This is a genomic window from Sulfitobacter sp. PS-8MA (genome assembly GCF_040933935.1).
Classification (GTDB): domain Bacteria; phylum Pseudomonadota; class Alphaproteobacteria; order Rhodobacterales; family Rhodobacteraceae; genus Sulfitobacter.
Genome location: NZ_JBFQYJ010000004.1, coordinates 54,826 through 108,251 on the forward strand (window position 1 = coordinate 54,826; position 53,426 = coordinate 108,251).

General features: G+C 63.8%; 61 protein-coding genes (2 of these 61 only partly in view). 40 read left to right on the forward strand and 21 right to left on the reverse strand.

What is annotated here, in order from left to right; translation table 11 throughout:
* The 5 genes from AB4M76_RS02070 to lpxK all read left to right on the forward strand — a co-directional run.
* Positions 1–465, forward strand: partial view of a TldD/PmbA family protein gene (locus AB4M76_RS02070; RefSeq protein ID WP_368440149.1) — the 3' portion only. Its footprint begins 882 nt before the window's first position; the window shows 465 of its 1,347 coding nt (coding positions 883–1,347); its start codon lies off the left edge, out of view; the stop codon is at positions 463–465.
* Positions 452–1,234, forward strand: a complete 783-nt coding sequence (locus tag AB4M76_RS02075) for a 3'(2'),5'-bisphosphate nucleotidase CysQ (protein WP_368440150.1) — start codon at positions 452–454, stop codon at positions 1,232–1,234. Before AB4M76_RS02070 ends, AB4M76_RS02075 begins: the two co-directional genes overlap by 14 nt.
* Before the next feature lie 63 nt (positions 1,235–1,297).
* Positions 1,298–1,540, forward strand: a complete 243-nt coding sequence (locus tag AB4M76_RS02080) for a DUF4170 domain-containing protein (RefSeq protein WP_368440151.1) — start codon at positions 1,298–1,300, stop codon at positions 1,538–1,540.
* Between the two features lie 6 nt (positions 1,541–1,546).
* Positions 1,547–2,779: a 3-deoxy-D-manno-octulosonic acid transferase gene (locus AB4M76_RS02085; RefSeq protein WP_368440152.1), complete on the forward strand. Its 1,233-nt coding sequence runs from the start codon at positions 1,547–1,549 to the stop codon at positions 2,777–2,779.
* Positions 2,779–3,765, forward strand: coding sequence for a tetraacyldisaccharide 4'-kinase (gene lpxK / locus AB4M76_RS02090; protein WP_368440153.1), 987 nt, complete (start codon positions 2,779–2,781; stop codon positions 3,763–3,765). The genes AB4M76_RS02085 and lpxK overlap by 1 nt, the downstream gene beginning before the upstream one ends.
* Here the strand turns inward: lpxK and AB4M76_RS02095 are convergent.
* From AB4M76_RS02095 to AB4M76_RS02105, 3 genes are read right to left on the reverse strand one after another with little or no spacing between them, the layout of a single operon-like run.
* Positions 3,762–4,880: a CaiB/BaiF CoA transferase family protein gene (locus AB4M76_RS02095; protein ID WP_368440154.1), complete on the reverse strand. Its 1,119-nt coding sequence runs from the start codon at positions 4,878–4,880 to the stop codon at positions 3,762–3,764. The two genes, lpxK and AB4M76_RS02095, sit on opposite strands and share 4 nt — an antisense overlap.
* A complete protein-coding gene (locus tag AB4M76_RS02100) occupies positions 4,880–5,566 on the reverse strand; it encodes a DsbA family protein (RefSeq protein WP_368440155.1) in 687 nt (228 codons plus the stop codon). Before AB4M76_RS02100 ends, AB4M76_RS02095 begins: the two co-directional genes overlap by 1 nt.
* A 37-nt stretch (positions 5,567–5,603) precedes the next feature.
* Positions 5,604–6,113 carry a DUF721 domain-containing protein gene (locus AB4M76_RS02105; protein WP_368440156.1) on the reverse strand — a complete coding sequence of 170 codons (510 nt, stop codon included), beginning with the start codon at positions 6,111–6,113 and terminating at the stop codon, positions 5,604–5,606.
* An 83-nt stretch (positions 6,114–6,196) separates the two neighbouring features.
* Here AB4M76_RS02105 and AB4M76_RS02110 point away from each other — a divergent pair, with 83 nt between their 5' ends.
* The 3 genes from AB4M76_RS02110 (at position 6,197) to AB4M76_RS02120 (ending at position 8,970) form a co-directional block, all read left to right on the forward strand.
* On the forward strand, positions 6,197–7,261 hold the full coding sequence (locus AB4M76_RS02110) for an A/G-specific adenine glycosylase (RefSeq protein ID WP_368440157.1): 1,065 nt from the start codon (positions 6,197–6,199) through the stop codon (positions 7,259–7,261).
* Between the two features lie 65 nt (positions 7,262–7,326).
* Positions 7,327–8,475 carry an alkane 1-monooxygenase gene (locus tag AB4M76_RS02115; protein WP_368440158.1) on the forward strand — a complete coding sequence of 383 codons (1,149 nt, stop codon included), beginning with the start codon at positions 7,327–7,329 and terminating at the stop codon, positions 8,473–8,475.
* 69 nt (positions 8,476–8,544) lie between these two features.
* Positions 8,545–8,970, forward strand: a complete 426-nt coding sequence (locus AB4M76_RS02120) for a response regulator (protein WP_368440159.1) — start codon at positions 8,545–8,547, stop codon at positions 8,968–8,970.
* Positions 8,971–9,077: 107 nt separating this feature from the next.
* On the opposite strand, the gene AB4M76_RS02125 is transcribed toward AB4M76_RS02120, so the two are convergent.
* The 3 genes from AB4M76_RS02125 to AB4M76_RS02135 all read right to left on the reverse strand — a co-directional run bounded on the left by AB4M76_RS02125 (position 9,078) and on the right by AB4M76_RS02135 (position 11,596).
* Positions 9,078–10,178 (reverse strand): site-specific DNA-methyltransferase, encoded by a 1,101-nt coding sequence (locus tag AB4M76_RS02125; protein ID WP_368440160.1) that lies wholly within the window; start codon positions 10,176–10,178, stop codon positions 9,078–9,080.
* Positions 10,179–10,266: 88 nt separating this feature from the next.
* Positions 10,267–10,896, reverse strand: coding sequence for a ribonuclease HII (locus AB4M76_RS02130; protein ID WP_368440161.1), 630 nt, complete (start codon positions 10,894–10,896; stop codon positions 10,267–10,269).
* A 124-nt stretch (positions 10,897–11,020) separates the two neighbouring features.
* Complete coding sequence (locus tag AB4M76_RS02135) at positions 11,021–11,596, reverse strand: hypothetical protein (protein WP_368440162.1); 576 nt, start codon at positions 11,594–11,596, stop codon at positions 11,021–11,023.
* 203 nt (positions 11,597–11,799) lie between these two features.
* On the opposite strand from AB4M76_RS02135, the gene AB4M76_RS02140 reads away from it, so the two are divergent.
* From AB4M76_RS02140 to AB4M76_RS02150, 3 genes are all read left to right on the forward strand, one after another.
* Positions 11,800–12,093: a hypothetical protein gene (locus AB4M76_RS02140; protein WP_368440163.1), complete on the forward strand. Its 294-nt coding sequence runs from the start codon at positions 11,800–11,802 to the stop codon at positions 12,091–12,093.
* A gap of 1 nt (position 12,094) precedes the next feature.
* Positions 12,095–12,769, forward strand: a complete 675-nt coding sequence (locus AB4M76_RS02145) for a hypothetical protein (protein ID WP_368440329.1) — start codon at positions 12,095–12,097, stop codon at positions 12,767–12,769.
* A gap of 109 nt (positions 12,770–12,878) precedes the next feature.
* A complete protein-coding gene (locus AB4M76_RS02150) occupies positions 12,879–13,901 on the forward strand; it encodes an aspartate-semialdehyde dehydrogenase (protein WP_368440164.1) in 1,023 nt (340 codons plus the stop codon).
* An 80-nt stretch (positions 13,902–13,981) separates the two neighbouring features.
* On the opposite strand, the gene AB4M76_RS02155 is transcribed toward AB4M76_RS02150, so the two are convergent.
* Entirely contained in the window at positions 13,982–14,632 is a 651-nt protein-coding gene (locus AB4M76_RS02155; protein WP_368440165.1) for a carbonic anhydrase, read from the reverse strand.
* Positions 14,633–14,769: 137 nt separating this feature from the next.
* Here AB4M76_RS02155 and AB4M76_RS02160 point away from each other — a divergent pair, with 137 nt between their 5' ends.
* The 3 genes from AB4M76_RS02160 (at position 14,770) to AB4M76_RS02170 (ending at position 17,373) form a co-directional block, all read left to right on the forward strand.
* Positions 14,770–15,162 (forward strand): hypothetical protein, encoded by a 393-nt coding sequence (locus AB4M76_RS02160; protein ID WP_368440166.1) that lies wholly within the window; start codon positions 14,770–14,772, stop codon positions 15,160–15,162.
* 64 nt (positions 15,163–15,226) lie between these two features.
* Complete coding sequence (locus tag AB4M76_RS02165) at positions 15,227–16,609, forward strand: M17 family metallopeptidase (RefSeq protein WP_368440167.1); 1,383 nt, start codon at positions 15,227–15,229, stop codon at positions 16,607–16,609.
* Positions 16,606–17,373, forward strand: coding sequence for a C40 family peptidase (locus AB4M76_RS02170; protein WP_368440168.1), 768 nt, complete (start codon positions 16,606–16,608; stop codon positions 17,371–17,373). The genes AB4M76_RS02165 and AB4M76_RS02170 overlap by 4 nt, the downstream gene beginning before the upstream one ends.
* Here the strand turns inward: AB4M76_RS02170 and AB4M76_RS02175 are convergent.
* Positions 17,370–17,717: a DUF2794 domain-containing protein gene (locus AB4M76_RS02175; protein ID WP_368440169.1), complete on the reverse strand. Its 348-nt coding sequence runs from the start codon at positions 17,715–17,717 to the stop codon at positions 17,370–17,372. The genes AB4M76_RS02170 and AB4M76_RS02175 overlap by 4 nt on opposite strands.
* 123 nt (positions 17,718–17,840) lie before the next feature.
* Between AB4M76_RS02175 and paaI the strand changes: the two genes are divergently transcribed.
* Positions 17,841–18,278 (forward strand): hydroxyphenylacetyl-CoA thioesterase PaaI, encoded by a 438-nt coding sequence (gene paaI, locus AB4M76_RS02180; RefSeq protein WP_368440170.1) that lies wholly within the window; start codon positions 17,841–17,843, stop codon positions 18,276–18,278.
* On the forward strand, positions 18,278–19,588 hold the full coding sequence (gene paaK, locus AB4M76_RS02185) for a phenylacetate--CoA ligase PaaK (protein WP_368440171.1): 1,311 nt from the start codon (positions 18,278–18,280) through the stop codon (positions 19,586–19,588). The genes paaI and paaK overlap by 1 nt, the downstream gene beginning before the upstream one ends.
* Positions 19,589–19,600: 12 nt before the next feature.
* Here the strand turns inward: paaK and AB4M76_RS02190 are convergent, their stop codons facing one another.
* Complete coding sequence (locus AB4M76_RS02190; protein ID WP_368440172.1) at positions 19,601–20,062, reverse strand: I78 family peptidase inhibitor; 462 nt, start codon at positions 20,060–20,062, stop codon at positions 19,601–19,603.
* Between the two features lie 168 nt (positions 20,063–20,230).
* Between AB4M76_RS02190 and mbfA the strand changes: the two genes are divergently transcribed.
* From mbfA to AB4M76_RS02220, 6 genes are read left to right on the forward strand one after another with little or no spacing between them, the layout of a single operon-like run.
* The gene (gene mbfA, locus AB4M76_RS02195) at positions 20,231–21,205 is read left to right on the forward strand and encodes an iron exporter MbfA (RefSeq protein ID WP_368440173.1); all 975 of its coding nucleotides are present in this window, start codon (positions 20,231–20,233) and stop codon (positions 21,203–21,205) included.
* 45 nt (positions 21,206–21,250) lie between these two features.
* Positions 21,251–22,180 carry an AEC family transporter gene (locus AB4M76_RS02200; RefSeq protein WP_368440174.1) on the forward strand — a complete coding sequence of 310 codons (930 nt, stop codon included), beginning with the start codon at positions 21,251–21,253 and terminating at the stop codon, positions 22,178–22,180.
* Between the two features lie 29 nt (positions 22,181–22,209).
* Positions 22,210–23,043 (forward strand): S-formylglutathione hydrolase, encoded by an 834-nt coding sequence (gene fghA / locus AB4M76_RS02205; protein WP_368440175.1) that lies wholly within the window; start codon positions 22,210–22,212, stop codon positions 23,041–23,043.
* 3 nt (positions 23,044–23,046) lie between these two features.
* Entirely contained in the window at positions 23,047–23,499 is a 453-nt protein-coding gene (locus tag AB4M76_RS02210) for a YaiI/YqxD family protein (RefSeq protein ID WP_368440176.1), read from the forward strand.
* Positions 23,500–23,522: 23 nt separating this feature from the next.
* Positions 23,523–24,143 carry an HAD family hydrolase gene (locus AB4M76_RS02215; protein WP_368440177.1) on the forward strand — a complete coding sequence of 207 codons (621 nt, stop codon included), beginning with the start codon at positions 23,523–23,525 and terminating at the stop codon, positions 24,141–24,143.
* The gene (locus tag AB4M76_RS02220; RefSeq protein ID WP_368440178.1) at positions 24,140–25,054 is read left to right on the forward strand and encodes an ornithine cyclodeaminase family protein; all 915 of its coding nucleotides are present in this window, start codon (positions 24,140–24,142) and stop codon (positions 25,052–25,054) included. Before AB4M76_RS02215 ends, AB4M76_RS02220 begins: the two co-directional genes overlap by 4 nt.
* Here the strand turns inward: AB4M76_RS02220 and AB4M76_RS02225 are convergent.
* Positions 25,051–26,292 (reverse strand): MFS transporter, encoded by a 1,242-nt coding sequence (locus tag AB4M76_RS02225; protein ID WP_368440179.1) that lies wholly within the window; start codon positions 26,290–26,292, stop codon positions 25,051–25,053. The two genes, AB4M76_RS02220 and AB4M76_RS02225, sit on opposite strands and share 4 nt — an antisense overlap.
* Before the next feature lie 123 nt (positions 26,293–26,415).
* Here AB4M76_RS02225 and AB4M76_RS02230 point away from each other — a divergent pair, with 123 nt between their 5' ends.
* A complete protein-coding gene (locus AB4M76_RS02230; RefSeq protein WP_368440180.1) occupies positions 26,416–26,847 on the forward strand; it encodes an Lrp/AsnC family transcriptional regulator in 432 nt (143 codons plus the stop codon).
* Positions 26,848–26,850: 3 nt separating this feature from the next.
* Here the strand turns inward: AB4M76_RS02230 and AB4M76_RS02235 are convergent, their stop codons facing one another.
* From AB4M76_RS02235 to AB4M76_RS02250, 4 genes are read right to left on the reverse strand one after another with little or no spacing between them, the layout of a single operon-like run.
* Positions 26,851–27,804, reverse strand: a complete 954-nt coding sequence (locus AB4M76_RS02235) for an OmpA family protein (RefSeq protein ID WP_368440181.1) — start codon at positions 27,802–27,804, stop codon at positions 26,851–26,853.
* Positions 27,801–28,370, reverse strand: a complete 570-nt coding sequence (locus AB4M76_RS02240; protein WP_368440182.1) for a peroxidase-related enzyme — start codon at positions 28,368–28,370, stop codon at positions 27,801–27,803. The genes AB4M76_RS02235 and AB4M76_RS02240 overlap by 4 nt, the downstream gene beginning before the upstream one ends.
* 11 nt (positions 28,371–28,381) lie before the next feature.
* A complete protein-coding gene (locus tag AB4M76_RS02245; protein WP_368440183.1) occupies positions 28,382–29,098 on the reverse strand; it encodes a GNAT family N-acetyltransferase in 717 nt (238 codons plus the stop codon).
* Positions 29,095–29,814 (reverse strand): competence/damage-inducible protein A, encoded by a 720-nt coding sequence (locus tag AB4M76_RS02250; protein WP_368440184.1) that lies wholly within the window; start codon positions 29,812–29,814, stop codon positions 29,095–29,097. Before AB4M76_RS02250 ends, AB4M76_RS02245 begins: the two co-directional genes overlap by 4 nt.
* Positions 29,815–29,861: 47 nt before the next feature.
* Between AB4M76_RS02250 and sfsA the strand changes: the two genes are divergently transcribed.
* Positions 29,862–30,569: a DNA/RNA nuclease SfsA gene (gene sfsA, locus AB4M76_RS02255; protein WP_368440185.1), complete on the forward strand. Its 708-nt coding sequence runs from the start codon at positions 29,862–29,864 to the stop codon at positions 30,567–30,569.
* Between the two features lie 51 nt (positions 30,570–30,620).
* Positions 30,621–31,451 (forward strand): type I methionyl aminopeptidase, encoded by an 831-nt coding sequence (gene map, locus AB4M76_RS02260; RefSeq protein ID WP_368440186.1) that lies wholly within the window; start codon positions 30,621–30,623, stop codon positions 31,449–31,451.
* 204 nt (positions 31,452–31,655) lie between these two features.
* On the opposite strand, the gene leuB is transcribed toward map, so the two are convergent.
* From leuB to leuD, 4 genes are all read right to left on the reverse strand, one after another.
* Positions 31,656–32,762, reverse strand: a complete 1,107-nt coding sequence (leuB, locus tag AB4M76_RS02265) for a 3-isopropylmalate dehydrogenase (RefSeq protein ID WP_368440187.1) — start codon at positions 32,760–32,762, stop codon at positions 31,656–31,658.
* Between the two features lie 71 nt (positions 32,763–32,833).
* Positions 32,834–33,772: an endonuclease/exonuclease/phosphatase family protein gene (locus AB4M76_RS02270; protein WP_368440188.1), complete on the reverse strand. Its 939-nt coding sequence runs from the start codon at positions 33,770–33,772 to the stop codon at positions 32,834–32,836.
* Between the two features lie 56 nt (positions 33,773–33,828).
* Positions 33,829–34,659: a hypothetical protein gene (locus AB4M76_RS02275; protein ID WP_368440189.1), complete on the reverse strand. Its 831-nt coding sequence runs from the start codon at positions 34,657–34,659 to the stop codon at positions 33,829–33,831.
* Positions 34,660–34,951: 292 nt separating this feature from the next.
* Positions 34,952–35,557, reverse strand: a complete 606-nt coding sequence (gene leuD, locus AB4M76_RS02280) for a 3-isopropylmalate dehydratase small subunit (protein ID WP_368440190.1) — start codon at positions 35,555–35,557, stop codon at positions 34,952–34,954.
* Between the two features lie 78 nt (positions 35,558–35,635).
* On the opposite strand from leuD, the gene AB4M76_RS02285 reads away from it, so the two are divergent.
* Positions 35,636–35,851: a DUF2945 domain-containing protein gene (locus tag AB4M76_RS02285; protein WP_368440191.1), complete on the forward strand. Its 216-nt coding sequence runs from the start codon at positions 35,636–35,638 to the stop codon at positions 35,849–35,851.
* Positions 35,852–35,889: 38 nt separating this feature from the next.
* Here AB4M76_RS02285 and leuC read toward each other — a convergent pair whose 3' ends face one another.
* Positions 35,890–37,296 (reverse strand): 3-isopropylmalate dehydratase large subunit, encoded by a 1,407-nt coding sequence (gene leuC / locus AB4M76_RS02290; RefSeq protein ID WP_271692824.1) that lies wholly within the window; start codon positions 37,294–37,296, stop codon positions 35,890–35,892.
* 275 nt (positions 37,297–37,571) lie between these two features.
* On the opposite strand from leuC, the gene AB4M76_RS02295 reads away from it, so the two are divergent.
* The 4 genes from AB4M76_RS02295 (at position 37,572) to AB4M76_RS02310 (ending at position 40,451) form a co-directional block, all read left to right on the forward strand.
* A complete protein-coding gene (locus tag AB4M76_RS02295; RefSeq protein ID WP_368440192.1) occupies positions 37,572–38,927 on the forward strand; it encodes a mechanosensitive ion channel family protein in 1,356 nt (451 codons plus the stop codon).
* Positions 38,928–39,111: 184 nt separating this feature from the next.
* Positions 39,112–39,483, forward strand: coding sequence for a ribosome silencing factor (rsfS, locus tag AB4M76_RS02300; protein ID WP_368440193.1), 372 nt, complete (start codon positions 39,112–39,114; stop codon positions 39,481–39,483).
* A 23-nt stretch (positions 39,484–39,506) separates the two neighbouring features.
* Positions 39,507–39,977 carry a 23S rRNA (pseudouridine(1915)-N(3))-methyltransferase RlmH gene (rlmH, locus tag AB4M76_RS02305; protein ID WP_368440194.1) on the forward strand — a complete coding sequence of 157 codons (471 nt, stop codon included), beginning with the start codon at positions 39,507–39,509 and terminating at the stop codon, positions 39,975–39,977.
* A gap of 78 nt (positions 39,978–40,055) precedes the next feature.
* Positions 40,056–40,451 carry a VOC family protein gene (locus AB4M76_RS02310; RefSeq protein ID WP_368440195.1) on the forward strand — a complete coding sequence of 132 codons (396 nt, stop codon included), beginning with the start codon at positions 40,056–40,058 and terminating at the stop codon, positions 40,449–40,451.
* A gap of 23 nt (positions 40,452–40,474) precedes the next feature.
* Here the strand turns inward: AB4M76_RS02310 and AB4M76_RS02315 are convergent, their stop codons facing one another.
* The gene (locus AB4M76_RS02315) at positions 40,475–40,831 is read right to left on the reverse strand and encodes a hypothetical protein (protein WP_368440196.1); all 357 of its coding nucleotides are present in this window, start codon (positions 40,829–40,831) and stop codon (positions 40,475–40,477) included.
* Between the two features lie 183 nt (positions 40,832–41,014).
* On the opposite strand from AB4M76_RS02315, the gene AB4M76_RS02320 reads away from it, so the two are divergent.
* The 6 genes from AB4M76_RS02320 (at position 41,015) to AB4M76_RS02345 (ending at position 47,401) form a co-directional block, all read left to right on the forward strand.
* The gene (locus AB4M76_RS02320) at positions 41,015–42,463 is read left to right on the forward strand and encodes an FAD-linked oxidase C-terminal domain-containing protein (RefSeq protein ID WP_368440197.1); all 1,449 of its coding nucleotides are present in this window, start codon (positions 41,015–41,017) and stop codon (positions 42,461–42,463) included.
* Complete coding sequence (locus tag AB4M76_RS02325) at positions 42,460–43,584, forward strand: FAD-binding protein (protein ID WP_368440198.1); 1,125 nt, start codon at positions 42,460–42,462, stop codon at positions 43,582–43,584. Before AB4M76_RS02320 ends, AB4M76_RS02325 begins: the two co-directional genes overlap by 4 nt.
* Before the next feature lie 130 nt (positions 43,585–43,714).
* Entirely contained in the window at positions 43,715–45,037 is a 1,323-nt protein-coding gene (glcF, locus tag AB4M76_RS02330; protein WP_368440199.1) for a glycolate oxidase subunit GlcF, read from the forward strand.
* A 107-nt stretch (positions 45,038–45,144) separates the two neighbouring features.
* Positions 45,145–45,921, forward strand: a complete 777-nt coding sequence (locus AB4M76_RS02335; RefSeq protein WP_368440331.1) for a serine protease — start codon at positions 45,145–45,147, stop codon at positions 45,919–45,921.
* A 149-nt stretch (positions 45,922–46,070) separates the two neighbouring features.
* Positions 46,071–46,541 carry an Hsp20 family protein gene (locus AB4M76_RS02340; RefSeq protein WP_368440200.1) on the forward strand — a complete coding sequence of 157 codons (471 nt, stop codon included), beginning with the start codon at positions 46,071–46,073 and terminating at the stop codon, positions 46,539–46,541.
* A gap of 134 nt (positions 46,542–46,675) precedes the next feature.
* Entirely contained in the window at positions 46,676–47,401 is a 726-nt protein-coding gene (locus AB4M76_RS02345; protein ID WP_368440201.1) for a hypothetical protein, read from the forward strand.
* Between the two features lie 55 nt (positions 47,402–47,456).
* Here AB4M76_RS02345 and AB4M76_RS02350 read toward each other — a convergent pair whose 3' ends face one another.
* Complete coding sequence (locus AB4M76_RS02350; RefSeq protein WP_368440202.1) at positions 47,457–48,932, reverse strand: NAD-dependent succinate-semialdehyde dehydrogenase; 1,476 nt, start codon at positions 48,930–48,932, stop codon at positions 47,457–47,459.
* A 92-nt stretch (positions 48,933–49,024) separates the two neighbouring features.
* Between AB4M76_RS02350 and AB4M76_RS02355 the strand changes: the two genes are divergently transcribed.
* The 4 genes from AB4M76_RS02355 to AB4M76_RS02370 form a co-directional block, all read left to right on the forward strand.
* Positions 49,025–49,813 carry an alpha/beta hydrolase gene (locus AB4M76_RS02355; protein WP_368440203.1) on the forward strand — a complete coding sequence of 263 codons (789 nt, stop codon included), beginning with the start codon at positions 49,025–49,027 and terminating at the stop codon, positions 49,811–49,813.
* A gap of 127 nt (positions 49,814–49,940) precedes the next feature.
* Complete coding sequence (locus tag AB4M76_RS02360) at positions 49,941–50,570, forward strand: DUF1523 family protein (RefSeq protein WP_368440204.1); 630 nt, start codon at positions 49,941–49,943, stop codon at positions 50,568–50,570.
* A gap of 74 nt (positions 50,571–50,644) precedes the next feature.
* Positions 50,645–53,155 carry a cation:proton antiporter gene (locus AB4M76_RS02365; protein WP_368440205.1) on the forward strand — a complete coding sequence of 837 codons (2,511 nt, stop codon included), beginning with the start codon at positions 50,645–50,647 and terminating at the stop codon, positions 53,153–53,155.
* A 207-nt stretch (positions 53,156–53,362) separates the two neighbouring features.
* Positions 53,363–53,426, forward strand: partial view of a PAS domain S-box protein gene (locus AB4M76_RS02370; RefSeq protein ID WP_368440206.1) — the start only. Its footprint extends 920 nt past the window's final position; the window shows 64 of its 984 coding nt (coding positions 1–64); the start codon lies at positions 53,363–53,365; its stop codon lies off the right edge, out of view.

The following is a 53,426-nucleotide window of genomic DNA, read 5'->3' on the forward strand; positions in this document are numbered from 1 at the left end:
CCCTTTGATGCTGAAGGTCTGCCCACCAACCGGCGCGCCCTTGTCGAGGACGGCGTCTTGCAGGGCTGGACGCTCGATCTGACCACGGCGCGCAAATTGGGGCTTACGCCCACCGGCAACGCCGCGCGGGGGCCAAGCTCGGGCCCGCAGCCGTCGAATTGGAACATCGCCCTGACCCAGGGCAGCGCCAGCCGCGATGATCTGATCCGCGAGATGGGGACCGGGCTGCTGGTGACCTCGATGATCGGCAGCACGATCAACCCCAACACCGGCGATTACTCGCGCGGGGCTTCGGGGCTTTGGGTCGAGAATGGCGAGATCACCCATGCGATCAACGAATGCACCATCGCGGGCAATCTGCGCGATATGCTGCGCAGCCTGATGCCTGCCAATGACGCGCGGACCCATCTGAGCCGGGTGGTGCCGTCGCTGCTGGTGCCGGGGATGACCCTTGCCGGGGCCTAAAGACGACCTCGACCTGCTGATCGCCGCCGCCCGCGCGGCGGGCGAAGTGGCGCGCGGCTTTGCCGGACCCTCGGCGAAAAGCTGGGACAAGCCGGACAATGCCGGCCCGGTGACCGAGGCCGATCTGGCGGTGAACGACCTGCTGCTGGCGCAATTGCGCGGCGCGCGGCCCGACTATGGCTGGCTGTCCGAGGAAACCGAGGACAACAGCGACCGGCTGGCCCATGACCGCGTCTTCATCATCGACCAGATCGACGGCACCCGCAGCTTTGTCGCCGGAGAGAACACCTGGGCCCATTCCCTGGCCCTGGCCGAGGCGGGGGAGGTGACGGCGGCGGTGGTCTATCTGCCCCTGCGCGACATGCTTTATGCCGCCAGCCGCGGCGGCGGGGCGACGCTGAATGGCACGCCGATCCTCAGCTCGTCCCTGACCGATCTGGCGGCGGCGACCGTTTTGGCGGCCCGGCCGGCGCTGGTGGCGGAACGCTGGCACGGCGGCGCCCCGCCGGTGTTCAAACGCAGCTACCGCCCCTCGCTGGCCTACCGCATGGCGCTGGTGGCGGATGCGTCATTTGATGCGATGATCACCCTGCGCCGCACTTGGGAATGGGACATTGCCGCGGGCACGCTGATCGTCACTGAGGCCGGCGGCCAATGCAGCACGGCCAAGGGCGGGCCGCTGCGGTTCAACAACCCTGATCCGCGTGTCGACGGGATCGTCGCGGGCGGCCCGGCGATCCAAGCGGCCCTGATCGACGCCCTTGCGTGACCGGCCCCATCTGCTAGGCAAAGACAGCAGCACCGCAGCTTTGACAGATCAAAGGACAGCACCATGACCCAACGCCTGCACCTTGTTTTCGGTGGCGAACTTATCGACCCGACCAAGAACGCCTTTAAGAATGTCGATGACATCCATGTGGTCGGCATCTTTCCCGACTACGCCAGCGCCTATGACGCGTGGAAATCCGAAGCGCATCGCACCGTGGACAATGCGCATATGCGCTATTTCATCGCCCATCTGCACCGTCTGCGCGATGAGGAGAAACCCGCCTCCCCCACCGAAGAACTGGGCTAACCCCCCATGGCGGCGCGGTCGCTGGGGCTGACGGCCTATCGCGCGCTTGTGCGGCGCGGCGGTGCGGAGCCTGCCGCCGCCTACCCCGCGCGCCCCGGGGGCGAGCTGGTCTGGTTTCACGCCGCCGAGCCGAGCAATGTGCTGGCGGTGCTGGACCTTGCCAAACGGCTGATGGCAATGCGCGGGCGGCTGTCGGTCTTGGTCACCCTGCCCGACAGCGCCGCGCCCTCAGACCCGCCCCCCTGTGCGACCAGCAATCTGTTCATCACCCGAGTGCCGGGGGAACATCCGGACAATGTCGCGGCGTTTCTGGATCATTGGCAGCCGGATTTCTGCATCTGGACCTGGGGCGGTCTGCGCCCGAACCTTGTGCTGGAAACCGCGGCGCGGGGCTGCCCCATGGTGATGATCGACGCTGACAACAGCGGGTTTGACGGGCGGCGGGATCGCTGGCTGCCGGATGTGACGCGGCGGCTTCTGTCTTCCTTCGAACTGGCCCTCGCCCGCTCCGAAAGCGCGCTGCGCCGGCTGCTGCAACTGGGGCTGCCGCGCAGCCGGGGCGAGGCGACCTCGGCCCTGCTGGCCGGGGGAGAGGTGCTGCCCTGTGCGGATTCGGACCTTGCGGATATGTCGGCCTGTCTCGGCGGGCGTCCGGTCTGGTATGCCAATCAACTCCTGCCCGAAGAGATCCCCGTCGTGCTGGGCGCGCACCGGCAGGCGCTGCGGCTGTCGCACCGGCTTTTGCTGATCCTGCATGCGCATGACTATGCCACGGCCGAACAGGCGGTCCAACGCGCCCGGGCACGCGACTTTACGGTGATCCGATGGGGCGAAGACCCCTACCCTGATGAGACGACCCAGGTGATGGTGGCCGATGACCCGGGCGACCGGGGGCTGTTCTTTCGGGTGGCGCCGGTGTCCTTTCTCGGCTCCTCTTTGGTCGCCGGTCATGGCGGCAGTGACCCGTTTGAGGCCGCCGCCCTTGGCTCTGCCGTGCTCTACGGTCCCAAGGTGCGGCACTATCTGCCGTCCTATGGGCGGCTGGCGACAGCGGGGGCGGCGCGGATCGTGAATGACGCGGGGGCCTTGGGCAATGCGGTGTCGCGGCTGATCGCGCCGGATCAGGCGGCAACCATGGCCCATGCCGGCTGGGATGTGGTCAGCGAAGGCGCGGCTTTGGCGGATCGGGTGATTGATATGGTGCAGGACCGGCTTGATGACATCGCGGGGGCGGCCTGATGCGCGCGCCGGACTTCTGGCACCTGCCCCGGCCCGACTGGCGGGCGCGCCTCTTGCAGCCGCTGGGCGCGCTCTATGCGGCAGCCACCGCACGACGGCTGGCCAAGGCCACGCCGCTGCGGCTTGAGGTGCCGGTGATCTGCGTCGGCAACATCAACGCGGGCGGCACCGGCAAGACCCCCACGGTGATGGCGGTGGTGCAATATCTGCTGGACCGAGGCCAGCGCCCGCATGTCGTCTCGCGCGGCTATGGCGGCACGTTGGAGGGGCCGCTGCGGGTTGATCCTCTGCACCACAGCGCGGGCGAAGTGGGGGACGAGCCGCTGCTGCTGGCGGCCTTTTGCGATGTCTGGGTGGCGCGAGACCGCGCCGCCGGCGCAGAGGCCGCCGTGGCTGCGGGGGCCAGCGTGGTGGTGCTGGACGACGGGTTTCAGAACCCGGCCTTGGCGCAGGATCTGCGCATCGTCGTGGTGGATGCGGTCAAGGGTTTTGGCAATGGGCTCTGCCTGCCTGCCGGACCGCTGCGCGAACCGGTCGCGACCGGATTGGCGCGGGCCGATCTGCTGCTGTCGATCGGGGATGCGGCGGCGCAGACGCGCTTTGCGCAAAGCCTGCCGAAAACAAACCTGCCCCATGCGCAGGCCGAACTCGCCCCTCTGCTAACCGGCATGGATTGGTCGGATTCCCAAGTGCTTGCCTTCGCGGGCATCGGCCATCCCGAGAAATTCTTTGCCACGCTGCGCGGGCTGGGCGCCACGATCCTCCATGCCGAAGCGCTGGAGGATCACCAGCCGCTGACCTCGCGCCTGATGCTGCGGCTGGAGACGGAGGCGGCGATGCGCGGGGCGCAGCTTGTCACCACCGAAAAAGACGCGGTGCGCCTGCCGATGGAGTTCCGCAGCAAGGTGCTGACCCTGCCAGTGCGCCTGTCCCTGCCCGAGGGCAACGCGCTACATGCGGCGCTGGACAGGCTGCCAGCGCCCTAGGCGTCGTTGTCCTCGCCCAGTTTCGGCGCCGGGCGGTGCAGCGACAGATCGGCCCCGGAAAAGGTAAAGGGCGAGCGCAGCCCCGGCACGCCGTCGAGCTCGATCTGCATGCCCCGCGCCACGACCTGCGGATCGGCCATGACATCGGCCATATCGTTGATCGGCCCGGCCGGCACGCCATGCGCCTCGCAGGCCGCCAAGAGATCATCACGGCTGCGCAGACGGGTGGCCCCGGTCAGGCGGCGCATCATCTCGGGCCGGTTGGCGACGCGGTCGGCGTTCTTGAGGTACTCCGGCGCGGTGGCCATGTCATCGAGGCCCAGCAACCGACACAGGCGCTGATATTGCCCGTCATTGCCGGTGGCGATGATGAGATGGCCGTCGGAGCACTCAAACACCTCATAGGGCGTCAGGTTCGGATGCGCGTTGCCCATCCGCGTCGGCGCCTTGCCGGTGGTCAGATAGTTCATCGCCTGATTGCCGGTGATCGCCACGGCGCAATCCAGCAGCGCCATGTCGATATGCTGGCCGACGCCGGTTTGGTGACGCTGATGCACGGCGGCCAGAATCGCGGTGCTGGCATAGACCCCGGTGAAGATATCGGTGATCGCCATGCCGGATTTCTGCGGCTGGCCGTCCGGCTCGCCGGTGATCGACATCAGCCCCGACATGCCTTGAATGATAAAGTCATAGCCTGCGCGATGGGCATAAGGCCCGCTGTGGCCAAAGCCGGTGATCGAGCAATAGATCAGCTTGGGGAACTGCGCAGACAGGCTGGCATAGTCGAGCCCATATTTCGCCAATCCCCCGGTCTTGAAATTCTCGATCAGGATATCCGCATCTGCCAGCAGCTCCTTGACCTTGGCCTGCCCCTCTTCGCTGCGGAAATCGACGGTGACAGAGGCTTTGCCCCGGTTCGTCGAATGAAAGTAAGAGGCGGACACATCCTCGTCGCGGGTGACAAAGGGCGGACCCCATTGGCGGGTATCATCCCCCGCCGGGCTTTCCACCTTGATCACCTCGCAGCCAAGGTCCGACAGTGTCTGACCGGCCCAGGGGCCAGCCAGAACACGTGCCAGTTCGACGACTTTCAGTCCTGCAAGCGGGGCGGTCATTACCCGGCCAGCGCCTCGTCGAGGATTTCCTTCATGTCGGCATAGGACATGTTGGCATGTTTCTCGCCGTCGATGACAAAGCTCGGCGTGCTGGAGATATCATCGCTCTCCGCGTTTTCGGTGTACCATGCCACCAGCGCCTCGGCCTTTGCGCCGTCTTTCAGACATTCATCCAGGGTCTCATTGTCGAGCCCGGCCAGACGACCGATCTTGCGCAGTTCATCGACGATGGCGGCAGGTTCGCCCGCGCGGGTCCATTCGCTTTGCGATTTGTAGATCAGGTCGGTAATGCCAAAGAACTTCTCTTGCCCGCCACAACGCGCCACCATCGACGCCCAGAGACCGTAGCGGTCAAAATAGACTTCGCGGTAGATGAATTTGACCTTGCCGCTGTCGATGTAATCGGCCTTCAGCTTCTTGAAGGTCTCATTGTGGAAAGTCGCACAATGCGGGCAGGTGAAGGACGCATATTCGATCATCGTGATGGGCGCGTTTTCGTCCCCCAGGACCATCTCTGTAATGCCGGAGGTGTCCACCTCGCCCTCGGTTGTTTGCGCGTTCGCGGCACCGACGAAGGGGGTCAGCGCGGTGCTGCCAAGGGGGCCGCTGCCGAAGCTGCTTGCAGCATACCAGCCGCCGAGACCGAGCGTGGCGAGACCGCCAAGGATTACATTTCTGCGGTTCATAGGGTGTTCCTTTGTCTTTTTCGTCAGCTTTAGGTGGTTAGCTTTGGTTCTTGTTCAATACATTCTCGCCCAGACGTGCAAGGGCCGCGCGCAGCCCCTCATCCGCCACCGGCTCTGCGGCAGCGGCGGCCTGACGCTTTAACGCAGGGTCGGGCGCGGGTTTCGCGGCCTTTTCCTTGTGGTCGAAAGCCACCCGCCCTTCGGCGAAACCGGTAGCGGCGGTCTGGGTGATCCGCACCCGCGCGATGGCGTTATAGCCATAGACCGAATTCACCCGTTCGCGCAGTTGCTCCTTTTGCATCTCCAGCATCGGCGCATTGGCCCCGGTCGTGAGCAGCGTAAGCGTGGCGCCGATGCCTTCCTTGCGGCCATAGCTCACCTCGACGGGCCGCGAGATGGCGGCGGTGGCCTCCCCCGCGATCTCGGCCCAATGGGTCAACAGTCGGGATTGCGCAAAACCACGGGTCTCGCTCGCCTTGCGAATCTGCCCCGACAAGAGACTGTCGGTGCGTTTGAACCCTTTTGTACTGGTACGGCGTGGCGGCATGACTATGTTTCCCGAATGTCTCAACCTACATAACAATTTGCCCCTGTGTAACCAGCCCTCAGCGCCCGGAAAGGCCATAAACATTGCGTGAAATCCCCCCTGTCAGCGACCTGCCGCCGATCTTGCTGGACTGGTATGACAGCCATGCCCGCGCCCTGCCCTGGCGGGTGCCGCCCGCCGCGCGCAAGGCCGGCGTGCGGCCCGACCCCTACCGCATCTGGCTGAGCGAGGTCATGTTGCAACAGACCACGGTGGCCACGGTAAAGGACTATTTCGCCCGTTTCACCGCCCGCTGGCCGGATGTGGCGGCGCTGGCGGCGGCAGAGGATGCCGACGTGATGGCCGAATGGGCCGGGCTTGGCTACTACGCCCGCGCCCGCAATCTACTGAAATGCGCGCGGGTGGTGGTGGCGGAACATGGCGGCACCTTCCCCGCCGATCATGACGCGCTGCTGAAGCTGCCGGGGATCGGGCCCTATACGGCGGCGGCGATCTCCTCCATCGCCTTTGACCTGCCGCATGCGGTGCTCGATGGCAATGTCGAGCGGGTGATGGCGCGGGTCTATGATATCCACACCCCCCTGCCCGCTGCGAAGCCCGAGCTGATGGGGCGGGCCGCAGCGCTCACACCGCAGGGCCGTCCGGGCGATTACGCGCAGGCGGTGATGGACCTCGGCGCCACGATCTGCACCCCGAAATCCCCCGCTTGTGGCATCTGCCCGTGGCGCGCCCCCTGCCTTGCGCGGGCAGAAGGCACTGCGGTGGGTCTGCCGAAGAAAACCCCGAAAAAGCCGAAACCGATCCGCCATGGCACCGTCTATCTGGCACAGCGCGCGGATGGCGCGTGGTTGCTGGAAACGCGGCCCGACAAAGGGCTGCTCGGCGGCATGTTGGGCTGGCCCGGCTCGGACTGGGTCGACACGGCCGAGCCGCGCCCCGAAGGCACCCCGCCCCTCGTGGCAGGCTGGCAGCCCCTGCCCGGAGAGGTGCGCCATACTTTCACGCATTTTCACCTGATGCTCACGGTTCAACACGCCCGCGTCGGCCATGCAGCCACACCCGAGACCGGCGAATTTATCGGCCAGAACCAGTTCAGCCCCGGCGATCTGCCCACCGTCATGCGCAAGGCCTTTGACCTGACCCGGTAGCGCGACGTCAGGCTTTGTGGCCTCTACAATCTAAGGTATATCTGGCGCAAACAGCGAGGGAACCCATGGCCAGCCGCATCATCGCCCCGCAAGACCTTGCCCGTCTGAGCCGCGCCCTGCCGTTCTGGCTGTCGCTGTTGCTGATCCCGCTGGCATGGTTCTGCGCCACGCAGGGCGGCTGGACCATCGCGCTGCTGCCGCTGGTGACATGGTATCTGTTTTCGATGCTCGACGCGGTGCTGGGGCTGAACCTCGACAACGCCGATCTGGAGGCGACCGAAGCAGACCTCTACTGGTACCGCCTCGTCACGCTGATCTGGGCACCGCTGCAATTCCTGACCGTCTTTGGCCTGATCTACTACGCCACCCGCGCCGGGCATCTGGGCACGGCAGAGCGGATCTTTCTGTTCTTTGGGGTCGGGGTCATCACCGGCACCATTGGGATCAACTACAGCCATGAGTTGATGCACCAGCGCAACAAGACCGAACGCTTCCTGGCGGACTTTATGCTCGGCATGGTGCTCTATTCGCATTTCCGCTCCGAGCATCTGCTGGTCCATCACCGCCATGTCGGCACCCCGCGCGACACGGTCACGGCGCGCTATAATGAAGGGTTTCACCGTTTCTACCCGCGCGTGCTGCTGGAATCGCTGACCTCGGCCTTTCAGGCCGAAAAGAACATGCTGGCCCGCAAGCGGCTGCCCTGGACCGATCCGCGCAACCCGTTTTTCAAATACTGGGCGCTGCAGGCCGCTTTTCTGCTGCTGGCGCTGCTGCTTGGCGGCTGGAGCGGGCTGGGGCTTTTCCTCATTCAGGCCGGGGTGGCGATCTGGCAGTTGGAGCTGGTCAACTACATCGAACATTACGGGCTGACGCGCAAACATCTGGGCGGTGGCAAATATGAGCACGTCCAGCCGCGGCATTCATGGAACGCGGCGCATCGGGCGTCGAACTGGTTGCTGATCAACCTGCAACGCCATTCCGATCACCACTATAAACCCGATCGGCGTTTCCCCGTGCTGCAAACCTATGGCGCCAAGGACGCGCCGCAGCTGCCCTATGGCTATCCGGTGATGACCATGGCGGCGATGGTGCCGCCGCTTTGGCGGCGCATCATGAACCCCCGCGTGCGCAAATGGCGCGAGACCTATTACCCCGAGATCACCGACTGGAAGCCCTATAACAAGGCCAGCAATCCCCCGCCGCGCCTGTGATCCGCGCAACGCTCTGTTAAACCTTCCCTGTCATACCTTGCGCCGGGCACGAGTAGTGGAGTGGCACAGATGCAACAACAGACAGTATCGCAACAGCCGGGGCGAGAGGGGACCTGCCTGATCGTCGAAGACAGTGAGTTTGACCGCGAGAAACTGCGCCGCATCCTAGCGCGCGCCTATGGCGGGATGCGGGTGGAATTTGCCCCCAGCATCGAAGCCGCGCGGCGCGCCTTGGAACGGGGCGACAAGGCGCTGATCCTGCTCGACAACAACCTGCCCGATGGGCTGGGCGCGAATTTCGCGCTGGAACTGGCCTGTGACGACCGGCATGCCGAGATCCCCGTGATCATGGTCAGCGACTGGCCCTCGCCCTTCATGTGGGAAAAGGCGGCATCGGCAGGGGTGCTCTATGTGGTCAGCAAATCGGATTTCGATGCGCGCTATGTCGAAGCGGCCTTGCGGCAGTTCAAATCCCGCAGGCGGTGCCTGAACTGAGACCAAAAAAACCCCGCCGGGGGGCGGGGTCAAGGTAGGCACCCGCGATGATGCCCCTCACGCAGAGGGGCCGCAGGCGCCGGCGGTGTTCGATTATCCGGGGTGGATCAGTTCGCCATCTCGGCCCTGATCTGCTGACGCAGAATGTCGATCGGGACATTCTTGCCGTCTTTCTTGTAGCACCAATAGGTCCAACCGTTACAGCTTGGCGCTTTCTCATAGGCCGCGCCGACCTGATGGATCGACCCTTTGACATCGCTGCCAATGAGGGTGCCATCGGCACGGACCTTGGCCTTGTGGCGGCCATTCATGGAATAGAGGTTCTCGCCCGGGCGCAGCATGCCGCGCTCGACTAACTGGCCGAAGGGCACCCGCGGCTCGGCGCGTTTGGAGGTGGTGGTTTGCAGCGCTTCGTTGTCGAATTTGCGCACCATCGAGATCCGCTTTTCGGCGACCTTGCGATAGGCTTCTTCACGCTCGATCCCGATGAAATCGCGGCCCAGCATTTTGGCCACCGCGCCGGTGGTGCCGGTGCCGAAGAACGGGTCGAGGATCACATCGCCGGGGTTGGTCGAGCCGACAAGGATACGGTGCAGCAGGCTTTCGGGCTTTTGCGTCGGATGCGCTTTCTCGCCGGCCTCATCCTTCAGCCGCTCATGGCCGGTGCAGATCGGCAGCACCCAATCGCTGCGCATCTGGATGCCTTCGTTCAGCGCCTTCAGGGCTTCGTAGTTAAAGGTGTATTTGCTGTTCTCGCCCTTACCGGCCCAGATCATCGTCTCATGGGCATTGGTGAAACGTTTGCCGCGGAAGTTCGGCATCGGGTTGGACTTGCGCCAGACCACGTCGTTGAGGATCCAGAACCCCTGATCCTGAAGCGCCGCGCCAACACGGAAGATGTTGTGGTAGCTGCCGATCACCCAGATCGCGCCATCGGGTTTCAGCAGACGCCGCGCGGCTTTCAGCCAGGCGCGGGTGAACTCGTCATAGGCTTTGAAGCTGGCGAATTGGTCCCATTCGTCATCAACTGCATCGACCTTGGAATTGTCCGGGCGATGCAAATCGCCTCGCAACTGCAAGTTATAGGGCGGATCCGCGAAGATCAGGTCCACCGACTCTGCTGGCAGGGCGTTCATTGCCTCAATGCAATCGCCCGCAACAATAGTGTTCAAGGGAAGCGCCGCAGCGCCCTTTGTCATCGTTTTCATATCTCTGCCTCATTACCCGGCGCTTAAGCGCTCATTGGTTGTGGATAAAATGAGCCATCAGAGATTCGTGGTCAATTTCTTTTTTGAATCAGTCAGTTAACAAATTGGCTTGATACAAGATATTGTGTACCGGTTTGAACAAACGTCTATGGTGTGGGGTGACACCAAGAGCCCGCAGCGCGGCCATGTGGCTTTTCGATCCATATCCCATATTGGTTTCCCAACCATAGCCCGGATGTTGTTGCGCCAAGTCCACCATGAGGGTATCTCGCGCCGTTTTGGCCACGATGGAGGCCGCCGAAATCGACAGGCAGCGGGCATCGCCCTTTACCACAGGCTGCGCCGGTAGCGTCAGATCGCGGGGCAGCATATTGCCGTCAATGAGCGCGTAATCCGCCGCGCAGCTTAGCCCGGCCAGCGCCCGGGTCATGGCAAGATGGCTGGCACGCAAGATGTTGTGTTCTTCGATCTCTTCGACGCTGGCATGAGCGACACAGACCACCGCCACCTCCATGATCTCATCGCAAAGGCGCTGGCGGGCGCGGGCGGTCAGTTTCTTCGAATCGTTCAGCCCTTCGGGAATATGCCCTTCGGTAAAGACCACTGCGGCGGCGGTGACCGGCCCGGCAAGCGGCCCACGGCCCACCTCATCGACCCCGGCGATCGTGCCAAAGCCCTGCGCCAAGGCGCTGCGTTCGAGTTCATAGTCCGGAATCATGAAGTTGGTGAAACCGCAAGGCGCCTCACGATGCAATAGAAAAGAGAAAGGGGAGGCGCCCGAACACCCCCCCTTTCAAAACCCGAGCGACAGGGACGTGCCGCTCGGTCAAGGCACGCCGGATTTACCGACGGGCCAAGCTGTAGCCGGTGTCGCGCAGGCAGCGGGCATCATAGCCGTAGCGTGCGCCGTCCGCCGTCTTCACGCGTTTGGCGCAATAGCTGGGCAGTCGGTCGACATGGGCGTAATTCTTTTCAAGACAGGGCTCACCGAACATCATCACCTTGCCGTCTTCGCCGTCATAGCTGCGGAAGCATTGCTGCGGCAGCAGCTTGCGGTCGACGCGTTCGGGCAGCGGGCGCACTTCGCGCTCGATATGCGGGGTCACGTCGCGGCTGGGCTGTTCCCACTGAGGTTGGCGGCGCAGATCGGCGCGGGGGCGCAGCCGGGGCCGCTCTGACACGGCGGGGTAATAGCGCGGCGCTTCATAGACAGGGGCGGCGCGGCGGCGGGTCACCGTCTCGCGCTCTCGGTCGCGTTTCTTGTTGTTCTCGTAAATCATCTTGCCAACAATCGCGACGCCCGCGATGGCGGCCAATGTGCGCAGCACATCCTTTTCATCTGCCGCGGCCGGACGTGTGCCAAAGGCTGTGATGGCAACCGACAGGGCGGCGATGGTGGCAATGAACTTGCGGTACATATCTGTGTCCCTTCTCGTTTCAGCGCGTTTCTGCTTGCGCTCTCTGCTGTGACGGCCAGGTTCGGGGGCCGTGTGTCTGTTGGTGCCACAAATTTGGGGGCGGGGCCAAAGACAGGCAATAACAGGGGTCCGTTATCCGATAACAATCTCTGAAAACCGGCTTGGTTATTGAATATCAGCCGGCGAAAGCGCATTAAAAACATATGAAAAACGCATGTTTCACCCTGCTGACCGCGCTGACGGTCACCTTGGCCCTGCCCGCTGCGGCAGCGGCTGATTGCTATGCCGATTACAAGGCCAAGCAAGACGATCCTCTGCGCCTCCACTACGGGGTGGCGCAGATTAACGATGCCTGCGACGCCGCCGGAGCCGAGGCCGAACTCACGCCGCGTCTTGCGGCAGAGGGCTGGACATTGTTGAATGTACTGTCCGTGTTCGGCGACGATGGTCTGGATCAAAGGAAAGACAGTGCAGGAAAATACTACCTCCGCTTCTGATATGCGCAGGTTTGGCGGGCGTTTCGTCGGCGGTGGCATTGCCGCCGTTGCCTTCGTCTTGCTGGCCGGGGCGGCGCTGCTGCTCTGGGCGCTGCCGGATGCCAATGTGTTCAACGCGCGGGTTGAGCGGATCTTTATCGAGAATGACGATCTGACCACCCAGGCCGAGATCAAGCTGCTCGAAATCCTCGCCCAATCCGGTACCGCCTTTTCCGAAACGCTTGCCAGCTACCGTGTGGTCATCATCGTGCTGCTGGTCTTTGCCGCCGCCATGCTGGCCGCCGCGATGGTGTTTCTGATCATGCTCATCGGCTTTAACCGCCGCATGGCGCAGATTGAGCGGGCGGGGATTCAGGTCTCTTCGCTGCTGATCAGCCGTGAGGAAAACACCGTCTATCTCAACAACCTCGGCTTCAAACTGACCGGCGCTGCGATGGAAACGATGTCTGTCCTTGCCGAAGCGCGGATGGATGATGACGTGCTGTCTGGCTCCGAGATCGAGGGGATGATATCGGGCCGCAGCCCGGCCGATTGCGACGAAGCCGCCGGCGCCACCCGGATCAAACGCCTGCGGGACACGCTGGGCAATCAGCTGGTGTCGGAACTGCTGGTCAAGAACATCGCCCGGCGCGGCTATATGCTGGCGATCGACAAGGACGTGATCAAAGTCCTCTGACCCCCGGCGAAACCCTGCCCCGAGCGGCCAGCACATGGCTGGCCCTAGCCAATGCTGCGCAAGCACGGTAAACGGCAGCCAACTGAATGAGACAGACAGGAGTACTCAAATGGGTTATCGCGTCGCCGTCGTAGGCGCCACAGGCAATGTGGGCCGTGAAATGCTGAACATTCTGGACGAGCGCCAGTTCCCGGTGGATGAGATCGTGGCACTGGCCAGCCGCCGGTCGCTGGGGTCCGAAATCAGCTTTGGGGATAAGACCCTGAAGAGCAAAGACCTCGACACCTTTGACTTCACCGGCTGGGACATTGCGCTCTTTGCCGTGGGGTCTGAAGCGACCAAGAAATACGCCCCTGCCGCCGCCAAAGCCGGCTGTGTGGTGATCGATAACTCGTCGCTCTACCGCTATGACCAGGACGTGCCGCTGATCGTGCCGGAGGTGAACCCCGAGGCGGTGCATGGCTATTCCAAGAAAAACATCATCGCCAACCCCAACTGCTCCACCGCGCAGATGGTCGTGGCGCTGAAGCCGCTGCATGACCGGGCCAAGATCAAACGCGTTGTGGTCTCGACCTATCAGTCGGTGTCGGGCGCGGGCAAGGAAGGCATTGACGAGCTTTGGGACCAGACCAAGAGCATCTACAACCCGACCGATGACAAACCCGCCTCCAAATTCACCAAGCAGATCGCATTCAACGTGATTCCGCATATCGACGTCTTCCTTGAGGACGGTTCGACCAAGGAAGAATGGAAGATGGTCGCCGAGACCAAGAAGATCGTCGACCCCTCGATCAAGGTCACCGCGACCTGCGTCCGCGTACCGGTCTTTGTGGGCCATGCCGAGGCGATCAACATCGAGTTCGAAGACCACCTCGACGAAGCCGAAGCCCGCGACATCCTGCGCGAAGCGCCCGGCCTCATGGTGATCGACAAGCGCGAAGACGGCGGCTACGTCACGCCCGTCGAATGTGTCGGTGATTTCGCTACCTTCATCAGCCGCATCCGTCAGGACAGCACCACCGACAACGGTCTGAACCTCTGGTGCGTCAGCGACAACCTGCGCAAGGGTGCCGCCCTGAACGCCGTGCAGATCGCCGAATTGCTGGGCCGCGAAGTGCTGAAAAAGGGCTGAAGCGCGCGTCATAGCGTGAGCAAAAGAAAGGGGGCCAATCGGCCCCCTTTTTCGCGTCCAGCTCTTGGGTGGTGGCGGTGTCAAACCGGCTCGAACTCGCCCGACTTCGCGTCGTAATATTCAAGACTGCCCTCGCCAATGTCGGTCCACAGACCATGCAGGCTCAATGTGCCGGCTTCGACCTTCTCCTTGATCCATGGGAAGGTCATCAGGTTTTCCAAAGAGGTCATCACCGCCTGCCGCTCAAGCTGAAGCTGCTGCTCTGCGGGATCTTCGACGCTTTCGACCTTCTCGTATTTGGGCCGCAACAGGTCCATCCAGCGGCCCACGAAACTGTCTGGCCCCTCAAGCTCGGGGGCTTTGCCCTGACACATCTGAATACAGCCCGCGACCCCGCCACAGCTGGAATGGCCCAGCACGATGAGATGCGCGACCTTCAAGGCATTCACGGCATATTCCACCGCCGCCGAGGTCCCGTGCTGCTTGCCGTCGGGCTCATAGGGCGGGACGAGGTTGGCGATATTGCGGTGAATAAAGAACTCCCCCTGATCGGCGCCAAAGATCGAGGTCACATGCACACGGCTGTCGCAGCAAGAGATCACCATCGCACGGGGGCGCTGCCCTTCGGCGGCCAAACGACGATACCAAGTCTGGTTTTCGGCATATCCGGTTGCCTTCCACCCCTGATAACGTTGCAACAGATACGACGGCAGGGCCTTGGCATTGTCCATGGTCAAACGTTCCTTTTGCCTTTAGCGTTTTACTCGCAAATAGCGCAAATGCACGGCGATTTCGAGGGAAAAGACGCTGGCATCGCAACCCTTTGCACATCTTCATCCGCCATCCTGCACCAAGGCCGTGGGGCTGAATGAAGGGTGACGACATGCAATTGGTGCAAATACGACCGACCGAGCAGGTCTTTGTCGATCAAGAGCGGCTGGGGCTGCTGTACAGGCAATTGGGCGAAGTGGGGGCCGAGGATGTGGTCTGCCGCGCGATGGAAGAACTGGCGCTGCGCATGGCGCATAGTGACCGGCTGTACCGCGCGGGGGATCAGGCCGGGCTGCGCAAAAGCGTGCATCGGCTGATTGCCATCGCGGATCAGATCGGCATGGGGCTGGTCGCGCAGGTGGCAAAGGATGTGACCCTATCGATCGATCAGGCGGATGACATCGCTTTGGCGGCGACATTATCGCGGCTCTTGCGGATTGGCGAACGCTCGCTGACCGCGATCTGGGACATGCAGGACATCACGCTCTGACGGCTTGCGGGTGGCGGTGGAAAGGTTAGGCTGCGCGGCAAATCCAGCTATGCAAAGGTTTGTCATGTCCGCCGAATTCGCCACCGCCTCCGATACCGCCCTGCCGCTGCATGTGCTCAGCGAAACCGACTTGGACGGCTGGCTCGAAAAGCAGGACGCCCCGGTGCAGGCCTGGGTCTCGGCCAGCGGCTTTACCGGCGGTCTGGGGCAGGCGCTGGTGGTGCCGGGGGCCGAAGGCGCGCCGGTGATGGCGCTGGCGGGCTATGGCAGCGCGGCTGCCCGCCGCCGTGGGCGTTTCCATCTCGCCGGGGCCGCAGCGCGTCTGCCCAAGGGGGATTACCAGATCGCCAACGGCTTGCCCGAAGATCAGGCCGCGCCCGAAGCGCTTGGCTGGCTGCTCGCGGGCTACCGTTTCGCGCGTTACCGCGACCAGACCCCGCTGGAGGCAAAGCTTGTCGCGCCCGAGGGGATCGACGCTGAGCACATCGCCGCCATCGCCCGGGGCGAGATGCTGACCCGTGACCTGATCAACACCCCTGCCTCGGACATGGGGCCACCCGATCTCGAAGCCGCGGCGCGCAAATTGGCCGAGCAGCATGGCGCCAAGATCGAGGTGACCACCGGCGAGGCGCTGCTGGAAAACAACCTGCCGATGATCCACACCGTCGGCCGCGCCGCCGACCGTGCGCCGCGCCTGATCGACATGCGGTGGGGCGATACGGGGCCGAGGTTGACGCTTGTGGGCAAGGGTGTCTGTTTTGACACCGGGGGGCTAAACCTGAAACCCGGTGCCTCGATGGGTCTGATGAAAAAGGACATGGGCGGGGCCGCCGCGGTCTTGGGGCTGGCGCAGATGATCATGGCCACGGGTCTGGCCCTGCAGCTGCGTGTACTGATCCCGGCGGTGGAAAATTCGGTGGCGGGCAATGCCTTCCGCCCCGGGGATATCCTGACCTCGCGCAAGGGGCTGACGGTCGAGATCAACAACACCGATGCCGAAGGGCGTTTGGTGCTGGCCGATGCGCTGGCATTGGCGGATGAGGAGGCGCCGGATCAGATCATCTCGATGGCGACCCTCACGGGCGCTGCACGGGTGGCCGTGGGGCCGGATCTTGCGCCCTATTACAGCGATGACGATGCCTTTGTCTCTGCCCTTGAAAACGCGGCGCGCAGGGCCGCTGATCCGGTCTGGCGGATGCCCTTCCATGACGCTTATGAAACCCTGATCGAGCCGGGGATCGCCGACCTCGACAACGCGCCCAAGGGCGGGTTCGCCGGGTCCATCACCGCCGCCCTCTTCCTGCGCCGCTTTGTGACCGACAGCACATATGCGCATTTCGACATCTACGGCTGGCAACCCTCCGACGCCCCGGCCCGGCCCAAAGGCGGCACCGGCCAAGGCACCCGCGCCCTGTTTGCCGCCCTGCCGGACCTGCTGAACCTATGAGCGCGACGGCTCTGATACCCGAAGGCCGTGCCGCGCAGATCGGCGTGCCACTGGCGGACCTCTGCCGCCATCCCGAGGGGCCGCGCGACCGGCAGCTGCTCTTTGGCGAGCGCGTGACGGTATTGGGCGAGACATCGGGCTGGGCGCATGTCGAAGCAGAGAAAGACGGCTATCGCGGCCATCTTCGGCAAAGCGCCCTCACCCGCCCCCGTGCGGCGACCCACCGCGTCTGCGTGCCTGCCACCCATGCCTATGCCCGCGCGGATCTCAAATCACCGGACCTGCTGAGCCTCAGCTACGGCTCGCCCGTCACCGTGACCGCGCAGAGCAAGAATTTTGCCGAGACACCGCAGGGCCATATCCCGCGGGTCCACCTTGCGCCATGGGATCAGCTGCAAGACGACCCGGCCAGGATCGCGGCGCTGTTTCTCGGCACCCCCTATCTCTGGGGCGGCAACAGCCGCTGGGGGATCGACTGCTCCGGCCTTGTGCAAGCCGCGCTGCTCGCCTGCGGCATCCCCTGCCCCGGGGACAGTGGCCAGCAAGAGGGCGTGGTCGGCACGGCGGTTGCCGGGGCCTATCAGCGCAACGACCTGCTGTTCTGGAAGGGCCATGTGGCGCTGGTCGTCGATCCGGAAACCATCATCCACGCCAATGCTCATAGGATGGCCGTGTCCTATGAGCCGATCAAGGACGCCATCCAGCGGATCGAAGCGGGCGGCGACGGGCCGGTGACGGCGCATCGCAGGCCCAACCTGCCCTAATCCACCGAGCGGATCAGCTTGCGCTCCAACACCCGCAGCACAGCCTTGAGATCATGGCCGCGCCGCAGAATCTGCCCGCCGGTGCCGATCACCGCATACATCCCCTGCCGGTTGCGCAGCTTGGGCCGCTTTTCGATCCGGTAGAGCGGGATTTCCGCCGTGCGGCGAAAGACCGAAAAGACCGCCACATCGCGCAGATGTGAGATGCCGTAGTCGCGCCATTCGCCCGCTGCGACCATTCGGCCATAGAGCGATAGAATCAGAGACAATTCAGTGCGGTGAAAGGCGACCTGTTCGGGCTGACGCTCAAAGGCCGAGGCGGACGATGGGGGCTCAATGCTCATAATTGACAGTTGACCTTGCAGGGGGCCAAATCAAGCCCTGACGTGAAGCGCGCTTCAAATCTCTTGAAAGCGTTACAAGATTGTGCAACCTAGCTCAAAATTGAAACACAAAGGCAAGACGGCATGACCCCAGACGCCCGCGCCCGGAAATGCGCCGACGTGATGTTCGCCCAAGACGCGGCCTCTGCCGGGCTGGGCATGCGTATTGATGAGGTCACACCCGGGGGCGCGGTTCTGTCGATGTCGGTGCGTGCCGATATGCTCAACGGTCACGGCATTTGCCACGGCGGCTTTATCTTCAGCCTTGCCGACAGCGCCTTTGCCTTTGCCTGTAACAGCTACAACCAGACCACCGTCGCCCAGCAAAACCAGATCACCTATCTCAGCCCCGGTCAGCCAGAGGAGCGGCTGACCGCCACCGCATGCGAAGTGTCGCGCAGCGGGCGGTCGGGCATCTATGATGTGACGGTGACGGGCGAAGATGGCCGCACCGTCGCCCTGTTTCGCGGGTTGTCCCGCACGTTGAAGGGCCAGCTATTTACCGAGGAGGAGCCGACCTGATGAAAGACCTGACCCCCGCGAAGGACACGCTCGACCCAATTGAGGTCGCCAGCCGGGACGAGATCAGCGCCCTGCAGTTGGAGCGCCTGAAATGGTCCCTGCGCCACGCCTATGACAATGTGCCGTTCTACAAAAAGAGCTTTGACGATGCGGGGGTGCATCCCGACGATCTGAAAGACCTCGCGGATCTGTCGCGCTTTCCCTTCACCGTGAAGACCGACCTGCGCGACAACTACCCTTTCGGCATGTTCGCCGTTCCGCGCACGCAACTGGCACGGATCCATGCCTCCTCCGGCACCACAGGCCAGCCGACGGTGGTGGGCTATACCAAGAATGACCTCGCCAATTGGGGTCAGGTCGTCGCCCGCTCGCTGCGCGCCGCCGGGATGCGGCCCGGTGACATGCTGCACAACGCCTATGGCTACGGGCTGTTCACCGGCGGTCTGGGCATTCACCTTGGCGCCGATGCGCTTGGCCTGTCCTGTGTGCCGATCTCGGGCGGCATGACCCCGCGTCAGGTGCGGCTGATCGAGGATTTCCAACCCAAGGGCATCACCGTCACCCCCTCCTATGCGCTGTCGATCTTGGATGAATATGCCAAACAGGGCATCGACCCGCGGCAATCCTCGCTCGAAGTCGGCATTTTTGGCGCGGAGCCCTGGACCAATGCGATGCGGCTGGAGATTGAACAGGCCTTTGACATGCATGCGGTCGATATCTACGGGCTGAGCGAAGTCATGGGGCCGGGCGTGTCGATGGAATGTGTCGAGACCAAGGACGGGCTGCACATCTGGGAGGATCACTTCTACCCCGAGATCATCAACCCCGAGACCGGCCAACCGGTCGAGGACGGTGAGATGGGGGAGCTGGTCTTTACCTCGCTTACCAAAGAGGCCTTCCCGATCATCCGCTACCGCACCCGCGACCTCACGCGGCTTCTGGCCGGCAGCGCCCGCTCGATGCGGCGGATGGAGAAGGTCACGGGCCGCAGCGACGACATGATCATCCTGCGCGGCGTCAATGTCTTCCCGACCCAGATCGAAGAGGCTTTGATGGCGACGCCGGGCCTCGCCCCGCATTTTCAGATCGAACTGTCGCGCCCGGGCCGCATGGATCAGATGCGCGTGCTTTGCGAATGTGCCGATGCCAGCGTGACCACGGATGCCCGCGCGGCGGCGATCAAAGCGCTGTCCTCGCAGATCAAGCAAACAGTGGGCATTTCGGTCACGGTCGAGGTCATGGATGTCGGCGGCGTTGCCCGGTCAGAGGGCAAAGCCGTGCGCATTCTCGACAAACGTCCCAAGACCTAGGAGCCTTTGGGATCAGCCGCAGGTCACCTTGGTGATCTTACCCTCGGCATCCAACACGATATTGGTGCGCTCCGGTCGGTGATCCGTCGTGACCGGGTCGCCCTCGGTATAGACGCGTTTCGGCTCTGACACGATGCTCGCCGCGGAACGCGGGCGGCCAATCAGCCCCCACCAGCTGCCCTCATTGCAGGTGCCGACTTTCTCACCGGTCGCGACCGGCTTCTCGGCCGACGAGTCAGAGGCGCTTGCCTTAGATTGCGAAGTCTCTGGCTTGGGCTTGGGCGTGTTCGAAGATGTCGGCGCCGGTTTGGGCTTTGGTTTCGGCTCCAGCGCCTGGGTCTGGACGGCGGGCGTCTCGGGAACCGGCTGCGCCACCGTCGCACTGGCCGCGGCTGTCGGCGCGGGCGGCAGCGGTGCGGGGATGACCGGGGCGCAGCCTGCCAGAATAAAGGGTGCCAGAAAAACTACTCTCATGTTCCAAACCTCGTCGTTTCGCCTCGTGCCGGTAGAAGCCGACCCTTAGCGCCAAGAACTAGAGCCGCCTTGCGCCCTGCCAAGCCCCCCTCAAAGCGCGGGCGCCCCGTTTTGAATTGCCCCGCTGCGCCCCGCGCCCTAGACTTGCGCGAGACAAAGGACATGGGCATGCGTTTTTCCTTTAACCGCAAACGGTTCAGAGACCTCAGCGAGCAGGAGGTGCTGGCGCTGGCGATCTCCTCGGAAGAAGACGACGCGCGGATTTACCGTGACTACGCTGAGCGTCTTCGTGCCGATTACCCCGACAGCGCCGCCATTTTCGACGGTATGGCCGCCGAAGAGGACAATCATCGGCGCCGCCTCATCGCCCTGCACCGCGACCGCTTTGGCGAGGTGATCCCGTTGATCCGGCGCGAGCATGTCTCGGGCTATTATGCCCGCCGCCCGGTCTGGCTGATTGAAAACCTGTCCTTGGAGCGCATCCGCGAAGAGGCCGCCGCGATGGAGCAGGACGCCGAGAAATTCTACCTCGCCGCCGCCGCCCGCACCAGCGATGCGGCCACGCGGCAGCTTCTGGGCGATCTGGCGGCCGCCGAGGCGGGGCATCAGGGCAGCGCCCAAGACCTGACGGCAAAACACCTGAGCAAAGACAGCCGCAGCAGTGAGGACCACCGCGCGCACCGCCAATTTCTGCTGACATGGGTGCAGCCGGGGCTGGCGGGGCTGATGGACGGTTCGGTCTCCACCCTCGCGCCGATCTTTGCCACCGCTTTCGCCACCCATGACACCTGGACGACCTTCCTCGTGGGTCTTGCCGCCAGCGTGGGGGCGGGCATCTCGATGGGCTTTACCGAAGCCGCCTCGGACGATGGCGAATTGTCGGGCCGTGGCTCGCCGGTAAAACGCGGGCTGGCCTCGGGGGTGATGACCACCGTGGGCGGCTTGGGCCATGCGCTGCCCTATCTCATCACCGATTTCTGGACCGCGACGGTGGTGGCGATCATCGTCGTCTTCATCGAGCTTTGGGCCATCGCCTGGATCCAGAACAGGTTCATGGAGACGCCGTTTTTCCGCGCCGCATTTCAGGTCGTCCTGGGCGGCGCGCTGGTCTTTGCCGCCGGGGTGCTGATCGGCTCCGGCTAGGCTTGCCCATTGCACCCCATGGGCGGGCTGGCTATTGCTTGACCCATGGTCGCGATCTTCTTGAAAACCCTGCCCTTCTTTGCGCTGATCGGCCTTGGCTACTGGGCCGGGCGCACGCGGTTCTTTTCGGCAGAAGCGACGGCCTATCTCACCAAATTCGTCTTCTATTTCGCCCTGTCGGCGATGCTGTTTCGCTTTTCCGCCAATCTGTCGCTGGCCGAGGTCTGGGACAGCCGCCTTGTCGCCGCCTATCTTTGGGGGACCGCCTTTGTCTATGCCGTGGCGAGCCTCGTCGGTTTCCTGCGCGGGCTCGACGTGGCGACCAATGGGATTGAGGCGCAATGCGCGGTGATCGGCAATACCGGCTTTCTGGGCGTGCCGATGCTGACACTGCTTCTGGGGCCAGAGGCCATTGGCCCGGTGCTGCTGGCGCTCTCCATCGATATGATCATCTTTTCCAGCCTGATCGTGATCCTGATCGTCGGATCGCGCGAAGGGCAGCTGCGGCTGGCGACCCTCAAGATCGTCGGGCTGGGGCTGCTGAAAAACCCGATGATCGTGGCGATCACGCTGGGTTTTCTCTGGTCCGGGTTCGAAATCCCGATCCCGGTGCCGCTGAACGAGTTTCTCGCCATCCTCGGCGGCGCCGCCACCCCCGGCGCGCTTTTCGCCATTGGCGCCTCTCTGGCCTCCAAATCTGCCGAGCGGATCGAGATTGCCGGCTGGCTGAGCTTTTGCAAACTGGTGCTGCACCCGCTCTTTGTGGCCTTTGCCGCGCTGCTGCTCTTTGGCGTTGATCCCTACAAGGCCGGGGTCATCATCGCCGCGGCGTCGCTGCCGGTGGCGGGCAATGTCTATATGCTCGCGCAGCATTACGGCGTCGCGCCTCAGCGGGTCTCTGCCGCCATTCTTGTTTCCACCACGGTCAGTATCGTTACCGTCAGCCTTGTCGTAGGCTGGGTGTCGGCCCTGTGACTTCAACCTATTTCGAAAGGAACGCTGCCATGAAAACCATCTCGGAAAACGCCTGTTTCGGTGGCACGCAGGGGGTCTACTCCCACGCCTCCGACGCCTGCGGCTGCGACATGACATTCGGCCTGTTCCTCCCCGCCGAGGCGCAGGACGGCCCGGTGCCGGTGCTGTGGTATCTCTCGGGCCTGACCTGCACCCATGAGAACGCCATGACCAAAGCCGGCGCGCAGCTTTGGGCGGCCGAACATGGCATCGCGGTGGTTTTCCCCGACACGTCGCCGCGCGGCGAGGATGTGGCAGATGATGACGCCTATGATCTGGGCAAAGGCGCGGGGTTCTATGTGAACGCGACGCAAGACCCATGGGCGGCGCATTACCAGATGTGGGACTATCTGGCCGAGGAACTGCCCGGCCTGCTCGGCGACAACTTTGCTCTCGATATGGAGCGCCAAGGCATCACCGGCCACTCCATGGGCGGCCACGGCGCGCTGACGTTGGCGATGAACCTGCCGGGACGCTTCCTCTCGGTCTCGGCCTTCGCGCCGATCACCCGCCCGACGGCGAGCGATTGGGGCAAGAAACAGCTGAGCGCCTATCTAGGGTCCGATGAGACCGCATGGGCGAAACATGACAGCACTCTGCTGATGCGCGAAAAGGGTTTCGATGGTCCGGTGCTGATCGACCAGGGCAGCAGCGACCAGTTCCTCGACCTCTTGAAGCCCGAAGCGCTGGCCGAGGCCATGGCCGCCAAACGCCAGCAAGGCAGCTTTCGCATGCAGCCGGGTTATGACCACAGCTATTTCTTCGTGGCGAGCTTCATGGAAGACCATGTCGCCTTCCATGCCGACGCGCTTTATGCAGGCTAAGCCATGACCGCGCTTTACATCGACGCCGACGCCTGCCCGGTTAAGGCCGAGGCCGAACGGGTCGCGACCCGGCACAAGATCAAGATGTTCCTCGTCTCCAACGGCGGGTTGCGCCTGTCGCAGAACCCGCTGGTCGAGGTGGTGATCGTGCCTGACGGGCCGGACGTGGCCGACATGTGGATTGCGGACCGTTGCGGTAAGGGCGATGTGGTGGTGACCGGGGACATTCCGCTGGCCGCCAAATGCGTCGAAGCTGGCGCGCGGGTGCTGAAACCCAATGGCGAAGCACTCACTGAGGCCAATATTGGCAATGTGCTGGCGACCCGCGATCTGATGACCGACCTGCGCGCCGCCGACCCCTTTCGCCAAGGCGGCGGCAAAGGGTTTACAAAGGCCGACCGCTCCCGTTTCCTTGAGGCGCTGGAGCGGGAATTGCGTGCCGCAGCACGGGCTTAGCCCGAAATGAGAGGATGAGCAGGATGACACCGCAAGCCGTGGTATTCGACATCGGCAATGTGCTGATCGAGTGGCAACCAGAACGTTTTTACGACAGCGTCATCGGCGAAGACCGCCGCCGCGCCATGTTCGACGCGGTGGACCTGCACGGGATGAACGACCGTGTCGACAGTGGCGAGAACTTTCGCGACACGATCTATGCCGTGGCCGAGGCGACGCCTGATTGGGGCGATGAAATCCGCCTTTGGCACGACCGCTGGATCGAGATGGCCGCCCCGGTGATCGACCATTCCCTGCGGCTGATGAAAGCGCTGCAAGCGCGGGGCGTGCCGGTCTTCTCGCTCACCAACTTTGGCATCCAGAGCTATGATCTGGCCGCCACCCATTATCCTTTCCTGCGCGAATTTGACCGCGACTTTATCTCGGGCCATCTCGGCATGATCAAACCCGCGCCGTCGATCTATGAAACGGTCGAGCAGGGCAGCGGGCTGCCGCCCGAAGCGCTGCTCTTTACCGACGACCGCGCCGATAACATCGCCGCCGCCGCCGCGCGCGGCTGGCAAACACATCACTTTACCGGGCCGCAGGGCTGGGCCGACCGTCTGGTCGCAGCAGGGTTGCTCAGCAAGAAGGAAGCCGCATGACCGATATCCCCAACATTTCCTTTGACGAAGGCGAAGCGCTGCTCGATTGGGTCGCGCTCACCGATGCGCTGGCGGCGGGGCATGATCTGCCCAAGGCCGAGATTGGCGACACTTTCCTTTACCGCGGCAAGGACACGCTTCTGAGCCGCGCCGCATGGATCGACGGGCTCGGCATTGCGGTGAAATCGGCCACGATCTTCCCCGGCAACCCGGAGCGCGAGATGCCGATGGTCAATGGCGGCGTGTCACTTTTCGACGATGAAACCGGGACGCTCGCTGCCATTGTCGACTTTCACCTCGTCACCAAATGGAAAACCGCCGGCGACAGCCTTTTGGCCGCCCGACGCCTCGCCCGCCCGGATAGCGAGAACATCCTGATCGTCGGCGCCGGCACCCAAGGCCGCGCGCTCCACGCCGCCTATTCCGCCGCCTTCCCGCAGGCGCGTTTCACCGTCTGGAACCGCACCGCAAAGAACGCCGAGGCCATGGCGGCAGAGCTCAAGATCGATGTCGCGACCGATCTGGAGCAGGCGGTGCGCGCCGCCGATATCGTCACCTCTGCCACCATGTCGACCGACCCGCTGATCATGGGCGACTGGCTGCAACCCGGCCAGCACATTGATCTGATCGGCGCCTACCGCCCCGACATGCGCGAGGTCGACGACGCAGCATTGCTGCGTGCGCGGGTCTTCGTGGACAGTTTCGACACCACCGTGGGCCATATTGGCGAGGTCAATATCCCGCTTGAAGCCGACACCATCTCCCGCGACCACCTGATCGCAGATTACTACGACCTCACCGCCTTCACCCGCCAAAGCGAGGAGGAGATCACCCTGTTCAAAAACGGCGGCGGCGCGCATCTCGACCTGATGACCGCGCGGCATATTCTGGAAAGCTGGCGGGCGCGTTAAGCGGTCACCAGCCCCTCCAGCCGTTTCTCGCGGATCGGCAGATGCACCACGGCGCTAAAGGCCCCCACGGCCACGCCGACCCACCAGACGCCGGTGTAGCTGCCGTAAATGTCATACATCCGCCCGCCGAGCCAGACGCCGAGGAAACTGCCGAGCTGGTGGCTGAAAAACACGATCCCGTAAAGCGTGCCCATGTAGCGCAGCCCGTAGATATGCGCGACGAGGCCGGAGGTCAGCGGCACCGTGGCAAGCCAGAGCGCGCCCATGCCGACCGAAAAAAGGATCACCGTCCCGGGCGTGATCGGGAACATGATAAAAGCCGCCGCAATCACCGTGCGCCCCACATAGATCCCCGCCAGCAGATATTTCTTGGAATAGCGTTTGCCTGCCCAGCCTGCCAGCAGCGTGCCCGCGATATTGGCCAGCCCGATGAGCGAGATCGCCACCGCACCAAGCGCCGATGTGGTGGTGATGCCGATGTTATGCAGCACGCCCCCGGCGAGGATCGGGCCGCACATCTCGGTCACGAAGGCGGGGAAATGCGCGGTGATAAAGGCAAGCTGATAGCCGCAGGAGAAAAACCCGAGGAAAATGAGCGTATAGGAGGGATCGCGGAAGGCTTTGCCGAGGATCTGGCCCATCGATTCCTCAAGCTCGGCCCGGCTGGCCATGGCGGGCGCGCGCATCATCGGCAGGGTCAGCAGCATGGCAAGGATCACGGCAGCGAAGCTGACAAAGGTCATCTGCCACGACATGAAACCCAGCATCCATTCCGCCACCGGCGCGCCAAAGACCTGCCCGGCGCTGCCCGCCGCCGTGGCAATGGCGAGCGACATGGAGCGGTTTTCATCCGAGGCGGCGCGCCCCACCACGGCCAAAATCACGCCAAACCCGGTGCCCGCAATGCCGAACCCCACCAGCCAGGCATAGGTCTGATGCTCGATCGGCGTGGCGGAATTGGCCGACAAGAGCAGCCCCAGAGCATAGACCACCGCCCCGATGATGATCGCGCGCCGGTCGCCGATCTTTTCCGCCAGCGCGCCAAAGATCGGCTGGCCCACGCCCCAGGCAAGGTTCTGGATCGCGATGGCGAGGGAAAACTCGCTGCGCGCCCAGGCAAATTCCGCGGCAATCGGGATCTGGAACACGCCAAAGGAGGCCCGCACCGCGAAGCTGACCATGATGATGATACATCCGACAATCAGGACCGGGGTGAACAGGGGCGCGCGGCTTTGCATGGAGGAAATCCTTTCCAAGGCAGATTATGGGTTTCCCCGGCGTCGTCAATTGCACATCCCCAATGGCTGGTCAGCCTGCCCGCTCTGCCGTAAACCCTAACCCACAAAGCAAACGGGATCCCCATGGACGAGATCGACAACAAGATCATCGCAGAACTGCGCCGCGATGCGCGCATGTCCTATTCGGCCCTTGCCGCCGCCACCGGCCTGTCGCGGGTGACGGTGCGGGCGCGGGTCGAGCGCTTGGTGACCTCCGGCGCGATCCTGGGCTTTACGCTGATCCTGAAAGAAGACATGCAGCATAGCCCGATCCGGGGCCATACGCTGCTGGCGATCGAAGGCGCCGGCACCGACCGGATCAAACGGCTGCTGGCCGGGATGCCCGCCGTGCAGGCGATCCATGCGACCAATGGCAAATGGGATTTGATTGTCGAGACCGGCACCGAGACGGTCGAAGAGCTCGACAGCGTGCTGGGCAAAATCCGCCGGATTCAGGGGGTGACGTCGAGCGAGACCAACCTGCTGCTCGCCACCCAGATGACCGTCACCAAATAGCGCTCACTCCGCCGAAAGCAGCACGACCTCGACGCGGCGGTTCTGCTCGCGGCCCGCTTCGGTGAGGTTGCTGGCCCGGGGGGCAAGATAGCCCGCCCCCTGCGCCTCAAGCCGCCCCGCCGCGACGCCATGCGCCTCTACCAGCCGTTGCCGCACAGCTTCCGCCCGCTTGCGCGAGAGGGCGATATTGCCCTGAAGCCCGCCCACGGCATCGGTATGCCCCACCAGCGCGACCCGCAGGCTGGTGTCCGATTTCAGCAGATCGGCCAATTGCGCCAGCGTTTCAAAAGGGCCAGCGCCAAGGTCGGATGTGCCGGTCTCGAATTCCAACCGCTCCAGCACCAGCCGCCCATCCTGTTTCAGGCGCGCGGCCAGATCCCCCGCCGCGGCAGGGAGCGGCGGCGCGGCGGTGGGCTCTGGCGTAACCGCATCGCGCGCGGCCTCTGGCGCATCGGCGCTGCTGGCCTGGATGATCTGCACATAGGCCGAGGTCGCCGCCGTGCTGGCCAGAATATTCACCGCTTGGCTTGGGCTGCCCTCCGCGTCCCGGCGCAGGGCGGTGACGACGTGATAGGAGCGCAGATTGACATACATATTCGGCCCCGGCAGCACCTCGATGGCAAAGCGAAAGTCGAAACCGCCACATTCCTTGGCGCTGCAGTCGAGCACGATGTCATAGCCCGCCTCGCGCAGCTGCCGCCGCAGCGGGCGCATCACCTGCAAAGCGGTCAGACCGGGCGTGTCCAGCCGCCAGGCCGCGCGGCGCACCTCGCCGTCGATATTGACCCGCGCCACCTGCCCTTCGGCAAAGACGCCGACCGGGGCGGCATAGCGGTCCGGCGATGTGTTGCGCTCCGCCGTCATCCGCGCCGTGCTGGGCAGGGCAAGGTCGAGCGCGGCCACGGGGGCGGCAAACAACAGCGCGAAAAGGGCCGCGCTGAGGCCCGCGCGGCTCATCGTGCCTGCGCGTGGTAATCGTCGTTGGGGCGCATGTCGGTGGCGCTGGCCACCCGGTTGGTCATATTGAAGAACCCCGCCACGCTGGCGATGTCGAAAATGTCGCGGTCGGTGAAGCCTGCGTCGCGCAGCGCCTGACGGTCGGCTTCTTCGACCTTGGCGCTGGCCTCGGTCAGCTTCACCGCGAAATCCAGCATGGCGCGTTGTTTGGCGCTGATCTTGGCCACGCGGTAGTTCATCACCAGCGCCTCGCCCAGCTGCGGATCGCCCGACAATTCGCGGACCGCCGCCCCATGGGCCACAAGGCAATAGTAGCATTTGTTGACCGAGGACACCGCCACCGCGATCATCTCACGCTCCAGCTTGCTGAGCGCGCTGTCGCCCAGCATCAGGTCGTTATACATGCCGGTAAAGGCGTTCAGCTTGTCGATGTCAAAAGCATAGGCGCGCAGCACATTGGGCACCATGCCGAGCTTTTCCTGACAGACGTCAAAGTATTTCTGCGTGTCTGCGGGCAGCGGATCGACCATCGGCAGATCAAGGGCGGTGGGCTGGTCTTTGGCCATGGGCGGCTCCTTTATTCCGGGCTTTGACGGTAATGATAGCGCCCGACCGGGGCAAAGCCCAGCTTGGCATAAAGCGCCTGTGCGCGGGTATTGGCCTCAACGCACAGCACCGACAAGTGCTCGGCGCCCTGCGCCTGCCCCCAATGCGCGGCGGCGCGCATGATCCATGTGGCGACGCCCTGACGCTGCTGGTGTGGCAAGACCTCGACCGCATGCACCATGCAGATGTCTTCATGCAGCCCGGCAAAGGCGACGCCGGCGGGTTTCTCGTTCCAGCGCGCGAGGATGCCGGTCTTGGTCGCGGCGCGTTCCATCACGGCAAGACGCGCCGGGCCAATGCCGCCTGCGGCCCAGATCTCGGTCATGATCGCCAGCGGCTCCCAGATGCAAAAGGCGGTGACCGGGGGCATTGGCAGATCGGTCAGCCTGCGCAGCGGCATGTTGAGAATGAGGGTCGGGTCCAGCACCTCATAGCCGCGTGCCGCCAGCAGCGCGTCAAGCGCCTCCTCGCCTTCGCGGAGCATGAACAGCGGGCGCTGGCCGATCTCGCGCATGGCGGCTTCGGCGTCGGGGATATCGGCGTTCGTCACCGCCCCCCGCGCTGTCGCGGCAGAGACGCGTTTGCCGCCACCCTGCCCCTCGCGCAGGGTCCATGGCCCGTGGTCAAAGCGCCGCGCGGCGGGCCATGTCGCCTCTCCCGCGTCAAAATACGCCTCTGCTGCGCTCATGCGAAAGCGGCCTTGAGCTTGTCCATCGCGGCCTCGACCATCCCGGGATCACTGCCGCGGATTACCACATGGGCGCCATAGATACCGTCTTTCTGAAACGGATAGCTGCCCATCGACAGATGCGGATATTCCTCGGCCAAGGCCCCCAGCGGCCCGGCGATATCGCCTTCACCCCGGTCGATCCGCAGGGTCTGGCTGATCAGTGGCCGCCCGCCCGTCAGCCCCGGCAGGACGCTGGCCACCATCGCCTCGAAGACCGCAGGCACCCCGGCCATGACATGCACGTTCTCCACCACAAAGCCCGGCGCGGCCGAGACCGGGTTTTCGATCAACACCGCCCCTTCGGGGATCCGCGCCATGCGCAGGCGGGCGTCGTTCAACTCGGTCCCGCTGCGGGCATAGTGGTCGGCCAGAATCTGGCGTGCATCCTCGCGCACGTCGATCTCGCGGTTGAAGGCCGCGGCGATGCAATCGGCGGTGATGTCGTCATGGGTGGGCCCGATCCCGCCCGAGGTAAAGACATGGGTATAGGCTTTCGAAAGCGCCTGCACCGCGGCGATGATCGCGCCGTGATCGTCAGAGACCACGCGCACCTCTTTCAGATCAATGCCCACTTCGGTCAGCGCCCCGGCAAGGTGATGCATATTGCTGTCGCGGGTCCGGCCTGAGAGGATTTCGTCGCCGATCACGATCATCGCAGCGGTGGGGTTGGGCATGGGGCGGCTCCTTGAGGATGGCTCCACTTCGGTATAGGCCGCGCCCCATGCGCTTTCAAACCGAACTTGTCCCCGCCCGGCTGATCCGCCGCTACAAACGCTTTCTGGCCGATTGCGTGCTGGAGGAGACCGGCGAAGAGGTGGTCGCCCATTGCGCCAACCCCGGCTCGATGATGGGGCTGGCGGACCCCGGCAGCCGGATCTGGCTGGAGCCGAATGACGACCCGAAGAAAAAGCTGAACTACGGCTGGCGCTTGGTCGATCATGGGAACGGCCATTTCACCGGGGTCGATACCGCCCTGCCCAACCGCGCCATGCGGGCGGCGCTGATGGCGCGCGAGGTGGCACCGCTGGCGGCCTATACCGAGGTGCGGCCAGAAGTGAAATACGGGGAGAACTCCCGCATCGACTTTCTGCTGCGCGGCGAGGGGCTGCCGGATGCCTATGTCGAGGTCAAATCGGTGACGCTCTCGCGACGGGCCGGGCTGGCCGAGTTTCCCGACAGCGTGACCGCCCGCGGGGCGAAACATCTGGGCGAACTGGCAAAGATGGCGCAGGCCGGGCAGCGGGCCGTGCTGCTCTACCTCGTGCAACGGACCGACTGCAGGCAGATGCAACTGGCGGCGGATATCGACCCGACCTATGCCGCGGCCTTTGAGGCCGCCCGCGCCGCAGGTCTGGAAACCTATGCCATCGGCACCCATATCACCCCACAGGCCGTGACTTTGGCCGAACCACTTACCCTTCTGGGCTGAGCCGCACTGGCCCTCCCCCAAAAGCCACGCTAAACAGGAGCGAACACAAGGATGGAGAGAGCGGTGAACAACGCACACCGAGGCCGCCAGACGCGCGACGGCATTCGCATTTATGAACCCTCGGATCACGCAGGGATGCATGCGGCGGGCCGTTTGGCCGCGACGATCCTTGATGAGATCGCCGAACATGTCTTTCCGGGGCAAACCACCGGAGAGCTCGACCGGCTGATCGAAGAAAAGGTCAATGCCGCCGGGGCGAAATCCGCGACCATTGGCTATAAGGGCTATCAGCACGCCAGCTGCATCTCGGTGAACCATGTGGTCTGCCACGGCATCCCCAGCGACAAGAAGCTCAAAGACGGCGACATTCTCAACATCGACGTGACCGTGATCGTTGATGGCTGGTTCGGCGACACCAGCCGGATGTATGTCGCGGGCAAACTGTCGCGCAAGGCCGAGCGTCTGATCAACGTGACCCATGACAGTCTGATGCGCGGGATTGAGGCGGTGAAGCCGGGCAATACCTTTGGTGACATCGGCCATGCGATCCAGACCTTCGTGGAAAGCCACCGCATGTCTGTCGTGACCGATTTCTGCGGCCATGGCCTTGGGCAGGTGTTCCACGCACCGCCCAATGTGCTGCACTATGGCCGCCCCGGCACGGGGGCTGTGCTGGAGCCGGGCATGTTCTTTACCATCGAGCCGATGGTGAACCTTGGCCGGGCCGAGACCAAGACCCTGGCCGATGATTGGACGGCGGTGACCCGCGACAAATCGCTCTCGGCCCAGTTTGAGCATTCGGTGGGCGTGACCGAAGATGGGGTCGAGATCTTTACCCTGTCGCCCGGCGGGCTGTTCCACCCGACCTACCGCCAGGACTGACCCAAGCAGTTTGGGATTGGCGATGGGCGCTGGCGGTCAGCACCGCCGGACATTGCGGGGCGTGGCAGGCCGGCTGTAAGCGCGGTTAGCTTGTTGACGGGGTGACGAAGGGGGCGCTGCCCCCATCGCGCAGAGCGCGATTCCCCCGCGGGTATTTTTAAAAGGATGAAGGGGGGGGCGGGGTACGATCCCCGCCCCGCTGTTTTAGAGGCTGGCGTCGAGTGCTTTGAGGATGGCGTTGCCCATTTCCTCGGTGGTGATCGGGGTGCCGCCTTCGGGGCCCATGAGGTCAGGCGTGCGGGCGCCGTCGGCCAGCGCCTGTTCGACGGCTTTTTCCAGACGCGCCGCTTCTTCGCCTTGGTCGAAGGAATAGCGCAGCGCCATGGCGAAGCTGAGGATACAGGCGATCGGGTTGGCCTTGCCCTGGCCCGCGATGTCGGGGGCGGAGCCGTGCACGGGCTCATAGAGGGCTTTCGGGCGGCCATCGGCATTGGGGGCGCCGAGGCTGGCCGAGGGCAGCATGCCGAGGCTGCCGGTGAGCATGGCGGCGCAGTCGCTGAGGATGTCGCCAAAGAGATTGTCGGTGACGATGACGTCGAATTGTTTCGGGGCGCGCACGAGCTGCATGGCGCCATTGTCGGCGTACATATGGCTCAGCTCGACATCGGGGTAATCGGCATCGCGGACCCGCTGGGTGACTTCGCGCCAGAGGATGCCGCTTTCCATGACATTGGCTTTTTCCATCGAACAGACCTTGCCGCCGCGGCGGCGGGCCAGTTCAAAGGCGGAACGGGCGACGCGTTCGATCTCGCTTTCGGTGTAGCGCTGCGTGTTGATGCCGACGCGTTCGTTGCCTTCCTCGAAAATGCCGCGCGGCTCGCCGAAATAGACGCCGGAGGTCAGTTCGCGCACGATCATGATGTCGAGGCCCGCGACCACGTCTTTCTTCAGCGAGGAGAAATCGGCCAGCGCGTCGAAACATTGCGCGGGGCGCAGGTTGGAGAAGAGGTCCATTTCCTTGCGCAGACGCAGGAGGCCGCGCTCGGGTTTCACGGAGAAGTCGAGATCGTCGTATTTCGGGCCGCCGACGGCGCCCAAGAGCACCGCGTCGACGTCGAGGGCGCGGGCCATCGTATCGTCATGCAAGGGCGTGCCGTGTTTGTCATAGGCCGCACCGCCCACCAGATCATGCTCTACGTCGAAGGCCAGATCGCGCTTTTCGCCGAACCAGTCGATGATGCGCGTGACCTGCGCCATGACCTCGGGGCCGATGCCGTCGCCGGGGAGGATGAGCAAGGATGGGTTGGCCATGGGAAACTCCTGAAAATACGGTTGCAATGGGGGTAGCCTGCGGGTTCCGGAGGGTCAAGATAGCGGCGGGCTCAGCGCGTGAGGTCGACCCAGATCAACGCGTGGCGGCTGGCGCCTTCGCCCTGGGGCCAGTGCAGCCCGCTGTCGGTCACCTGCCAGTCGCGCGAGGGCAGGATATAGTCGACGCGCATGGGGCCGGTGCTTTGCCAATTTGCGGTCGGGGCGTCGGGCATTGGGTTTTGCAGGCTGGGATGGGTCAGCAGGCTGCGCAGCGCCTCCGCTCTGCCATCGCTGCGGCGCAGGTCGAGATTGGCGTCGCCCAGCAGCACGAAGGGGCCGTCTGGCGGGGTGCCGATACGGCCCTCCAGGTGGTGCAGCCAAAGCGCTGTTTCATCATGGTTGCGGCGGCCATTGCGGTCTTCTGCTCCGTCAAAGACCGGGGGCGTCGCGTGATAGGTCAGCAGGGTGACGGGGCCATAGTCGGGCGTTAGGACCGGCAGCGACCAATGGCTGTTGGACGACAGCCGCTGGGTGGCATGGGCCTGTGGCCCGGCGAAAGGTGTGCCATCCGGTTTGGGGTAGAGCGTACCGGGCAGGTCTTTCCAGAGCAGCGTGCTGAAATCCTGAAGCTGGTCGGTGGCGAGGGGGTAGCGCGACAGGATTGCCATGGCCCCCTGCCCGAAAAACCGCCCATAGCCCTGCGCATCGCCTGCGCCGCCGGGCGTACCGTCCCCGTCCAAATCGATGCCGCTTTGCAGCCCGGCATTGGGCGGCCCTGCGAAACCATGCGGATAGGACAGCCCCGCATCCGCCAGCCGCGCGGCGAGCGCGTTGAGCGCGCGGCCTTCGAGGTCGTAGTCGATGCCTTGCAGGACGATGATATCGGGGGCGGTGGCAAGGATCGCTTCGGTGACCGCGGCGATCGCAGGGTCTCTGCGGCGCAGGATGTCGCGCAGGAGCAGGCCGGGGCCTTTGCGCGAAAGCTCGGTGTTGAATGTGGCGATGCGCAAAGGCTCGGCCTGCGCCAAGCCCGCGAGGAGCAGCAGGAGAGGGAGAAGCGCGCGGATCAGGCGGCCTGCAAATGCGCATCGGCATAGGCGCGACGGCGTTTGTCCTGGATCATCTCGGCCACGCGCCCCATGGCGACGCCCCGCATGATCATACTGGCGGGCAGAAAGGCCCAGGCGCTGATCGTCCAGATCATGGTCTGCGAATTGCTGACCGAGATCGGCACCACCAGATCAGCGGTCGCCTTGACCACCGCCGGGATCAGGAACGGCAGCAGGAAGCCAAGCGCGATATTGATCCGCGCGTCGCGTTGCAGACGGTGCAGCACATCGCCCCCGGCGGTGGGGTCGAAGAGCGGCAGGTTGACCCAGACGTTGAAGGCCCCCTGACGGGCCGGCCAGCCCATGACCCGCACCAGCAGCAGAAACGCGATCAGCGCGACGAGCGAGACCAGATAGGCCAAGCCAGCCGATGTGCGCACCAGATTGACCGTTTCGGCGCTGGCATCTGCGGGCAGCATCAGCACCACTAGCCGCACCGGAGAATAGGGAAAATCGACCGCATTGCCCAGAATGGTGCCGAGCAAAGTCAGCCCGGTGGTCAGCATGGTCGGATAGGTCTGCCCGCGCGCGATCAGCGACAGCACGAGGACCGTGAAGATCAGGCTCATGAACCGCAGCCGGTTGAACGGCGGCGCATCGCGGAACTCGACGATGCTGGGCAGGCGGGAGTTATATTCGAGGAAGGTCAACAGGGCGGCGACGAAGGCGATCAGCAGCGTGATCTGACTGGCTTCGGCATCAGAGCCGGGCAGCAAGAGCGCGGGGGTGGCGATCAATAGCGCCACCAATAGGCCACGCGTCGCCGCGCCTGTCATACGTCCAATCACTATACTGCCCTTCCAAACTGGCCAGCCGCGATACAGTGCCGCGCGCTTGTCCCAACTTGCTGTGCCCCGGTTGCGGGGCTTGCCTCATTATTGCCCAAATTGTGCCTTCTTTCCGCAGGGGCCTCAAGCCTTCGGCCCAAGAACAGCGGAGCTATGCGGCGTTTTCAGGGAAAGGGTGGTGCGTTCTTGCATCAATTCCGTGACGGGAAATTGGCAGACTGCCACATCTTGTGGGCGAGGCTTTGCCGCCCACAAGATTGATCTTAATAGCGATTCTGCTTCGCGCCCGCGGTCAGACCCAGGGGCGGCTTTGGCTCAGGCTGTCTTCGTAGCTGTCGATCGCCGCGCCTTTTTCCAGCGTCAGGCCGATGTCGTCCAACCCTTCGAGCAGGCAGTGCTTTTTGAAAGCGTCGACCTCGAAGGAGAACTGCTCGCCATCCGATGTTGTGACGGTCTGGTTTTCCAGATCAATCGTCATCCGCGCGTTGGAGCCTTTCTCGGCGTCTTTCATCAGCACATCGACCTGCTCTTGCGGCAGCGCGATGGGCAGGATGCCGTTCTTGAAGCAGTTGTTGTAGAAGATGTCGGCAAAGCTGGGCGCGATGACGCAGCGGATGCCGAAATCCTTGATCGCCCAAGGCGCATGTTCGCGCGAGGAGCCGCAGCCGAAGTTGTCGCCCGCCACAAGGATCTGCGCGTCGCGGTATTGCGGTTTGTTCAGCACGAAATCAGGGATCTCATTGCCGTCGCGGTCATAGCGCAGCTCGTCAAAGAGGTTCACGCCAAGGCCGGAGCGTTTGATCGTCTTGAGGAACACCTTGGGGATGATCATGTCGGTGTCGATGTTCACCAGCGGCATGGGCGCCGCGGTGCCGGTGATTTCTGTAAACTTTTCCATCGGGTTGTCCTTTGGTCTCGCCGGAACTCTACCGCCCTGCGGCGCGTTTCAGGCTATTGGGTATCAGGAGGGCATGGCATGTCGTACCAGACAGGCACGAAGGTGGAATGGGACTGGGGCAATGGCACCGGGACCGGCAAGATCGTCAAGAAATACACGCAGAAGATCACGCTGAAGCTGCAGGGCAGCGAGGTGACCCGCAAGGCGAGCGGTGACGAACCGGCCTATAAGATCGAACAGGACGACGGCAGCGAAGTGCTGAAGTCCGGCAGCGAGCTGCGCAAGGCCGACTGAGCCCCGCGCAACGCGCTTGGTATCCATTCCCCGCGCGCTCACGCCAATTCGCGCACGTCGGTCAGATGGCCGGTCAGCGCGGCCGCCGCGGCCATGCCGGGGGACACGAGATGCGTGCGGCCCTTATAGCCCTGACGGCCTTCGAAGTTGCGGTTCGACGTGGCCGCGCAACGTTCGCCGGGGGCGAGCTGGTCGGGGTTCATCGCCAGACACATGGAGCAGCCCGCGAGCCGCCATTCGAAACCGGCCTCGCGGAAGATATCCGCCAGCCCTTCTTCCTCTGCCTGTGCCCGGACAAGGCCCGAGCCCGGCACGACCATGGCGCGCAGACCGTCCTTGATCTTCTTGCCTTTCAGCACTTCGGCGGCGGCGCGCAGGTCTTCGATGCGGCCATTGGTGCAGGAGCCGATGAAGACCGTGTCGATCTCGATATCGGTGAGCTTCTGGCCCGGCTTCAGGTCCATATACTCCAGCGCACGTTTCACCGCATCGACCTTGCCGCCCTTGAAGTCCTCAGGCGCGGGCACGGTGGCGTCGATTGGCAGCACGTCTTCGGGCGAGGTGCCCCATGTGACGACCGGTGCGATGTCTTCGCCTTTCAGCGTCACGACCTTGTCCCAATGGGCGTCTTCATCAGAGAAGAGGGTTTTCCACCAGTCCATCGCCGCTTCCCATTGCGCGCCTTTCGGGGCGTGGGGACGGCCTTTGCAATATTCAAAGGTCTTTTCATCCGGCGCGATGAGGCCCGCGCGTGCGCCGCCTTCGATCGCCATGTTGCAGACGGTCATGCGGCCTTCCATCGACAGATCGCGGATCGCCTCGCCGCAATATTCGATGACATAGCCGGTGCCGCCCGCCGTGCCGGTGGCGCCGATGACCGACAGCGTGATGTCCTTGGCCGTCACACCGGGGCGCAGCTTGCCGGTGATCTCGACCTTCATGTTCTTGCCCTTGCGCTGGATCAGCGTCTGGGTGGCCAGAACATGTTCGACCTCAGACGTGCCGATGCCGTGGGCCAGCGCGCCGAAAGCGCCGTGGGTCGCGGTGTGGCTGTCGCCGCAGACCACGGTCATGCCCGGGAGGGTCCAGCCCTGCTCGGGGCCGACGATATGCACGATGCCCTGACGGATGTCCGACACCGGGTAGTAATGCACGCCGAACTCGCGGGCGTTCTTGTCGAGGGCCGAGACCTGAATGCGGCTGTCTTCGGTCATCGCCTCGGGGTCTTCGCGGCCCTCGGTGGTGGGGACGTTGTGATCCGGCACGGCGATGGTCTTGTCCGGCGCGCGCACGGTGCGGCCCGACATGCGCAGCCCTTCAAAGGCCTGCGGGCTGGTTACTTCATGCACCAGATGGCGGTCGATATAGAGCAGGCAGGTGCCGTCATCGGCTTCATGGACGACATGGGCGTCCCAGATTTTGTCATAGAGCGTCTTGGGGGACATGATGGTCCTCTCCCGTGGTTTGGAATGGCAAAGGGTGTAGCGGGTCGCGGGCTTACAGCCGTGCGAGAACGCTATGCGCCGCTCCGAAGAAGCGTTCGCGCAGTCGCGCACGGTCGCAAAGGTCAAACACCAGTATCATGGCCCAAGAGATACAGAGCCTTGACGCATCTCGCAAGCTGAGATCGGGGGCGAAGGGCGCGGGTGGCGGTACAGGGTGTTCTTGCCCCAGAGCGGGGGCTGTGCCACGCTGATCTTCCGCAAACCAAAGGCCGCGCATGATCCCGGAGACCCACCCCTTTGCGAACTTTCTCGTTTCGCTCAAAGCGTTGTTTGATGGGGTGCTTGGTTTTGGCGAGAGCATCCTCAGCCCCGGCTGGCGGCAAAACCAGATCCTGATCCTGCTGGCGCTGGTGGCGCTGGCCTGGGTGCTGCACCGGGTCACCGGCAATCTGCTGCAGAACTGGGCCCGCTCGCGCGAGGGCTGGTCGAAATGGCAGTTGCGCGTGGTAGTGCAGGTCCGGCGGCGGCTGGGGCTGATCTGGTTCGCAGTGCTGGCGGGGCTGCTGCATCAGGTGATGCAGAATATCACCTGGCCGTCGCGCTCCTATCTGATCGGCCTGGCGGCGACGCTGGCCACGATCTATGTCGGCATCGCCTTTGCCGCGCGCCTGGTGCGCAACCGCCCGCTGCGGCGCATGGTGACATGGGGCCTGTGGATCTACGCCACGCTCTATATGCTCAATGTCACCGATGAAGTGGCGGTGTTTCTCGACGGTCTGGCGCTCTCTATCGGAGAGTTCCGGGTCTCGGTCCTGACCATTCTGACGGCGCTGGTGGTGGTGGGTGCGCTCCTGACCATGGCGCGGCTGCTCAGCACCACCACGGCGGCGACGATCCGCAAGAACGAGGACATCAGCCCCTCGATGCAGGTGCTGGCCGTGAAAGGCGTGCAGATTCTGCTCTACGGGCTGGCGTTCTTTATCGGGGTGCGCTCTGTGGGGATCGACCTCACCGGGCTCGCCGTGCTGTCGGGCGCGATTGGTGTGGGCCTTGGCTTTGGCCTGCAAAAGGTCGTGTCGAACCTTGTCTCTGGCGTGATCATCCTGCTCGACAAGTCGATCAAGCCCGGCGATGTGATTTCTCTGGGCGAGACCTTTGGCTGGATCCAGACGCTGGGCGCGCGCTATGCCTCCGTGGTCACCCGCGATGGTAAGGAATTCCTGATCCCGAACGAAGACCTGATCACCGGGCAGGTGGTGAACTGGTCGCATTCCAATGACTTTGTGCGGCTCGATATCTTCTTTGGCACGGCCTATGCCGATGACCCGCATCTGGTGCGCAAACTGGCGGTGGAGGCGGCGAAAAGCGTGGACCGGGTGCTGAGCTATAAGGCCCCGGTCTGCCATATCGTCGGCTTTGGCGATTCGTCGGTGGATTACATCCTGCGCTTCTGGATCAAGGACCCGACCGGCGGGCTGACCAATATCCGTGGCAATGTCTATCTGGCGCTTTGGGATGCCTTCAAGGAACACGGCATCTCCATCCCCTTCCCGCAGCGCGAGGTAAAATTGGTCGAGGACAGCCAACTGGCGCTCTCGCGCGCGCCTGCCCCGGGCGAGCGGCGCGACTAGGCGGGGATTTGCGCCACGGTTAACGCTGTAGACACGCAATCCATTGAAAAATGCCCCTCGGGGCGCTAAATTAAGACTGCTCGGCACCGGGGCAAGCGTTCAGCATTGTTGGTGCATTACGAAGGAGGACAATGTCCTGTCTCTTACCGTTGACGCAGCGCAGGCTGCTGACCATGGGGCCGCGATGACTGCCGCCTCGCAAATCGCAACCAGCGACGACCTGCTGGCGCTTATCCTTTCCTCGCTGAATGACGACAAGGCCGAAGACATCGTGCAGATCGATCTGCGCGGCAAGACGGCCATCGGCGACTATATGGTGATCTGCTCGGGCCGCTCCTCGCGGCAAGTGTCTTCGATCTCGGAAAAGCTGGTGCAGGCCGTCAAAGACGCCACCGGGCGCACGTCCAAGATGGAAGGCCGCGAAACCGGCGACTGGGTCTTGATCGACACCGGTGATGTCGTCGTGCATGTGTTCCGCCCCGAAGTGCGTGAGTTCTACCAGCTCGAAAAGATGTGGCTGGGCGGCGAAGACGCGGCTTCGGCCATGCCGCACTGATCCCGCCCCTGCGGGACTGAGCCATGCGGGTCCATATCTGCGCCATGGGCCGGCTTCGCGCCGGTCCCGAAAAAACTCTTGTCGATGACTATCTCACCCGTTTTGACCGCACCGGCCGCGGTCTGGGCCTTGGCCCCGCGCGGGTGGTGGAGCTGGAGGACAAGAAGGGCGGCGGCATGGCGGCCGAGGCCGTCTTGTTGCAGCGCGCGATCCCGCAAGGGGCGGTGGTCTGCGTGCTGGACGAACGCGGCAAGGTTGAAACCTCCCCCGCTTTCGCAGACCGGCTTGGCAACTGGCGCGACGCCGGGCGCGGCGATCTGGCCTTCGTCATTGGCGGGGCGGATGGGATTGACCCCAGCCTGCGCGCACAGGCGGATCACGCGCTGTCCTTTGGCAAGATGGTCTGGCCGCATATGCTGGTGCGGGTCATGCTGGCCGAACAGCTCTACCGCGCGGCCGCGATCCTGTCAGGTGGGCCCTACCACCGGGTCTAGCCTGCCTTAGCGAAAGTCCCCAAGGGGCGATCGGATGTGGTACAGTTTGCAGATAACGCATCAGCAAAGGACCACCCCATGCCAAAACCTTGCCCTGTCGTTCATTTCGAAATGCCTTACCGCGATGCCGCACGGGCCGCGAAATTTTATGAAGACGCATTCGGCTGGCAGACCCAGAAGATGGGCCCCGATATGGGGGACTATGTGCTGCTTGAAACCACGGAGACAAAGGACAGCCGCCCCACGAAAGCAGGGGAAATCAACGGCGGTCTGTTTCCCCATAAAGAAGACTACCCCTCTCAGACCCCCTTGGTCGTGATCTCGGTCGAGGACATTGATGCGGCCATGGAGCGGGTTACGCAGGCAGGCGGGCGCGTTTTGGGAGAACCGGCCGAGGTTCCGGGGGTTGGCCGCTATGTGGCGTTTCAGGACTGCGAAGGCAATGGCGCTGCGATGCTTCAGCCTCAGACCTAGGGCCGGGCGGGAACGGGTCTTGCTTACCTCAAGCGGACCGGGGTGATCGCATCCGCCCAGCCATCGACATTGTCACGCGCCTGAATGCCCACCTCGGTGATGTCTTCGGGGATACGCACCCCCGACAGCGACCGCGTGAAGGGCTGTTCTTTGACATGGGGGTGGGCCAGATTGCGGGTGCCAAGCGGCTGGCCGTCAGGCGTAACCACACGCCAGGCATCGGCATAATGACCCCAGCCGGTATCGTTATGGCGCAGGGTGACATCGAATCTCCACAGATCGCCATAGCGAGAGACCACCACGTTCTGAACAATCGGGGGATCGGCCAAAGCCGGGGCCGTAAAGGCCAGAACGCTGGCAATGAGACTGCGCTTAAACATCTAAAACCACTCACAATAACAGGCTGACATATAGTGCGATTCGCCCCTGTTCCAAGGTCAAGCAGAGTCAGCGGGGCCAATTCCTGTCAAAGTTGCAAAAATCAGTGGTGCAATTGCACCAGCTGCGCGGCATCATAGCAACAATCATGCGCTGCTGCATGTCTGAAACACCGGAGGACCGCCATGGAGATGCCCCTACCAGATGCCGCGATCATCGCGCGCAAGGCGCGGGTGGTCTCCAAGCTGCGGGCGGCCTTGCCAGCGGCGGCGGTGATCGATGACGAACATGAGACCCGCGCCTATGAATGCGACGCGCTCACGGCCTATACCTGCGCGCCCATGGCCGTCACCCTGCCCGCGAGCACCGAGGAGGTCTCCGCCATTCTGCGCATCTGCCATGAGGAAGGCGTGCCGGTCGTGCCACGCGGCTCTGGCACCTCGCTCGCCGGGGGCGCATTGCCCACGGCGGACAGCGTGGTGCTGGGGGTGATGCGCATGGCCGAGGTGCTTGAGGTCGATTACGACAACCGCTTGATCCGGGTGCAAACCGGGCGCACCAACCTCAGCGTCACCGGCGCGGTGGAGGAGGACGGGTTTTTCTACGCCCCCGACCCGTCGAGCCAGCTGGCCTGCGCCATCGCCGGCAATATCGCGATGAACTCGGGCGGGGCGCATTGTCTGAAATACGGGGTCACTACCAACAACCTGCTGGGTGTGACCATGGTGATGATGGACGGCGAAGTGGTCGAGGTGGGCGGCGGCTATATGGATGCGGGCGGGCTCGACCTCTTGGGCGTGATCTGCGGCTCTGAAGGGCAGCTTGGCGTGGTGACCGAAGCCACCTTGCGCATCCTGCCCAAACCCGAAGGCGCGCGGCCCGTGCTGATGGGGTTCGACGACAACGCCGTGGCGGGGGCCTGTGTCAGCGACATCATCAAGGCGGGCGTGCTGCCCGTGGCGATCGAATTTATGGACCGCCCCTGTATCGAGGCCACCGAGGCTTTCGCCCATGCGGGCTACCCGATGTGCGAGGCGCTGCTGATTGTCGAGGTCGAAGGCTCGGAGGCCGAGATCGACCACCAGCTTGCCCTGATCACCGAAATCGCCCGCCGCCACAACCCGGTGGAACTGCGCGAAAGCACCAGCGCCGAGGAAAGCGCCGCGATCTGGCTGGGGCGCAAATCGGCCTTTGGCGCGATGGGGCAGATCAATGACTATATGTGTCTCGATGGCACCATCCCGGTGACCGAACTGCCCATGGTGCTGCGGCGGATCGGCGAAATGTCGGCGGACTACGGGCTGCGGGTCGGCAATGTCTTTCACGCGGGCGATGGCAATATGCACCCGCTCATTCTGTTTGACGCCAACACCCCCGGCGAGCTGGAGAAATGCGAAGCCTTCGGGGCCGATATTCTGCGGCTTTGCGTCGAGGTCGGCGGCTGCCTGACCGGCGAGCATGGGGTCGGGATCGAGAAACGCGACCTGATGCATGTGCAATATGGCCGCGACGATCTGGCGGCGCAGCTGGCGGTGAAGGATGTGTTTGATCCGGCGTGGCTGCTCAACCCGGCCAAGGTCTTTCCGCTGGATGTGACCGAAGAGCGCCGCCGCAGCGGGCCTGTGGCGGCATGAGCGCGACGGAAGTGACAGGCGAGGCGGAACTGGCCGAGGCGATCCGGGGGGCGGAGGGCCCCCTGTCGGTGCAGGGCGGCAACACCCGCGGCATGGCGGGATGCGGGGCGGCGCTGTCTGTCGCGGGGCTGAGCGGCATCCGCCTTTATGAGCCGGGCGCGCTCACCTTGGTCGCGCAGGCCGGCACCCCCCTGTCGGAAATCGAAGACGCCCTTGCCGCCGAGGGTCAGCGTCTGGCCTTTGAACCGATGGACCACCGCGCGCTTCTGGGCGGCAGTGGCACGCCGACCATCGGCGGGGTCTTTGCGGCCAATATCAGCGGCCCCCGGCGGCTCAGCGTCGGGGCGGCGCGGGATTTCCTGTTGGGGGTGCGTTTCGTCGATGGCAGGGGGCGGATCGTCAAGAACGGCGGGCGCGTGATGAAGAATGTCACCGGCTATGATCTGGTGAAGCTGATCGCCGGTTCCTGCGGCAGCCTTGGCGTCTTGACCGAGGTTGCGCTGAAAGTCATGCCGGTGCCGGAAACCAGCGCCACGCTCTGCCTTGCGGGGTTAGACGATCATAAGGCGGTCAAGGCGATGGCGCAGGCGATGCGCAGCCCTTTTGAAGTCACCGGCGCGGCCCATGATCCGGCGCGGAGGCTGACCCTCCTGCGGCTCGAAGGTTTCGCGCCCTCGGTGCGCTACCGCTTGGACCGGCTGCGCGCATTGCTGGCCCCGGTGGGCGCGGACATGCGGGTTCTTGAGGCCGAAGAATCTGAGGCCGCATGGCAAGAGCAGCGCGATGTAACGGCCTTCGCCAAGGCGCCGGGCGATGTCTGGCGGGTGCACTGCCGCCCGACCGAGGCAGTCGAAATCGCAAACCGCGCGGCGGCGGAGGCGCATCTTTTCGATTGGGCGGGCGGGCTCGTCTGGCTGCGCATGGCCCCCGGCACCGATCTGCGTGCCCGGCTGGGCAACTACGAGGGCCATGCGACATGGGTGCGGGCTGCGGCGGAAACACGGGCCGCATGTGCCCGAGAGCAACCGGCCTCCCCCGGCGTGACGCGGCTCAGGGCCGGGCTGCGCGCGCAATTCGATCCGCGCGGCATCCTCAATCGGGACCGAGCGGGGCAGCCGTGACTTTGGCGGCAACCTTCCTGACGGTCTTTCGGGGCGGCCCCTGGGCCTTTCGCCAGCTGACACGGCCCGCGCCCTGGTTCGGTCTTGCGCTGGCCGACCCTTTGCGCGGCCCATAAACCTCGGAGCTTTCATGCAAACGACCTTCACCCCCGACCAGTTGAAAAACCCCGACACCAAACGCAGCAATGAGATCCTGCGCGCCTGTGTGCATTGCGGGTTTTGCACCGCAACCTGCCCGACCTATCAGGTCTTGGGGGATGAATTGGACAGCCCGCGCGGCCGCATCTACCTGATCAAGGACATGCTGGAGAAAGACCGCGATCCGGACGCAAAGACCGTGCAACATATCGATCGCTGCCTCTCCTGTCTGGCCTGTATGACCACCTGCCCCTCTGGCGTGCATTACATGCATCTGATCGACCATGCCCGCGCCTATATCGAGGAACGCTACAAACGCCCTCTGGGCGAGCGCGCCCTGCGCTGGCTGCTGGCGCGTATTCTGCCCTACCCCACCCGGTTCCGGCTGGCCCTGCTTGGGGCCAAGGTCGGGCGGCCCTTTGCCCGGGTGATGCCCGACGCCCGGCTCCGCGCGATGCTGGAGATGGCGCCAAAGGTGATCCCCCCGGTCAGCCCCAATGACGCCCCGCAGTGCTTCCCCGCCAAGGGCAAAACGACCCGCCGCGTGGCGCTGATGACCGGCTGCGCCCAGCGCGCGCTCAACACCGATATCAACGATGCCACCATCCGCCTGCTGACCCGTGCGGGCTGCGAAGTGGTGGTGGCCAAGGGCGCAGGCTGCTGCGGGGCGCTGACCCACCACATGGGCAAGACCGACGACAGCCACGCCCATGCCGCAAGAAATATCCGCGCATGGGGGGCCGAGATCGACGGCGCGGGGCTCGATGCCATCGTCATCAACACCTCTGGCTGCGGCACGACGGTCAAGGACTATGGCCATATGTTCCGCAACGATCCGCTGGCCGCAGATGCAGCAAAGGTCTCGGCGCTGGCCTGCGATGTGACGGAACTGCTGGCGGACCTGGATCTGCCGATTACTGAGGCGCCGGAAATGGTCGTCGCCTATCACGCCGCCTGTTCCTTGCAGCATGGCCAGCAGATCAAGAGCGCGCCGAAGAAACTGCTGAAAGACGCCGGGTTCACCGTGGTGGAACCTGCCGACAGCCACCTGTGTTGCGGCTCAGCGGGAACATATAACCTCATGCAGCCTGAAATTTCCAAGCAGCTCAAAGAGCGTAAGGTCAAGACCTTAGAGGCCAAAAACCCCGATGTCATCGCGGCGGGCAATATCGGCTGTATGATGCAGATCGGCTCTGCCACGGGCGTGCCGGTGGTGCATACTGTGGAACTGCTGGACTGGGCCTGTGGCGGGCCGAAACCACCCGCATTGACGCGCGGGGCAGATCGCACCCCCGACGTGCAGCGATTGCGCTGAGCCGCCGCCCTATTTCTGCCGCACCGCTCTGATATATGCGGGGGTGGGACATGATTTCGAGGTGCATTTTGCGACAGTTTTTGGCGGCTATTCTGGCCGCGATTACCATGGCGACGGCGGCCCCGGCGCAGGACACGGCGCTCAGGGCGCTGGACAACGGCATCGACGCCGCCGCCTGGGAGGCTGTGGGACGGCTCGACATCGGCGGCACCGGCTTTTGCACCGGCACGCTGATCGCCCCCCGGCTGGTGCTCACCGCGGCGCATTGCCTGTTTGACCGCGAGACCAAGGCCCGCATTGACCATGGCAAGGTGCAGTTTCTGGCCGGCTGGCGCAATGGCCGCGCGGGGGCCTACCGCGATATCCGCCGCGCCGTGGTACATCCGGACTATGTCTATGATGGCGAGGTCTCCTCGGGCCGGGTGCGCAATGATCTGGCGCTACTGGAACTGTCCCGCCCGATCCGCAACACCACGATCCGCCCCTTTGGCACCGCCGCCCGCCCCCGTCCGGGCGCGCGGGTCGGCGTGGTGAGCTATGCCCGCGACCGCGCCGAAGCCCCCTCCCTGCAAGAGGTCTGCAAGGTGCTGGCCCAGCAAGAGGGGGTCTTGGTCACCTCTTGCTCCGTCGATTTCGGTTCCAGCGGTGCGCCGATCTTCAGCTTTGTCGCCGGCGAGGCGCATATCGTCTCGGTGGTCTCCGCCAAGGCCGAGGTCGAGGGTGAGCAGGTCTCGCTCGGCACGGCGCTCGGCGCGCCTTTGGCCTTGTTGCAGGCCGAACTCGTCGCCGGCAAAGGCGTCTTTCTGGGCTCTGGCTCGGCGGGAAAACGCATCCGGGTGGATCAACAACAGCGCGGAACCGGGGCAAAATTCGTCCGGCCCTGAAATCGCGTCACAGGGTCTTGAAAGCGCATTCTGCCCTCCACATATGAGCTTTGCCGAAGTGCCTGTTGAGGGCTTCGGCAGTCGAAAACCGGGTCTGTCCAATGGTGGAAGGCCCGATACGTCAATCGCTCAAAGATGAGGATGAAGATATGCGTACGTTTGATTTTGCACCGCTTTACCGGTCCAGCGTCGGTTTCGACCAGATCGCTAATATGATGGACCGTGTGCTGACCAATGATGGGGCCACCCCCAGCTACCCCCCTTATAATATCGAAAAGCTTGAGGACGATGCCTACCGCATCTCCATCGCCGTTGCGGGCTTTTCGGACAGTGATCTGAGCGTCGAAGTGCGGGAAAAGGCGCTGATCGTCTCGGCGCGCAAAGCGGATGAGGATGAGGACAAGACCTACCTTCACCGCGGCATCGCGACCCGCGCCTTTGAACGCCGCTTCCATCTGGCCGACCATGTGCACGTGATCGGTGCGGCCCATGTCAATGGCATGCTGCATATTGAACTGGAGCGTCAGGTGCCGGAAGCGCTGAAACCACGTCAGATCGAGATTTCCTCGGACGTGAAAGCCATTGAGAAGGACGTTGTTGACGCGAAATCCGTCAACTAAACGCCGCTCAGTGAGCTTTGCGAAGGCCCGCCCCGCCCGGCGGGCCTTTTTTATGCCAGCGCGATCCTTGGCCCCAAACGAAATATCAACCTCTGCCCGCCATTCTGCCGCTGAAACCAGAATGGATCACCGCCTTGCAGAATGCTGTCCTTAAGGCCTTCGCGGCCCTTATGCTCTTGCCCGGTCCTTTATGGGCCGAGGCTGTCTCGCTCCTGCCCCGCGCCGATGCCGCGCCCCGTGGGGGTCTCATACAGGCCAGCCTCCCCGCCCAGGACCGCGCCGCGCCCAGTCTGTTTATCGGACGCGCGGCGACGGGATTCTTCGCTGACCGACCCGCGCATGAACCGGTCTTTGCCGCCGCGCCCTTGCAGCGCTCCGGCGCGGCGGATGTCATGGTGATCCGCGCGTTGATCGAGGAAGCGGAATCGCGCCGCGATGGCTATGACGCGGTGCAGCACGGCGCAAGGATCAAGCCGGGCAAACGCCCCACGCAGATGACCGTGGCAGAGATTTATCGCTGGATCGACCGCACCCCCGGCCAGCCCCATGCGATTGGGCGCTATCAATTCATCCCCGCGACCTTGAAACGGGTGATGCGGCTGCTGGATGTGCCGCCCTCCGCGCGGTTCTCACCGCAGTTGCAGGACCGTCTGGCCGATGTGCTGCTGAATGAGGCCGGGCTGTCGCGGCTGCGGGCGGGGCGGATCAGCCGTCATGCCTTTATGAACAACCTCGCGAAAATCTGGGCCGGGCTGCCCAACAGCAGCGGCAGGTCACATTACGCGGGCTATGCGGGCAACAAAGCCTCGATCAGCTGGGCGCGCTTCGACGCGGTTTTGGCGCAGGTCTTTCCCAGCTAACAAAAAGGCCGCGCCCGGCAGGGGCGCGGCCTATGCGTGATCTGTCTGACGCGGTTTAGACGCTGAGGCAGACGTATTTCATTTCGAGATAGTCCTCGATCCCGTGGTGCGAGCCTTCGCGGCCCAGGCCGGATTGTTTGACCCCGCCAAAGGGCGCAAGCTCGGTCGAGATGATGCCGGTGTTCACGCCCACAATGCCATATTCCAGCGCCTCGGCCACTTTGTAGACGCGGCTCAGATCCTTGGCGTAGAAATAGGAGGCGAGGCCAAAGATCGTGTCATTGGCCATGGCGATCACATCGTCCACATCGTCGAACTTGAAGAGCGGCGCGAGCGGGCCAAAGGTTTCCTCTTGCGCGACCTTCATGTCCTGCGTCACGCCGGTGACGATGGTCGGGGCAAAGAAGTTGCCGCCCATGTCGTCCTTGTCATTGCCCAGAATGATCTTGGCACCGTTTTCAACCGCGTCCTTAATATGCTCTTGCACCTTGTCAGATGCTTCGGGGTTGATCAGCGGGCCAAGGTCAGTGCCGTCTTCAAGGCCGTCGCCGACCTTCATTTGGCTCACCCGCTCCTTCAGCTTGGCCGCGAAGTCATCATAGACGCCGGCCTGCACATAGATCCGGTTGGCACAGACGCAGGTCTGACCGTTGTTGCGGAATTTGCACATGATGGCACCTTCGACCGCCGCATCGAGATCGGCGTCGTCAAAGACGATGAAAGGCGCGTTGCCGCCCAGCTCCATGGAGCATTTCATCACCTGATCGGCGGCCTGTTTCAGCAGGATGCGCCCGACTTCGGTGGAGCCGGTGAAGGTCAGCTTGCGCACGGCAGGGTTCTCGCAGAACTCCTTGCCCACAGCGGAAGAAGAAGACGACGGCAGCACGTTGAACACGCCCGCCGGAATGCCCGCACGTTCCGCCAGCACGCCCATGACGATGGCCGAGAGCGGTGTCTCCGCCGCCGGGCGGGCGACAAAGGAACAGCCCGCCGCCAGCGCCGGGGCTGCCTTGCGGGTAATCATCGCATTGGGGAAGTTCCACGGGGTGATCGAGGCCGCCACGCCAATCGGCTGTTTCAGCACCATGATACGCTTGTCGCGCTGATGGCCGGGGATCATCTCGCCGTAGACCCGCTTGGCCTCTTCGCCAAAGAACTCGATGAAAGACGCGCCATAGGCGATTTCGCCCTTGGCCTCGGCCAGCGGCTTGCCCTGTTCGGCGGTCAGGATGGTGCCCAGATCGTCTTGGTTCTCCATCATCAGATCGAACCATTTGCGCATCACGGCGGCGCGTTCCTTGCCGGTCCAGGCGGCCCAGTCCTTCTGCGCCTTTTCCGCCTGCGCGATGGCCCCTGCCACCTGCGCGCGGCTCAGGTCTGCGACCTGCGCAATGACATCGCCCCGCGCGGGGTTGGTCACGTCAAAGGTGCCGTCCTCGCCATCGACCCATTCGCCGCCGATATATGCGCGCGTTTCCAGCAGACTGGGGTCTTTGAGCAGTGATTTCAGGTCCGTCTTTGCATCAGTCATGTCATCTCTCCGCTATTCTCTATGGTCTCCAAAGCAACAACGGGTATGATTGTCCAGAAAATGTTTGATCAAACCCGGGCTGGGAGACCCAGATGATGCTTGATGACGCCTATGAAAATTCCGCCTACATCGAAGGCGCCGACAGTTTCCCGCCCCGTTGGGAAAAGGAGGCGGCGGCGTTTCGCGCGCAGCTGGGCGCGCGGGCTCAATGCAATGTGCGCTATGGCCCGTCTGACCGGCAGAAGTTTGACCTCTTCCAGCCCGAAGGCGTGTCGCGCGGCACGGCGGTCTTTGTGCATGGCGGCTATTGGAAGGCGTTTGACAAGAACTACTGGTCGCATCTCGCCGCAGGCCCGCTGGCGCGGGGCTATGCCGTGGCGATGCCGTCCTATGACCTCTGCCCCGATGTGCGCATTTCCGAGATTTCGACGCAGATTGCCGCCGCGCTGACCGAGATCGCCAACCGCACCCAGGGCAGTATCGTTCTGTCGGGCCATTCGGCAGGCGGGCATCTGGTGGCGCGGATGACCGATCCGCTGCTCTTGGGCGCCGAGGTGCGCGACCGGATCACCCGGATCGTCCCGATCTCGCCGGTGGCGGACCTGATGCCGCTGCTTCAGACCGAGATGAACGATATATTGCGCCTGGACGAAGCCGAAGCCGAAGCGGAAAGCCCGGTCAATATGACCCCGCCGCACGGCGTCGATGTCACCGTCTGGGTCGGTGCGGAAGAGCGGCCCGTCTTTCTGGAGCAAGCCGAGAAATTCGCCCGCAACTGGGGCGCGCGGCAGGTGGTGGCGGAGGGCAAACATCATTTTGATGTCATCGACCCGCTAGCCGAACCGGACAGCGCGCTGACCAAAGCGCTGCTGGGCAGCTAAGCGCGGGCAAAGCCTCGACAAAAGTTGCAGCGCCAAGCGCTCGGCATTTGCCGCAGTGCCGCGAACGCGCTATGTCGGAAGGGCAAGGCCCGTCGCTGGCCGCGCAAGCTATTGGAAAGGGTCGGGTATGAGAATCGTCAAATGGGTATTCTGGATCACAATCTGGGCGCTGATCGCCGCGTTTTTCCACTATACCCTGCCGCAGACCGATATCGTGCGGGTGACGGACACCTATGAAAAACGCATCGACTTTGGCAATAATTCGATCTTCTGGTCGGGCTCCGCCACCGATGGCGCCGGCCAATCGGTCAACCGCGACGTCTTTTTCATCCAGACCCGCCGCGCCAAGGGCGATGTCATGGTCTACCGCAACGAAGACACCGGCTGGGGCTGGCCGCCCTATTTCAAATTCGACACGGCCAACCTTCAGGCCGAAGCGGCAGATGCCCGCAGCACCACCGGGGCGCCGCAGTATTATGCGCTGAAACATTACGGCTGGCGCAGTGAGCTTTTGTCGATCTACCCCAATGCCGTGTCCCTGCGCCCGGTCGAGGGGCCGGAGGCGGGCAAGGGGCTGCCGATCCTCAACATCATCATCCTGACCCTCTTTGCCGCGCTGGTCTATGCGATCTGGGTGCGCTGGCGTCGCTTCCGCCGTGCCCGGCTGGACCCGCGGATCGAGGCGCTTGAAGATGACATTGCCGCCCGGCGGGGCCGTTTCGCCCGCTGGCGGGCCGAGCGCCGCGCGCGAAAGTAAACATGATAGGAGGCGCGCTGTGCCTCGGGCGCTTGCCCGGCAGTCAATGCCCTTGACTCCAATCAAGGCCGCTTATGGACATTATCCTCGTCACCACGGTCATTGCCTCGCTGTTTCTGGTCATCGGCGTGGCCGAGCCTTTTGCGGCGCGGATGCGACTGCCTTACAGTGTTATCCTTGCGGTGCTGGGCATGCTGATCGGCACCGGCGCGATCTTTCTGCTGCGCACCAATCTGACCGACGCGCTCAACCCGGCGGCGGCGGCCATTCTCGAACTTCCGATCCGCTCCAACGTCTTCTTGTATGTCTTCCTGCCGACGCTGCTGTTTCAGGCCACGCTGGGGATGAACCTGCGGCGCATGTTGGACGATTGGGTGCCGATCCTGACGCTGGCGGTGGTGGCCGTGGTGGTGGCGACGGTGAGCATCGGCTATGCGCTGTTTTGGGTCAGCGCGATACCGCTCGCCGCCTGTCTGTTGATCGGGGCGATTGTCTCGACCACCGACCCCTCGGCGGTGGTGTCGATCTTCCGCTCGATCTCGGCCCCGCGGCGGTTGGCGCGGATCATCGAGGGCGAAAGCCTACTCAACGATGCCGCCGCGATTGCGCTCTTTGGCGTGTTCATGGCCTTTGTGATGCAGGGCACCCCGGACCCGAAACTCGGCAACGCTCTGGCGCAGTTCCCGATCTTGATCGCCGGCGGCGCGCTGGTGGGCTGGCTGGGGGCGCGGATCGCGGTCTGGGTCATGGCGCTGTTCAGCCGCCATGAGCTGGCGCAGCAATCGATCTCGGTCGCCCTGCCCTATCTGGCCTATATCGTCGCGGAACAAAGCGTGGGCGCCTCTGGTGTGATTGCTGTCGTGGTGGCGGGTCTCACGCTGAACCTGACCGCGCCGGGGCGGCTGCCGCCGCAGTCCCTGACCAACCTGCGCGAGCTTTGGGATGTGCTGGCGCATTGGGCCGGGGCGTTGATCTTTATCCTCGCCGCCCTGTTGATCCCGCGGCTGCTCGAAGAGGTCCAACTGTCGGACTTTCTGCTGATCGCGGTCACCGTCGTCGCCGCGATCATTGCGCGTATGGTGATCCTGTTCGGCCTGATGCCTTTGCTGAGCGCGCTGCGCCTTTCGCCTTCCGTCGAACGGCGCTACCGGGTGGCCATCCTCTGGGGCGGGCTGCGCGGGGCGGTGACCCTGTCGCTGGCGTTGGCGGTCACGGAAAGCACCCGGGTGCCGCCTGATATCCAGCGGCTGGTGGGTATTCTGGCGACCGGATTCACCCTGTTCACCCTTTTGGTGCAGGGCTCCACCCTGCGGTGGATGATCGGCAAACTGGGGCTGGATCAACTGTCGCCCATCGACCATGCCCTGTCGCGGCAGGTGGTGGCGGTTTCGCTGCAGACCGTGCGCGAGGATGTGGCCCGCACCACGGAAAACTACGATCTGGACCATGACATCGTGCGTTCCGAGGCCAAACGCTTTGGCGAGCGGCTGGAAGTGGCGGTCAAGGCGGCCGAGGATGCGTCGGACATTCTGGACCGGGACCGCATTGCTCTGGGGCTCATCGCCCTCGCGGGGCAGGAACGCGAGACCATTCTGGCGCGGGTGCGCGAGCGGACAATCTCGGCCCGGATGGCGGATCTGGTGCTGTCGGACGCGGACCGGCTGATCGAAGCCGCCCGCACCCAGGGCCGCAGCGGCTATCAACGCGCGGCCCGGCGCAGCGTGGCCTATGGGCGCAGCTTTCGCGCCTCGGCGGTGCTGCATGGGCGCTATGGCATCTCTGGCCCGCTGGCGCGCATGACCGCCGACCGTTTTGAACATCTGCTGTCGCAGCGGCTGATCCTGAAAGACCTCGGCGGCTTTATCGACGGCCGCATCCGCCGCATCCATGGGCGGCGCGTGGCCGAACTGCTGCATGAACTCCTGTCGCGCAGGATCGAGTCTGTCGAAACGGCGCTGGAAGGGCTGCGCCTGCAATACCCCGGCTATGCGGAAGAGCTGGAACGCCGCTTTATCCGCCGGACCGCCCTGCGGCTGGAAGAACGCGAATATGCCACCATGCGCGAAGACGGGTTGATCGGGGCGGAGGTTTACACCGCGCTGATGCAGGATCTCACCACCCGCCGCGTCGCCGCCGAGGACCGCCCGCGGCTCGACCTTGCGGTGCAGCGCGGGGCCTTCATCCGCCAGTTCCCGCTGTTTACCGACCTCAAGGAAAGCACGCTGCGGCGGCTTAGCCGCTCTCTTGTCACCCGCTATGTCGATGCCGGAACCGTCGTGCTGCGCAAGGACATCCCGGTGCGGCAGGTGTTTTTCATCGCCTCTGGCGCGGTGGAGCTGGAGACCGCCGGGCAGACCTGGCGCCTGGGCCGGGGGGAGATGTTCGGCCAGATGGCGATCCTGACCCATAAGGCCCGCCGCGCGGATGTGCGCGCCATTGCCCCCACCACCCTGCTGGTGCTGGACGAAGACCGTTTCAGACGCCTGCTAAGCCGCAGCGGTGCCCTGCGCCGTGCTGTGCTGGCCAGTGCCGAAAAGCGCGGCATCGACCCTGTGGACCTCTTGCCAAAACGCCAAACCCGGTAACGGTGATCGCCGCGTAGCGGAATCCTCTTATGGTTGCTTTTGCTGCATTTTACCGCTTTTCCTTACCTTTTGGCAGAACCAGATAGCGTTGCCTGACGGCGCTATTCACGGTAGCATCTATGGTTCAATCCTGTGGGTCCTGTGGTTGCCGGGGCGTGGCAATCCGGGGCCAAGACTGTGTCACTTGGAGGCGGGGGCGCGAATAGTTTGCAGACGGAGAAAACGGCAGATCTCACCCAATATTTGGCCTCGATCATCGAAAATTCTGATG

Excerpts from the sequence above, each read along its gene's own strand:
- AB4M76_RS02360 (WP_368440204.1), top strand. The coding sequence starts at position 49,941 with ATGAGAATCGTCAAATGGGTATTCTGGATCACAATCTGGGCGCTGATC.
- rlmH (WP_368440194.1), top strand. The coding sequence starts at position 39,507 with ATGCGGGTCCATATCTGCGCCATGGGCCGGCTTCGCGCCGGTCCCGAA.
- mbfA (WP_368440173.1), top strand. The coding sequence starts at position 20,231 with ATGCGTTTTTCCTTTAACCGCAAACGGTTCAGAGACCTCAGCGAGCAG.
- AB4M76_RS02170 (WP_368440168.1), top strand. The coding sequence starts at position 16,606 with ATGAGCGCGACGGCTCTGATACCCGAAGGCCGTGCCGCGCAGATCGGC.
- AB4M76_RS02190 (WP_368440172.1), bottom strand. The coding sequence starts at position 20,062 with ATGAGAGTAGTTTTTCTGGCACCCTTTATTCTGGCAGGCTGCGCCCCG.
- AB4M76_RS02105 (WP_368440156.1), bottom strand. The coding sequence starts at position 6,113 with ATGCCGCCACGCCGTACCAGTACAAAAGGGTTCAAACGCACCGACAGT.
- map (WP_368440186.1), top strand. The coding sequence starts at position 30,621 with ATGGAGAGAGCGGTGAACAACGCACACCGAGGCCGCCAGACGCGCGAC.
- AB4M76_RS02150 (WP_368440164.1), top strand. The coding sequence starts at position 12,879 with ATGGGTTATCGCGTCGCCGTCGTAGGCGCCACAGGCAATGTGGGCCGT.
- AB4M76_RS02355 (WP_368440203.1), top strand. The coding sequence starts at position 49,025 with ATGATGCTTGATGACGCCTATGAAAATTCCGCCTACATCGAAGGCGCC.
- AB4M76_RS02175 (WP_368440169.1), bottom strand. The coding sequence starts at position 17,717 with ATGAGCATTGAGCCCCCATCGTCCGCCTCGGCCTTTGAGCGTCAGCCC.
- AB4M76_RS02130 (WP_368440161.1), bottom strand. The coding sequence starts at position 10,896 with ATGATTCCGGACTATGAACTCGAACGCAGCGCCTTGGCGCAGGGCTTT.
- AB4M76_RS02335 (WP_368440331.1), top strand. The coding sequence starts at position 45,145 with ATGGCGACGGCGGCCCCGGCGCAGGACACGGCGCTCAGGGCGCTGGAC.
- AB4M76_RS02200 (WP_368440174.1), top strand. The coding sequence starts at position 21,251 with ATGGTCGCGATCTTCTTGAAAACCCTGCCCTTCTTTGCGCTGATCGGC.
- AB4M76_RS02285 (WP_368440191.1), top strand. The coding sequence starts at position 35,636 with ATGTCGTACCAGACAGGCACGAAGGTGGAATGGGACTGGGGCAATGGC.
- AB4M76_RS02155 (WP_368440165.1), bottom strand. The coding sequence starts at position 14,632 with ATGGACAATGCCAAGGCCCTGCCGTCGTATCTGTTGCAACGTTATCAG.
- AB4M76_RS02310 (WP_368440195.1), top strand. The coding sequence starts at position 40,056 with ATGCCAAAACCTTGCCCTGTCGTTCATTTCGAAATGCCTTACCGCGAT.
- glcF (WP_368440199.1), top strand. The coding sequence starts at position 43,715 with ATGCAAACGACCTTCACCCCCGACCAGTTGAAAAACCCCGACACCAAA.
- AB4M76_RS02240 (WP_368440182.1), bottom strand. The coding sequence starts at position 28,370 with ATGGCCAAAGACCAGCCCACCGCCCTTGATCTGCCGATGGTCGATCCG.
- leuB (WP_368440187.1), bottom strand. The coding sequence starts at position 32,762 with ATGGCCAACCCATCCTTGCTCATCCTCCCCGGCGACGGCATCGGCCCC.
- AB4M76_RS02350 (WP_368440202.1), bottom strand. The coding sequence starts at position 48,932 with ATGACTGATGCAAAGACGGACCTGAAATCACTGCTCAAAGACCCCAGT.
- AB4M76_RS02085 (WP_368440152.1), top strand. The coding sequence starts at position 1,547 with ATGGCGGCGCGGTCGCTGGGGCTGACGGCCTATCGCGCGCTTGTGCGG.
- AB4M76_RS02145 (WP_368440329.1), top strand. The coding sequence starts at position 12,095 with ATGCGCAGGTTTGGCGGGCGTTTCGTCGGCGGTGGCATTGCCGCCGTT.
- paaK (WP_368440171.1), top strand. The coding sequence starts at position 18,278 with ATGAAAGACCTGACCCCCGCGAAGGACACGCTCGACCCAATTGAGGTC.
- leuD (WP_368440190.1), bottom strand. The coding sequence starts at position 35,557 with ATGGAAAAGTTTACAGAAATCACCGGCACCGCGGCGCCCATGCCGCTG.
- AB4M76_RS02230 (WP_368440180.1), top strand. The coding sequence starts at position 26,416 with ATGGACGAGATCGACAACAAGATCATCGCAGAACTGCGCCGCGATGCG.
- AB4M76_RS02245 (WP_368440183.1), bottom strand. The coding sequence starts at position 29,098 with ATGAGCGCAGCAGAGGCGTATTTTGACGCGGGAGAGGCGACATGGCCC.
- leuC (WP_271692824.1), bottom strand. The coding sequence starts at position 37,296 with ATGTCCCCCAAGACGCTCTATGACAAAATCTGGGACGCCCATGTCGTC.
- AB4M76_RS02250 (WP_368440184.1), bottom strand. The coding sequence starts at position 29,814 with ATGCCCAACCCCACCGCTGCGATGATCGTGATCGGCGACGAAATCCTC.
- AB4M76_RS02125 (WP_368440160.1), bottom strand. The coding sequence starts at position 10,178 with ATGAAAACGATGACAAAGGGCGCTGCGGCGCTTCCCTTGAACACTATT.
- AB4M76_RS02340 (WP_368440200.1), top strand. The coding sequence starts at position 46,071 with ATGCGTACGTTTGATTTTGCACCGCTTTACCGGTCCAGCGTCGGTTTC.
- AB4M76_RS02210 (WP_368440176.1), top strand. The coding sequence starts at position 23,047 with ATGACCGCGCTTTACATCGACGCCGACGCCTGCCCGGTTAAGGCCGAG.
- lpxK (WP_368440153.1), top strand. The coding sequence starts at position 2,779 with ATGCGCGCGCCGGACTTCTGGCACCTGCCCCGGCCCGACTGGCGGGCG.
- AB4M76_RS02095 (WP_368440154.1), bottom strand. The coding sequence starts at position 4,880 with ATGACCGCCCCGCTTGCAGGACTGAAAGTCGTCGAACTGGCACGTGTT.
- AB4M76_RS02320 (WP_368440197.1), top strand. The coding sequence starts at position 41,015 with ATGGAGATGCCCCTACCAGATGCCGCGATCATCGCGCGCAAGGCGCGG.
- AB4M76_RS02115 (WP_368440158.1), top strand. The coding sequence starts at position 7,327 with ATGGCCAGCCGCATCATCGCCCCGCAAGACCTTGCCCGTCTGAGCCGC.
- AB4M76_RS02225 (WP_368440179.1), bottom strand. The coding sequence starts at position 26,292 with ATGCAAAGCCGCGCGCCCCTGTTCACCCCGGTCCTGATTGTCGGATGT.
- AB4M76_RS02365 (WP_368440205.1), top strand. The coding sequence starts at position 50,645 with ATGGACATTATCCTCGTCACCACGGTCATTGCCTCGCTGTTTCTGGTC.
- AB4M76_RS02220 (WP_368440178.1), top strand. The coding sequence starts at position 24,140 with ATGACCGATATCCCCAACATTTCCTTTGACGAAGGCGAAGCGCTGCTC.
- AB4M76_RS02140 (WP_368440163.1), top strand. The coding sequence starts at position 11,800 with ATGAAAAACGCATGTTTCACCCTGCTGACCGCGCTGACGGTCACCTTG.
- AB4M76_RS02325 (WP_368440198.1), top strand. The coding sequence starts at position 42,460 with ATGAGCGCGACGGAAGTGACAGGCGAGGCGGAACTGGCCGAGGCGATC.
- sfsA (WP_368440185.1), top strand. The coding sequence starts at position 29,862 with ATGCGCTTTCAAACCGAACTTGTCCCCGCCCGGCTGATCCGCCGCTAC.
- AB4M76_RS02165 (WP_368440167.1), top strand. The coding sequence starts at position 15,227 with ATGTCCGCCGAATTCGCCACCGCCTCCGATACCGCCCTGCCGCTGCAT.
- AB4M76_RS02235 (WP_368440181.1), bottom strand. The coding sequence starts at position 27,804 with ATGAGCCGCGCGGGCCTCAGCGCGGCCCTTTTCGCGCTGTTGTTTGCC.
- paaI (WP_368440170.1), top strand. The coding sequence starts at position 17,841 with ATGACCCCAGACGCCCGCGCCCGGAAATGCGCCGACGTGATGTTCGCC.
- AB4M76_RS02160 (WP_368440166.1), top strand. The coding sequence starts at position 14,770 with ATGAAGGGTGACGACATGCAATTGGTGCAAATACGACCGACCGAGCAG.
- fghA (WP_368440175.1), top strand. The coding sequence starts at position 22,210 with ATGAAAACCATCTCGGAAAACGCCTGTTTCGGTGGCACGCAGGGGGTC.
- AB4M76_RS02295 (WP_368440192.1), top strand. The coding sequence starts at position 37,572 with ATGATCCCGGAGACCCACCCCTTTGCGAACTTTCTCGTTTCGCTCAAA.
- AB4M76_RS02120 (WP_368440159.1), top strand. The coding sequence starts at position 8,545 with ATGCAACAACAGACAGTATCGCAACAGCCGGGGCGAGAGGGGACCTGC.
- rsfS (WP_368440193.1), top strand. The coding sequence starts at position 39,112 with ATGACTGCCGCCTCGCAAATCGCAACCAGCGACGACCTGCTGGCGCTT.
- AB4M76_RS02100 (WP_368440155.1), bottom strand. The coding sequence starts at position 5,566 with ATGAACCGCAGAAATGTAATCCTTGGCGGTCTCGCCACGCTCGGTCTC.
- AB4M76_RS02315 (WP_368440196.1), bottom strand. The coding sequence starts at position 40,831 with ATGTTTAAGCGCAGTCTCATTGCCAGCGTTCTGGCCTTTACGGCCCCG.
- AB4M76_RS02080 (WP_368440151.1), top strand. The coding sequence starts at position 1,298 with ATGACCCAACGCCTGCACCTTGTTTTCGGTGGCGAACTTATCGACCCG.
- AB4M76_RS02215 (WP_368440177.1), top strand. The coding sequence starts at position 23,523 with ATGACACCGCAAGCCGTGGTATTCGACATCGGCAATGTGCTGATCGAG.
- AB4M76_RS02135 (WP_368440162.1), bottom strand. The coding sequence starts at position 11,596 with ATGTACCGCAAGTTCATTGCCACCATCGCCGCCCTGTCGGTTGCCATC.